The sequence below is a fragment of the Streptomyces sp. NBC_01216 genome (assembly GCF_035994945.1).
In the GTDB taxonomy this organism is placed as follows: Bacteria; Actinomycetota; Actinomycetes; order Streptomycetales; family Streptomycetaceae; genus Streptomyces.
In genome coordinates, this window is the sequence record NZ_CP108677.1 from 1,837,708 (window position 1) to 1,893,779 (window position 56,072).

54 protein-coding genes and 3 pseudogenes (2 of these 57 only partly in view) are annotated in these 56,072 nt (G+C 71.2%); 15 read left to right on the forward strand and 42 right to left on the reverse strand.

Features of this window, described 5'->3' with window-relative positions; all coding sequences use genetic code 11:
• Positions 1-631, forward strand: partial view of an MMPL family transporter gene (locus tag OG393_RS07625; RefSeq protein WP_442817407.1) — the final stretch only. Its footprint begins 1,580 nt before the window's first position; the window shows 631 of its 2,211 coding nt (coding positions 1,581-2,211); its start codon lies beyond the left edge, outside the window; its stop codon occupies positions 629-631.
• Positions 632-842: 211 nt separating this feature from the next.
• Here OG393_RS07625 and OG393_RS07630 read toward each other — a convergent pair whose 3' ends face one another.
• The 6 genes from OG393_RS07630 to OG393_RS07655 all read right to left on the reverse strand — a co-directional run bounded on the left by OG393_RS07630 (position 843) and on the right by OG393_RS07655 (position 8,170).
• Positions 843-2,261, reverse strand: a complete 1,419-nt coding sequence (locus OG393_RS07630; RefSeq protein ID WP_327373874.1) for an NAD(P)/FAD-dependent oxidoreductase — start codon at positions 2,259-2,261, stop codon at positions 843-845.
• A gap of 37 nt (positions 2,262-2,298) precedes the next feature.
• Positions 2,299-3,102, reverse strand: coding sequence for an ABC transporter permease (locus OG393_RS07635; RefSeq protein WP_327373875.1), 804 nt, complete (start codon positions 3,100-3,102; stop codon positions 2,299-2,301).
• On the reverse strand, positions 3,102-4,019 hold the full coding sequence (locus OG393_RS07640; RefSeq protein WP_327378344.1) for an ABC transporter permease: 918 nt from the start codon (positions 4,017-4,019) through the stop codon (positions 3,102-3,104). Before OG393_RS07640 ends, OG393_RS07635 begins: the two co-directional genes overlap by 1 nt.
• Positions 4,020-4,125: 106 nt before the next feature.
• Positions 4,126-5,277 (reverse strand): ABC transporter ATP-binding protein, encoded by a 1,152-nt coding sequence (locus tag OG393_RS07645; protein WP_327373876.1) that lies wholly within the window; start codon positions 5,275-5,277, stop codon positions 4,126-4,128.
• 80 nt (positions 5,278-5,357) lie between these two features.
• On the reverse strand, positions 5,358-6,605 hold the full coding sequence (locus OG393_RS07650; protein ID WP_327373877.1) for an ABC transporter substrate-binding protein: 1,248 nt from the start codon (positions 6,603-6,605) through the stop codon (positions 5,358-5,360).
• A 50-nt stretch (positions 6,606-6,655) separates the two neighbouring features.
• Positions 6,656-8,170, reverse strand: coding sequence for a gamma-aminobutyraldehyde dehydrogenase (locus OG393_RS07655; RefSeq protein ID WP_327373878.1), 1,515 nt, complete (start codon positions 8,168-8,170; stop codon positions 6,656-6,658).
• 175 nt (positions 8,171-8,345) lie between these two features.
• Between OG393_RS07655 and OG393_RS35450 the strand changes: the two are divergent.
• Positions 8,346-8,459 (forward strand): annotated as a pseudogene (locus OG393_RS35450) (DUF1768 domain-containing protein); the annotation flags it as partial.
• A gap of 130 nt (positions 8,460-8,589) precedes the next feature.
• Entirely contained in the window at positions 8,590-9,054 is a 465-nt protein-coding gene (locus tag OG393_RS07660; protein WP_327373879.1) for an NADAR family protein, read from the forward strand.
• A gap of 137 nt (positions 9,055-9,191) precedes the next feature.
• On the opposite strand, the gene OG393_RS07665 is transcribed toward OG393_RS07660, so the two are convergent.
• Complete coding sequence (locus tag OG393_RS07665) at positions 9,192-9,827, reverse strand: DUF4190 domain-containing protein (RefSeq protein ID WP_327373880.1); 636 nt, start codon at positions 9,825-9,827, stop codon at positions 9,192-9,194.
• Here OG393_RS07665 and OG393_RS07670 point away from each other — a divergent pair, their 5' ends adjacent.
• From OG393_RS07670 to OG393_RS07680, 3 genes are all read left to right on the forward strand, one after another.
• On the forward strand, positions 9,828-10,928 hold the full coding sequence (locus OG393_RS07670) for an adenosine deaminase (RefSeq protein WP_442817275.1): 1,101 nt from the start codon (positions 9,828-9,830) through the stop codon (positions 10,926-10,928).
• 160 nt (positions 10,929-11,088) lie between these two features.
• Positions 11,089-11,781, forward strand: a complete 693-nt coding sequence (locus OG393_RS07675) for a glycerophosphodiester phosphodiesterase (protein WP_327373882.1) — start codon at positions 11,089-11,091, stop codon at positions 11,779-11,781.
• Complete coding sequence (locus OG393_RS07680; RefSeq protein ID WP_327373883.1) at positions 11,778-12,563, forward strand: SAM-dependent methyltransferase; 786 nt, start codon at positions 11,778-11,780, stop codon at positions 12,561-12,563. The genes OG393_RS07675 and OG393_RS07680 overlap by 4 nt, the downstream gene beginning before the upstream one ends.
• A 41-nt stretch (positions 12,564-12,604) precedes the next feature.
• Here OG393_RS07680 and OG393_RS07685 read toward each other — a convergent pair whose 3' ends face one another.
• The 3 genes from OG393_RS07685 to OG393_RS07695 form a co-directional block, all read right to left on the reverse strand.
• Entirely contained in the window at positions 12,605-13,153 is a 549-nt protein-coding gene (locus OG393_RS07685; protein WP_327373885.1) for a hypothetical protein, read from the reverse strand.
• A 179-nt stretch (positions 13,154-13,332) separates the two neighbouring features.
• Positions 13,333-14,496, reverse strand: a complete 1,164-nt coding sequence (locus tag OG393_RS07690) for an ABC transporter substrate-binding protein (RefSeq protein WP_327378345.1) — start codon at positions 14,494-14,496, stop codon at positions 13,333-13,335.
• 184 nt (positions 14,497-14,680) lie between these two features.
• On the reverse strand, positions 14,681-16,117 hold the full coding sequence (locus OG393_RS07695; RefSeq protein ID WP_327373886.1) for a gamma-aminobutyraldehyde dehydrogenase: 1,437 nt from the start codon (positions 16,115-16,117) through the stop codon (positions 14,681-14,683).
• 193 nt (positions 16,118-16,310) lie between these two features.
• Here OG393_RS07695 and OG393_RS07700 point away from each other — a divergent pair, with 193 nt between their 5' ends.
• The 4 genes from OG393_RS07700 to OG393_RS07715 all read left to right on the forward strand — a co-directional run bounded on the left by OG393_RS07700 (position 16,311) and on the right by OG393_RS07715 (position 20,255).
• Positions 16,311-16,802 carry an Lrp/AsnC family transcriptional regulator gene (locus OG393_RS07700; RefSeq protein WP_327373887.1) on the forward strand — a complete coding sequence of 164 codons (492 nt, stop codon included), beginning with the start codon at positions 16,311-16,313 and terminating at the stop codon, positions 16,800-16,802.
• A complete protein-coding gene (locus OG393_RS07705) occupies positions 16,787-18,166 on the forward strand; it encodes an aspartate aminotransferase family protein (RefSeq protein WP_327373888.1) in 1,380 nt (459 codons plus the stop codon). Before OG393_RS07700 ends, OG393_RS07705 begins: the two co-directional genes overlap by 16 nt.
• 230 nt (positions 18,167-18,396) lie before the next feature.
• Positions 18,397-19,131, forward strand: coding sequence for an ABC transporter ATP-binding protein (locus tag OG393_RS07710; RefSeq protein ID WP_327373889.1), 735 nt, complete (start codon positions 18,397-18,399; stop codon positions 19,129-19,131).
• On the forward strand, positions 19,113-20,255 hold the full coding sequence (locus tag OG393_RS07715) for a hypothetical protein (protein WP_327373890.1): 1,143 nt from the start codon (positions 19,113-19,115) through the stop codon (positions 20,253-20,255). Before OG393_RS07710 ends, OG393_RS07715 begins: the two co-directional genes overlap by 19 nt.
• A gap of 84 nt (positions 20,256-20,339) precedes the next feature.
• Here OG393_RS07715 and OG393_RS07720 read toward each other — a convergent pair whose 3' ends face one another.
• The 4 genes from OG393_RS07720 to rlmN all read right to left on the reverse strand — a co-directional run bounded on the left by OG393_RS07720 (position 20,340) and on the right by rlmN (position 25,458).
• Entirely contained in the window at positions 20,340-21,371 is a 1,032-nt protein-coding gene (locus tag OG393_RS07720) for an ABC transporter ATP-binding protein (protein WP_327373891.1), read from the reverse strand.
• A complete protein-coding gene (locus OG393_RS07725; protein ID WP_442817276.1) occupies positions 21,371-23,062 on the reverse strand; it encodes an ABC transporter permease in 1,692 nt (563 codons plus the stop codon). Before OG393_RS07725 ends, OG393_RS07720 begins: the two co-directional genes overlap by 1 nt.
• The gene (locus OG393_RS07730; protein ID WP_327373893.1) at positions 23,038-24,120 is read right to left on the reverse strand and encodes a thiamine ABC transporter substrate-binding protein; all 1,083 of its coding nucleotides are present in this window, start codon (positions 24,118-24,120) and stop codon (positions 23,038-23,040) included. The genes OG393_RS07725 and OG393_RS07730 overlap by 25 nt, the downstream gene beginning before the upstream one ends.
• Positions 24,121-24,351: 231 nt before the next feature.
• Positions 24,352-25,458: a 23S rRNA (adenine(2503)-C(2))-methyltransferase RlmN gene (gene rlmN / locus OG393_RS07735; protein WP_327373894.1), complete on the reverse strand. Its 1,107-nt coding sequence runs from the start codon at positions 25,456-25,458 to the stop codon at positions 24,352-24,354.
• Positions 25,459-25,665: 207 nt separating this feature from the next.
• On the opposite strand from rlmN, the gene OG393_RS07740 reads away from it, so the two are divergent.
• Both OG393_RS07740 and OG393_RS07745 read left to right on the forward strand, forming a co-directional pair.
• Positions 25,666-26,364, forward strand: a complete 699-nt coding sequence (locus tag OG393_RS07740) for a DUF6928 family protein (protein WP_327373895.1) — start codon at positions 25,666-25,668, stop codon at positions 26,362-26,364.
• 112 nt (positions 26,365-26,476) lie between these two features.
• Positions 26,477-26,683 (forward strand): hypothetical protein, encoded by a 207-nt coding sequence (locus OG393_RS07745; protein ID WP_327373896.1) that lies wholly within the window; start codon positions 26,477-26,479, stop codon positions 26,681-26,683.
• Positions 26,684-26,996: 313 nt separating this feature from the next.
• Here OG393_RS07745 and OG393_RS07750 read toward each other — a convergent pair whose 3' ends face one another.
• Together OG393_RS07750 and OG393_RS07755 are read right to left on the reverse strand one after the other, a co-directional pair.
• A complete protein-coding gene (locus tag OG393_RS07750) occupies positions 26,997-27,770 on the reverse strand; it encodes an MIP/aquaporin family protein (protein WP_327373897.1) in 774 nt (257 codons plus the stop codon).
• A 151-nt stretch (positions 27,771-27,921) separates the two neighbouring features.
• A complete protein-coding gene (locus OG393_RS07755) occupies positions 27,922-28,236 on the reverse strand; it encodes an ArsR/SmtB family transcription factor (protein ID WP_327373898.1) in 315 nt (104 codons plus the stop codon).
• Positions 28,237-28,339: 103 nt separating this feature from the next.
• Here OG393_RS07755 and OG393_RS07760 point away from each other — a divergent pair, with 103 nt between their 5' ends.
• Entirely contained in the window at positions 28,340-28,756 is a 417-nt protein-coding gene (locus OG393_RS07760; RefSeq protein WP_327373899.1) for an arsenate reductase ArsC, read from the forward strand.
• A 67-nt stretch (positions 28,757-28,823) separates the two neighbouring features.
• On the opposite strand, the gene OG393_RS07765 is transcribed toward OG393_RS07760, so the two are convergent.
• The 6 genes from OG393_RS07765 to rpsB form a co-directional block, all read right to left on the reverse strand.
• Positions 28,824-30,440 carry an MFS transporter gene (locus OG393_RS07765; RefSeq protein WP_327373900.1) on the reverse strand — a complete coding sequence of 539 codons (1,617 nt, stop codon included), beginning with the start codon at positions 30,438-30,440 and terminating at the stop codon, positions 28,824-28,826.
• 140 nt (positions 30,441-30,580) lie between these two features.
• Positions 30,581-31,681 carry a phosphatidate cytidylyltransferase gene (locus tag OG393_RS07770; RefSeq protein ID WP_327373901.1) on the reverse strand — a complete coding sequence of 367 codons (1,101 nt, stop codon included), beginning with the start codon at positions 31,679-31,681 and terminating at the stop codon, positions 30,581-30,583.
• On the reverse strand, positions 31,681-32,238 hold the full coding sequence (gene frr, locus OG393_RS07775; RefSeq protein WP_327373902.1) for a ribosome recycling factor: 558 nt from the start codon (positions 32,236-32,238) through the stop codon (positions 31,681-31,683). Before frr ends, OG393_RS07770 begins: the two co-directional genes overlap by 1 nt.
• An 89-nt stretch (positions 32,239-32,327) precedes the next feature.
• Positions 32,328-33,092: a UMP kinase gene (pyrH, locus tag OG393_RS07780; protein ID WP_327373903.1), complete on the reverse strand. Its 765-nt coding sequence runs from the start codon at positions 33,090-33,092 to the stop codon at positions 32,328-32,330.
• Between the two features lie 159 nt (positions 33,093-33,251).
• Entirely contained in the window at positions 33,252-34,088 is an 837-nt protein-coding gene (gene tsf / locus OG393_RS07785; RefSeq protein ID WP_327373904.1) for a translation elongation factor Ts, read from the reverse strand.
• A 111-nt stretch (positions 34,089-34,199) separates the two neighbouring features.
• On the reverse strand, positions 34,200-35,123 hold the full coding sequence (gene rpsB / locus OG393_RS07790) for a 30S ribosomal protein S2 (RefSeq protein WP_327373905.1): 924 nt from the start codon (positions 35,121-35,123) through the stop codon (positions 34,200-34,202).
• A 253-nt stretch (positions 35,124-35,376) separates the two neighbouring features.
• Here rpsB and OG393_RS07795 point away from each other — a divergent pair, with 253 nt between their 5' ends.
• Positions 35,377-35,844 carry a M23 family metallopeptidase gene (locus OG393_RS07795; protein WP_327373906.1) on the forward strand — a complete coding sequence of 156 codons (468 nt, stop codon included), beginning with the start codon at positions 35,377-35,379 and terminating at the stop codon, positions 35,842-35,844.
• Positions 35,845-35,931: 87 nt separating this feature from the next.
• Here the strand turns inward: OG393_RS07795 and OG393_RS07800 are convergent, their stop codons facing one another.
• The 17 genes and pseudogenes from OG393_RS07800 to OG393_RS07880 all read right to left on the reverse strand — a co-directional run bounded on the left by OG393_RS07800 (position 35,932) and on the right by OG393_RS07880 (position 49,627).
• Positions 35,932-36,489 carry a TetR/AcrR family transcriptional regulator gene (locus tag OG393_RS07800; protein WP_327378346.1) on the reverse strand — a complete coding sequence of 186 codons (558 nt, stop codon included), beginning with the start codon at positions 36,487-36,489 and terminating at the stop codon, positions 35,932-35,934.
• A gap of 56 nt (positions 36,490-36,545) precedes the next feature.
• Positions 36,546-37,382, reverse strand: a complete 837-nt coding sequence (gene whiG / locus OG393_RS07805; RefSeq protein ID WP_327373907.1) for an RNA polymerase sigma factor WhiG — start codon at positions 37,380-37,382, stop codon at positions 36,546-36,548.
• Between the two features lie 239 nt (positions 37,383-37,621).
• On the reverse strand, positions 37,622-38,989 hold the full coding sequence (gene dprA, locus OG393_RS07810; RefSeq protein WP_327373908.1) for a DNA-processing protein DprA: 1,368 nt from the start codon (positions 38,987-38,989) through the stop codon (positions 37,622-37,624).
• A complete protein-coding gene (locus tag OG393_RS07815; protein ID WP_327373909.1) occupies positions 38,986-40,599 on the reverse strand; it encodes a YifB family Mg chelatase-like AAA ATPase in 1,614 nt (537 codons plus the stop codon). Before OG393_RS07815 ends, dprA begins: the two co-directional genes overlap by 4 nt.
• Positions 40,599-40,952: pseudogene (locus tag OG393_RS07820) on the reverse strand (YraN family protein); the annotation flags it as partial. The gene OG393_RS07815 and the pseudogene OG393_RS07820, both read right to left, overlap by 1 nt.
• Before the next feature lie 505 nt (positions 40,953-41,457).
• The gene (locus OG393_RS07825) at positions 41,458-41,766 is read right to left on the reverse strand and encodes a DUF2469 domain-containing protein (RefSeq protein WP_005311352.1); all 309 of its coding nucleotides are present in this window, start codon (positions 41,764-41,766) and stop codon (positions 41,458-41,460) included.
• 64 nt (positions 41,767-41,830) lie between these two features.
• A complete protein-coding gene (locus OG393_RS07830) occupies positions 41,831-42,373 on the reverse strand; it encodes an NUDIX hydrolase (RefSeq protein WP_327373910.1) in 543 nt (180 codons plus the stop codon).
• 19 nt (positions 42,374-42,392) lie between these two features.
• Positions 42,393-43,130 carry a signal peptidase I gene (gene lepB / locus OG393_RS07835; protein ID WP_327373911.1) on the reverse strand — a complete coding sequence of 246 codons (738 nt, stop codon included), beginning with the start codon at positions 43,128-43,130 and terminating at the stop codon, positions 42,393-42,395.
• 64 nt (positions 43,131-43,194) lie between these two features.
• Entirely contained in the window at positions 43,195-44,055 is an 861-nt protein-coding gene (gene lepB / locus OG393_RS07840; RefSeq protein ID WP_327373912.1) for a signal peptidase I, read from the reverse strand.
• Positions 44,045-45,103 (reverse strand): signal peptidase I, encoded by a 1,059-nt coding sequence (lepB, locus tag OG393_RS07845; RefSeq protein ID WP_327373913.1) that lies wholly within the window; start codon positions 45,101-45,103, stop codon positions 44,045-44,047. Before lepB (OG393_RS07845) ends, lepB (OG393_RS07840) begins: the two co-directional genes overlap by 11 nt.
• The gene (gene lepB, locus OG393_RS07850; RefSeq protein WP_327373914.1) at positions 45,096-46,001 is read right to left on the reverse strand and encodes a signal peptidase I; all 906 of its coding nucleotides are present in this window, start codon (positions 45,999-46,001) and stop codon (positions 45,096-45,098) included. The genes lepB (OG393_RS07845) and lepB (OG393_RS07850) overlap by 8 nt, the downstream gene beginning before the upstream one ends.
• Before the next feature lie 72 nt (positions 46,002-46,073).
• Entirely contained in the window at positions 46,074-46,424 is a 351-nt protein-coding gene (gene rplS / locus OG393_RS07855) for a 50S ribosomal protein L19 (RefSeq protein ID WP_147979877.1), read from the reverse strand.
• Between the two features lie 129 nt (positions 46,425-46,553).
• Positions 46,554-47,375: a tRNA (guanosine(37)-N1)-methyltransferase TrmD gene (trmD, locus tag OG393_RS07860; RefSeq protein ID WP_327373915.1), complete on the reverse strand. Its 822-nt coding sequence runs from the start codon at positions 47,373-47,375 to the stop codon at positions 46,554-46,556.
• On the reverse strand, positions 47,375-47,998 hold the full coding sequence (rimM, locus tag OG393_RS07865) for a ribosome maturation factor RimM (RefSeq protein WP_327373916.1): 624 nt from the start codon (positions 47,996-47,998) through the stop codon (positions 47,375-47,377). Before rimM ends, trmD begins: the two co-directional genes overlap by 1 nt.
• A gap of 101 nt (positions 47,999-48,099) precedes the next feature.
• Positions 48,100-48,339 carry an RNA-binding protein gene (locus OG393_RS07870; RefSeq protein WP_014153811.1) on the reverse strand — a complete coding sequence of 80 codons (240 nt, stop codon included), beginning with the start codon at positions 48,337-48,339 and terminating at the stop codon, positions 48,100-48,102.
• Positions 48,340-48,341: 2 nt separating this feature from the next.
• Positions 48,342-48,782: a 30S ribosomal protein S16 gene (rpsP, locus tag OG393_RS07875; protein ID WP_327373917.1), complete on the reverse strand. Its 441-nt coding sequence runs from the start codon at positions 48,780-48,782 to the stop codon at positions 48,342-48,344.
• Between the two features lie 251 nt (positions 48,783-49,033).
• Complete coding sequence (locus OG393_RS07880) at positions 49,034-49,627, reverse strand: hypothetical protein (protein ID WP_327373919.1); 594 nt, start codon at positions 49,625-49,627, stop codon at positions 49,034-49,036.
• A 487-nt stretch (positions 49,628-50,114) separates the two neighbouring features.
• Here OG393_RS07880 and OG393_RS07885 point away from each other — a divergent pair, with 487 nt between their 5' ends.
• Complete coding sequence (locus OG393_RS07885) at positions 50,115-50,861, forward strand: class I SAM-dependent methyltransferase (RefSeq protein WP_327373920.1); 747 nt, start codon at positions 50,115-50,117, stop codon at positions 50,859-50,861.
• A gap of 159 nt (positions 50,862-51,020) precedes the next feature.
• Here OG393_RS07885 and OG393_RS07890 read toward each other — a convergent pair.
• The 3 genes and pseudogenes from OG393_RS07890 to OG393_RS07900 form a co-directional block, all read right to left on the reverse strand.
• Positions 51,021-52,311 (reverse strand): annotated as a pseudogene (locus OG393_RS07890) (AAA family ATPase); the annotation flags it as partial.
• 180 nt (positions 52,312-52,491) lie between these two features.
• Positions 52,492-54,045, reverse strand: coding sequence for a signal recognition particle protein (ffh, locus tag OG393_RS07895; RefSeq protein WP_327373921.1), 1,554 nt, complete (start codon positions 54,043-54,045; stop codon positions 52,492-52,494).
• 346 nt (positions 54,046-54,391) lie between these two features.
• Positions 54,392-56,072, reverse strand: the 3' portion of a protein-coding gene (locus tag OG393_RS07900) for a [protein-PII] uridylyltransferase (protein WP_327373922.1). 764 nt of this gene lie beyond the right edge of the window; the window shows 1,681 of its 2,445 coding nt (coding positions 765-2,445); its start codon lies off the right edge, out of view — the gene reads right to left on this strand; its stop codon occupies positions 54,392-54,394.

A 56,072-nucleotide genomic window follows, 5' to 3' on the forward strand; every position in this document is an offset into this window, starting at 1 on the left:
CATCGTCTCCAGCCGACTGCCGTTCATCATCGTCGTGGTCGTCGGACTGGCGTTCCTCGTCATCCTGGTGGTCTTCCGGGGCCCGCTCGTCGCGGCCAAGGCCGCCGTGCTCAACCTGCTGTCCATCGCCGCCTCGTACGGCGTCGTCGTCGCCGTCTTCCAGTGGGGCTGGGGCGGCCCCGCCCTCGGTGTCTCCGGCGACGTGCCCATCGAGAGCTACGTGCCGATGATGATGTTCGCCATCGTCTTCGGACTCAGCATGGACTACGAGATCTTCCTCCTCTCCCGGGTCCACGAGGCATGGCTGCGCACCGGGGACGCCAAGGCCAGCGTCGCGCACGCGCTGGAGATCACCGCCCGGGTCATCACCTGTGCCGCGCTCATCATGGTGAGCGTCTTCGCGGCCTTCATCATCAGCGACAACATCGTGGTCAAGATGATGGGGCTGGGCCTGGCCGCGAGCGTACTGATCGACGCGACGATCGCACGCCTGCTGCTGGTGCCCGCCGTGATGACGCTGCTCGGCGACTCGGCCTGGTGGACCCCACGCTGGCTGGACCGGATCCTGCCGCACGTCGACACCGAAGGCGAGGGCGAGACCGCCCCCGTCCGAACGGGCGGCGGCGGCTGAGAGGCTGTCGGGTGGCCTTCGATCGACAGGCGGGCGCGGTCTGGTGCGTGCGATTCCCAGGCGCCGGGAGGTCGCTGTAGCGGAGCCACCGGGGCGTGTCGGCAACGACGGCAGCGTGCGTGCCGGGGCGTGACCACCCGGTCAGAGGCCACCCGACAGGCTCTGAGAGCCCGTCGGGCAGATGCGCCCGACGGGGCTGACGGAACAGCGCTCAGCTGTCGAAGCCCAGGCCCAGCCGGTCCATGGCCTTGAGCCAGAGGTTCCGCCGGCCGCCGCGCTCGTCGGCCCGGGCCAGCGACCACTTCGTGATGCCGATGCCCGCCCAGGCGATCGGCTCGGGCGGGAACGGCAACGGCTTGGAGCGGACCATCTCCAGCTCGGTACGCTCCGTGCGCTCCCCCGCCAGCAGGTCGAGCATCACGTCGCCGCCGAACCGGGTGGCACCGACGCCGAGCCCGGTGAAACCGGCCGCGTAGGCGACCTTCCCCCGGTGGGCCGTGCCGAAGAACGCCGAGAAGCGCGAGCACGTGTCGATCGCCCCGCCCCAGGCGTGACTGAAACGCAGCCCCTCCAACTGCGGGAAGCAGCGGAAGAAGTGTCCGGCGAGCTTGAGGTACGTCTCGGGCCGGTGGTCCAGCTCCTCACTGACGCGCCCGCCGAACGGGTAGACGGCGTCGTAGCCGCCCCACAGGATCCGGTGGTCCGCGGTGATCCGGAAGTAGTGGAACTGGTTGGCGCCGTCGCCCAGCCCCTGACGGTTCCTCCAGCCGACCGCGGCGAGCTGCTCCGGACTGAGCGGCTCGGTCATCAGGGCGTAGTCGTAGACCGGAACGGTGTACGGCCGGACCCGCTTGACGAGCGAGGGGAAGACGTTGGTGCCGAGCGCGACCCGGCGGGCGACCACCCTGCCGTAGGGGGTGCGCACCCCCATCCCCGCGCCGACGGGCACCAGGTCGAGACCGGGCGTGTTCTCGAAGATCCGTACGCCCAGGTCGAGACAGGCCCGCTTCAGCCCCCAGGCCAGCTTGGCCGGGTCGAGCATGGCGACTCCCCGCCGGTCCCAGAGGCCGCCGAGGAAGGTCGGGGAGTCGACCTCCGCCCGGACCGCGTCCCGGTCGAGGAGTTCGAGGCCGTCGGCGAGGCCGAGCCGGCCGGCCGTCTCGTGGAGTTCGGCCAGCTCCTCCAGCTGGTGCGGTTCGGTGGCGACGTCGATCTCGCCGGTGCGCTCGAAGTCGCAGGCGAGGGAATGGCGGGCGACCGTCTCCTCGATGGCGTCGAGGTTGCGCGCGCCGAGCCGCTCCAGGGCCGGCAGCTCGCCCGGCCAGCGGGCGAGCCCGTTGCCGAGGCCGTGCGTGAGCGAGGCCGCGCAGAAGCCGCCGTTGCGGCCCGAGGCGGCCCAGCCCACCTCGCGCCCTTCGATGAGCACCACGTCCCGGTCCGGCTCCCGCTCCTTGGCGAGGAGCGCGGTCCACAGCCCGCTGTAGCCGCCACCGACCACGAGGAGGTCGCAGGTCGTCTGGCCGGCCAGGGCCGGCAGGGCACCCGGCTTGCCGGGGGCGTCCAGCCAGAAGGGCACCGGCCGGACTTCGGAGAGAGATCGTGCGGCGAGACTCATGGCGACTGGGGCCATGGTTTCCAACTCCTTAGGGACGTGCTCGTCGTGGTGCTCAGTGTGCCGCGGTCCTGCGGCGCCGGTTCGTGACGACCTGGCCGGCGACCACCACCAGGACGGCGATGACGAACATGGCCGTGCCGATGACGTTGATCTGCACGGGCGTGCCGCGCTGCGCCGAACCCCAGACGAACATGGGGAACGTGACGGTGGAACCCGCGTTGAAGTTGGTGATGATGAAGTCGTCGAACGAGAGCGCGAAGGCGAGGAGCGCGCCCGCCGCGATGCCGGGGGCGGCGATCGGCAGGGTCACCCGCACGAAGGTCTGCACCGGTCCGGCGTAGAGGTCGCGGGCGGCCTCCTCCAGACGGGGGTCCATCGACATCACACGGGCCTTGACGGCCGTGACGACGAAGGACAGACAGAACATGACGTGGGCGATCAGGACCGTCCAGAAGCCCAGCCGGGCACCCATGTTCAGGAAGAGGGTGAGCAGCGAGGCGGCCATGACGACCTCGGGCATCGTCATCGGCAGGAAGATCAGCGAGTTGATCGCGCCACGCGCCCGGAAGCGGTAGCGGACCAGCGCGAAGGCGATCATCGTGCCGAGGACGGTGGCGCCCAGCGTCGCCCAGGTGGCGAGCTGGAGCGAGAGCGAGAGCGATCCGCACATGTCGGCGACACCGCACGGGTCCCTCCAGGCGTCCAGCGAGAACCGCTGCCAGGAGTAGTTGAAGCGGCCGTTCGGCTTGTTGAACGAGAACACCATCACGACGATGTTCGGCAGGATCATGTAGGCGAGCGTCAGCAGGCCCGCGATGACGACGAGGTTCTTCCGTATCCAGTGCATCGTCCGCATCAGACCAGGTCCTCCGTTCCGGCGCGGCGGATGTAGACGGTGACCATGACCAGCACGATCGCCATGAGGATGAAGGACAGCGCGGCCGCCGTCGGGTAGTCGAGGACCCGAAGGAACTGCGACTGGATGACGTTGCCGACCATCTTGGTGTCGGTGGAGCCCAGCAGTTCGGCGTTGACGTAGTCGCCGCTGGCCGGGATGAAGGTGAGCAGCGTGCCGGAGACGACACCCGGCATGGACAGCGGGAAGGTCACCTTCCGGAAGGTCGTCGCGGGCGAGGCGTACAGGTCCCGGGCGGCCTCGTGCAGCCGGCCGTCGATCCGCTCCAGCGAGGTGTAGAGCGGCAGGATCATGAAGGGCAGGAAGTTGTACGTCAGACCGCAGACGACGGCCATCGGGGTGGCGAGCACCCGGTCGCCCTCGGTCCAGCCGAGCCAGCTGGTCACGTCGAGGACGTGCAGCGTGTTGAGGACGTCGACGACCGGTCCGCCGTCGGCGAGGATCGTCTTCCAGGCCAGGGTCCGGATGAGGAAGCTGGTGAAGAACGGCGCGATGACCAGGACGAGCGCGAGGTTGCGCCAGCGTCCCGCCCTGAAGGCGATCATGTAGGCCAGCGGGTAGCCGAGCAGCAGGCACAGCAGGGTGGCCGTGCCCGCGTAGAGCAGGGACCGGACGAACTGCGGCCAGTACTCCTGGAAGGCGTCCCAGTAGGTCCGGAAGTGCCAGGTGACCTCGAAGCCCTTCTCCAGCGAGCCGGTCTGCACCGAGGTCGACGCCTGGTACAGCAGCGGCAGCGCGAAGAAGACGAGCAGCCAGATGATGCCGGGCAGCAGCAGCCAGTACGGGACGAGCCGCTTGCGGGTGGACGCCTTGCGGACCGGGAGTTCCGGTGCGGGAGGCGCCTCCTCCTTCGTCAGGGTGGCGGCGCTCACGCTGCACCTCCTTCGTTCGCCGGTCCGCCCGCGTGGCGCGGGGCGACGGCCGTGGTCGTGGTCTGCGGGCCGGTGGCCTCGGGCGCGTGGTTCACGAGGCGGCCTCCACCGTCTCCACGCCCGCGTCGATGTCCTGGTCGGCGTCGAGACCGAAGGTGTGGACGGGGTCCCAGTGCAGGACGACCTCGGCACCGGGGACGAGTCCCGCGCGCCGGTCGACGTTCTGCTCGTACACCTGGAGCTCGGCGCCGGCCGGGGAGTTCACCACGTACTGCGTGGAGACGCCGATGAAGGAGGAGTCGGCGATGCGTCCGGTGACCCGGTTGCGGCCGTCGGGGACGGAGGCCGCGTCGTCCGCGGGGGTGAGCGAGATCTTCTCGGGGCGGATACCGACGAGGACCCGGTCGCCGGCGCGCGCGGTCGCCGGGCAGCGGGCGGCCGGCAGCCGGAGCGTGCCGCCGCCGGCCTTCACGACGAGGTCGCTGTCGCCGGCCTCGGCGACCTCCGCGGCGATGAGGTTGGAGGTGCCGAGGAAGTTCGCGACGAACGTGGTCCGGGGGTTCTCGTAGAGGTCGGCGGGCGCGCCCAGCTGCTCGACCCGGCCGCCGTTCATCACCGCGACCTGGTCGGCCATGGTCATGGCCTCCTCCTGGTCGTGGGTGACGTGGATGAAGGTGATGCCGACCTCGGTCTGGATCCGCTTGAGTTCCAGCTGCATCTGGCGGCGCAGCTTGAGGTCGAGGGCGCCGAGCGGCTCGTCGAGCAGGAGCACCCGCGGGTGGTTGATGAGCGCGCGGGCCACGGCCACGCGCTGCTGCTGGCCGCCGGAGAGCTGGTGCGGCTTCTGCTTGGCCTTGTCTCCGAGCTGGACGAGGTCGAGCATCTCGCCGACCTGCTTCCTGACCGACCTGACGCCGCGCCGGCGCAGGCCGAAGGCGATGTTCTCGTAGATGTCGAGGTGCGGGAAGAGCGCGTAGGACTGGAAGACGGTGTTGACCGGCCGCTTGTAGGGCGGGAGGTCGGTGACGTCCTGGTCGCCGAGGAAGACGGTGCCGGTGGTGGGGTCCTCCAGGCCGGCGATCATCCGCAGGGTGGTGGTCTTGCCGCAGCCGGAGGCACCGAGGAGCGCGAAGAACGAGCCCTGCGGGACGGTGAGGTCGAGCGGCCGCACGGCGTGGAAGGAGCCGTAGGTCTTGCTGATCCCGGTGAGGCGGACGTCGCCGCCGGTGTTCGTGTCAGTCATGGGTTGCGATCCCAGGTCGTGGTGAGGAGTGAACGGCGTACTGGGCGTTCGGGCTCGGGCGCCGGTGCGGGCGCCGGGCCTCAGGCGCCGATGAGCTTGGCGAACTTCTCTTCGTACGCCGTCTCTTCCTCGCTGGTCAGCGAACGGAAGGCGTGCGACTTCGCGGCCATGGCCCTGTCGGGCAGGATCAGCGTGTTGTCGGCGAGCTCGGGGTCGATCCTGGCGAGCTCGTCCTTGACCCCGTCGACCGGGCAGACGTAGTTGATGTACGCGGCGAGCTGCGCGGCGACCGGGAGTTCGTAGTAGTGGTCGATGAGCTTCTCGGCGTTGGTCTTGTGCCGTGACTGGGCGGGGACCAGCAGGTTGTCGCTGGAGGTGATGTATCCGGCGGCGGGGATGGCGAACTTGATGTCCGGGTTGTCCGCCTGCAGCTGGATAACGTCACCGGCCCAGGCGAGACAGGCCGCCATGTCGCCCTTGTCCAGGTCGGAGGTGTAGTCGTTGCCGGTGAAGCGGCGGATCTGCTTCTTGTCGACGGCCTTCTGGAGCCGTCCGATCGCCGTGTCGAAGTCGGCGTCGGAGAACGTCCCGGGGTCCTTGCCCATGTCGAGCAGGGTCATGCCGACCGAGTCGCGCATCTCGGTGAGGAAGCCGACCCGGCCCTTGAGGGTGGGATCGTCCAGGAGCTGGGTGACCGAGTCGACCTTCCTGCCGCCGGTCGCCTTGGAGTTGTAGGCGATGACCGTGGAGATGCCGGTCCACGGGTAGGAGTAGGAGCGGCCCGGGTCCCAGTCGGGGCTGCGGAACTGCGGGGACAGGTTCGCGTACGCGTGGGGCAGGTTGGCCGGGTCCAGCTTCTGCGCCCAGCCCAGCCGGATGATGCGGGCGGCGAGCCAGTCCGTGACGCATATGAGGTCACGGCCGGTGTCCTGGCCGGCCGCGAGCTGCGGCTTGATCTTGCCGAAGAACTCGACGTTGTCGTTGATGTCCTCGGTGTACTTGACCTTGATCCCGGTGCGGCGGGTGAACGCCTCCAGGGTGGGGCGGGACTTCTCGTCGTCGCTGACGTCCATGTACTCGGTCCAGTTGGAGAAGGAGAGCTGTTTCTCCGTGGCCGAGTCGTCGGTGGAGGCGGGCCCCTGGCCCTCCCGCTTGGCGGGCGGAATGCCGCAGGCGCTCAGACCGGCCAGTGAGCCGAGTGTGAGCGCGCCGACGCCTCCGGCGCGCAGCATCGACCGGCGGGTGAGGGCTCCCCGCCCGCTCGTGAGACTGCGCCGCATCGCGGCGAGCTGCGCCGCGGACAGGCTGTCGGACTCGTACTGCTCCATGCGCTGTGCCCTTTCGGGATGGTGTTCGCCGCTGGTCGGGCGACAGGCTGCTATCGGTCCCCGAAGATCGTGCGGTGCCAGTCCTTCGCGGCGACCGCGGTGTTGTCGTACATGACGTGCTTGACCTGCGTGTACTCCTCGAAGGAGTAGGACGACATGTCCTTGCCGAAGCCGGACGCCTTGTAGCCTCCGTGCGGCATCTCGCTGATGATCGGAATGTGGTCGTTGATCCACACGCAGCCCGCCTTGATCTCGCGGGTGGCGCGGTTCGCCCGGTAGACGTCGCGGCTCCAGGCGGAGGCGGCGAGGCCGTACGGGGTGTCGTTGGCGAGCCTGAGGCCCTCGTCGTCGCTGTCGAAGGGCAGGGCCACCAGGACCGGCCCGAAGATCTCCGACTGGACGACCTCGCTGTCCTGCGCGGCGCCGGTGATCAGGGTCGGGCGGTAGTAGGCGCCGTCCTTCAGGTCGCCGCCCGGGGCCTCACCTCCGGTGACGACGGTGGCGTAGCCGCGGGCGCGTTCCACGAAGGCGGCGACCCGGTCGCGCTGGGCGTGGCTGACCAGCGGTCCGAGGTCGGTGGCGGGGTCGAAGGGGTCGCCGAGCCGGACGGTCTCCATCAGCTCGGCGACGCGTGCGACGAAGGCGTCGTAGAGCGGGCGCTGGACGTACGCGCGGGTGGCGGCGGTGCAGTCCTGGCCGGTGTTGATGAGGGAGGCGGCGACGGCGCCGTGGGCGGCGGCCTCCAGGTCGGCGTCGTCGAAGACCACGAACGGGGCCTTGCCGCCCAGTTCGAGGTGGAGACGCTTGACGGTGGCCGTGGCGATCTCGGCGACCCGCCTGCCGACGGCGGTGGAGCCGGTGAAGGACGTCATGGCCACGCCGGGGTGTCCGACGAGGTGCTCGCCGGCGGTGCGTCCGGCACCGGTGACGACGTTGAGGACGCCGTCGGGGATGCCGGCCTCGGTGGCCGCCCTGGCGAACATCAGCGAGGTGAGCGGGGTGAGCTCGGCGGGCTTGAGGACGATGGTGTTGCCCGCGGCGATGGCCGGGAGGACCTTCCACGCGGCCATCTGGAGCGGATAGTTCCAGGGGGCGATGGAACCGACGACGCCGATCGGTTCACGACGGACGTACGAGGTGTGGTCGCCGCTGTACTCGCCGGCCGACTGGCCCTGGAGATGGCGGGCCGCCCCCGCGAAGAAGGCGGTGTTGTCGACCGTGCCGGGGACGTCGAACTCCCGGGTGAGCTTGATGGGCTTGCCGCACTGGAGGGACTCGGCACGGGCGAGGTCCTCGGCCTGGGCCGCCAGGACGCCGGCGAAGCGGTGCAGGGCGTCGGAGCGCTCGCCAGGGGGCGCGGCCGACCAGGCGGGGAACGCTTCCTGGGCCGCCGCGACGGCGGCGTCCACGTCCTCGGTGGAGGCCAGCGTGTAGCCGAGGACGCGCTCGCCCGTGGCCGGGTCGACGACGCTGTGCTCCTGACCTGAGGTTCCGGGCCTCGGACGCCCGCCGATGTACTGCGCGCCGTCCGCGAAGCGGTCCGTCACCTGGAAGCGGTTGCCCATGACGCTCTCCGTTGTTCCAGCTCGAATTGAGTGCCGATCCTGACAGAGGAGCGGCCGTCCAACAAGGGATTCCGTTGTTGCCTTTTGGTTACGCGACGGAATCGGTCGACCATGTGTCGAGGGGTCGGGGAAATCAGCGTACGGAGTGTCCGTGGTGACTGTCAGACTCGCGTGCATGGAACGCCACGAATGGCTGACTGAGCAGGTCAGCAGGGGTGAACGCGTGAAGTGGCTGCACTTCTGGGGGCACCGTCCGTCGCCGTACGGGCGGCTCTCGGCGAGCTGTCTGAGAGCCTGTCGGGTGGCCTTCGGCCGACAGGCGGGCGCGGTCTGGTGCGTGCGATTCCAAGGCGCCGGGATGCCCCGGTAGCGGAGCTACCGGGGCATCCCGGCAACGCCGGCAGCGTGCGTGCCAGGGCGTGACCGCCCGGCCAGAGGCCACCCGACAGGCTCCGAGTCAGTGGTGGCCGTCACCCTTCGAAGCCGACGGCGTGCGGTATGCCACGGCCGAGCACTGGATGATGGCCGCGAAGGCCCGGCTCTTCGGGGACGCGGAGGCGGAGCGCGCCGCGCTGTCCGCGGCCGGACCCGCCCAGGCCAAGTACGCGGGACGGCTGGTGCGGGGTTTCGAGGAGGCGGTCTGGGAACGGGAGCGCTTCGGGATCGTGGTCGAGGGCAGCGTCCACAAGTTCTCCTCGGACGAGGCGCTGCGGGGGTTCCTCGTGGGCACCGGCCGCCGGGTGCTGGTGGAGGCGAGCCCACTGGACCGCGTCTGGGGCATCGGTCTGGCGGCGGGCGACCCCCGGGCCACGGACCCCGCCCGGTGGCGCGGCCTGAATCTGCTGGGCTTCGCCCTGATGGAGGCGCGCGAACGCCTCCGCTGAGCCGACGGCGCGCGCAGACCGACGGCACGTGGACCGGACGCGCGCGGTGCCGGGGCGCGCGGTGCCGGCCGGTCCGGCGCCTCTCGGTCAGCGGCGCCGGGCGCCGTGCCCGGCCGGCAGGGCCTCGCCCAGCCGTGTCAGCCGCGCGTCTCCAGGACCAGACTCGTCGCGAACGGGTCGTCGTCCTCCCCCTCGAAGGACGACGGGTCCTGGGCGATCGCCCAGACGATGAAGGCCAGGAAGACCGCGCTCACCAGGGTGCCGATCGCACCGAGGACGATGCCCGCGATGGCCATGCCCCGGTTCGTCGCTTCGCCTCGGCCGGCCTTCTTCAGGCCGATGACGCCGAAGATCAGCGCCAGGATGCCGAGGATCGCTCCCAGGCCGTAGAGGCAGAATCCGGCCGTCGCGACGATGCCGAGCACCATCGACGCCGTGCCCATGCCGTTCGACGGCTGCTGCTGCCAGCCGGGCTGGCCGTAGCCGCTTCCGCCCCCGTAGGACGGGTACCCGGGGTACCCGTAGCCGGACGAGGCGGGGGTCACCGGCGGGGTCGGCGCCGTCGGGTAGCCGTAGCCGCCCGGGGCCACCGGTGGCGGTGGCACCTCTCCCGTCGGCGTCGCGGTCATCGTCGGCTGGTCGTGCACCGGCGGCACGGGGCCCGCGGCGGGCGTGGGCGACGGCTTGCTCAGCTCCACACCGTCGCGGTTCGGCGGAGCCCATGGGTCCGCCGGGTCGTACCCGCCTTGCGGCTGGTCGTGGTTCTCGGACATATGCCTCCCCCATCGTGGTCACGCCATGCTACGACCTCGGTCCGACAGGGGGACCGCCCGGCCTACGATGATCCGATGACCGATCTCCACTCCTTCATCGCGGGGCTCCCCAAGGCAGAGCTGCACGTCCACCACGTCGGCTCCGCCTCTCCCCGGATCGTCGCCGAGCTGGCCGCCCGCCACCCCGACTCCAAGGTCCCCACGGACCCCGAGGCTCTCGCCGACTACTTCACCTTCACCGATTTCGCGCACTTCATCGAGGTCTACCTCTCCGTCGTGGACCTGATCCGCACTCCGGAGGACGTCCGGCTGCTGACCTACGAGGTCGCCCGTGACATGGCCCGCCAGAACATCCGGTACGCCGAGCTGACGATCACCCCTTACAGCTCGACCCGCCGAGGCATCGACGAGCGGGCGTTCATGGAGGCCATCGAGGACGCCCGCAAGGCCGCCGAGAGCGAGCTGGGCGTCGTGCTGCGCTGGTGCTTCGACATCCCCGGTGAGGCCGGTCTGGAAGCCGCCGAGGAGACCGCCCGGCTGGCCGTGGACCTGCGCCCCGAGGGCCTGGTCTCCTTCGGGCTCGGCGGCCCGGAGATCGGTGTGCCGCGCCCGCAGTTCAAGCCGTACTTCGACCGGGCGATCGCGGCGGGGCTGCACTCGGTGCCGCACGCCGGCGAGACCACCGGTCCGGAGACGATCTGGGACGCGCTGAACGAGCTGGGCGCCGAGCGCATCGGTCACGGCACCAGCGCCGTGCGCGACCCCGAGCTGCTGAAGCACCTGGCCGAGCGCCGGATCCCGCTGGAGGTCTGCCCGACCTCGAACATCGCCACCCGTGCGGTCCTCGACCTGGACGAGCACCCGGTCAGGGAGATGGTGCGGGCCGGGGTGCTCGTGACGATCAACAGCGACGACCCGCCGATGTTCGGCTCGGACCTGAACAACGAGTACGCGGTCGCCGCCCGCCTGCTGGACCTCGACGAGAGCGGCCTGGCCGCTCTCGCCAGGAACGCGGTCGAGGCGTCCTTCCTCGACCGCGTGGGCAAGGCGCGGATCACCGCGGAGATCGACGCGTACACGGAGAAGTGGCTGGCTCGCTGAGAGCCTGTCGGTCGAAGGCCACCCGAGGGGCTCTGAGCCGTCCCGAAGGGGCGGGGCCCGCGCCGGGCGGCCCCGGGGTCCGCGGGTGGACGGCGGTGCCGCGCGGGGCACGCCTCCGGCGTTCCGGAGCACCGGGCGTGCGAGACGCGACAATGACCCCATGGACCACGTCACTGTCGTAGGCCACCGCGGCGCCCCGTACCGTGCGCGGGAGAACACCGTCCCCTCGATCGTCTCGGCGATCGAGGGAGGCGCGGACACCGTCGAGATCGACGTCCGGCTCACCGAGGACGGCGTCCCCGTCCTGTTGCACGACGACACGCTCAGACGCCTGTGGGGTCATGACCTGCCGCTGTCCGGGCTCACTCTGGAGCAGGTGCGCGACCTGACGTACGACGGGGTCCCCACCCTGCGGGAGGCGTTGGCGGCGGCGGGCCCGCACCGCCTGATGATCGACCTTCCCGGCGGCGACGAGGAGTCCGTCCGCACCATCGTCGGCACCGTCCACGACTGCGGGGCCGCCGAGCGCGTGCTCTACTGCGCGGGCGGCGTCGCGATGCTCCGGGTGCGGGCCGCCGACCCCGACGCCGAGATCGCCCTGACCTGGACGTCGCTGGCTCCGCCGCGGGCCGCGCTGCTCGGCGCGATCCGCCCGCGCTGGCTCAACTACCGCTTCGGGCTCCTGAGTCGGGGCCTGGTGGAGAAGGTGCACAGAGACGGTTGCCTGGTCTCGGCGTGGACGGCGGACACCCGGCGCTCCATGCGCGGGCTGATCGCGAACGGCGTGGACTCGATCACGACCAACCGGGTGGACACGCTCGTCGCCGAACTGCGAAGGGGGACTCCGAGGTGACCGGAACCGAGCGGATCCGTACCGACATCGCCCACAACGCCCGTGTGTGGAACTACTGGCTGGGCGGCAAGGACAACTACCCGGTGGACCGTGCCGTCGGCGACCAGGTCACGGGGCTCTACCCGAGCATCGGCGAAGTCGCCCGCGCGGACCGGGCGTTCCTCGGCCGGGTGGTGACCCATCTGGCCGGCGAGGTCGGCATCCGTCAGTTCCTGGACATCGGCACGGGCCTGCCGACCGCCGACAACACCCACGAGGTCGCGCAGCGTGTCGCTCCGGAGTCACGGATCGTCTACGTCGACAACGATCCGATCGTGCTGACCCACGCCCGGGCCCTGCTGACCAGCGCCCAGGAGGGTGTCACCGAGTACGTGGACGCGGACGCGCGGCGGCCGGAGCGGATTCTGGAGGCGGCGGCGCGGACCCTGGACCTGTCGCGCCCCGTCGCGGTGATGATGCTCGGCATCCTCAACTTCGTGCTGGACACCGACGAGGTTCGGCGCATCGTCCGGACCCTGATGGACGCGGTGCCCTCCGGCAGTCATCTCGTCCTGACCCATCCCACCCTGGAACCCGGGCTGGGCGGCGAGGGGAACGCGGCGGCGATGGAGTTCTGGAACGAGAACGCGACCCCGCCGATCACGGCCCGCAGTCGTGCCGAGTTCGCCTCGCTGCTGGAAGGGCTCGACGTCCTGGAGCCGGGCGTCGTCTCCTGTGCGAGCTGGCGGTTCGCCCCGGCACACGAGGTCGCGCAGTTCGGCGCGGTGGGCCGCAAGCCGTAGTGCGCCCGCTCGGGCGGACCGGTGGAAGCGGGACCGGGTGGTCAGGCCGGCGCGTCCGCGGGCGGCGCCGTCGGCGGCGCCCCCGTCAGGGCCTCCAGTCGCTTGATCATCCGTCGTACGAGCAGCAGCGGGATGGCGCCGAAGACGCCGAACGACATGTCGATGACCGACCACCAGAAGGGGATGCCCCGGATCGGCCCGCAGATCAGGGCGAGCGGGATGATGCCGGCGCAGGCGATCATGCCGAACTCGACGACCCAGATGTTGCGGACCGGGTCGCGGTACGGCCCGTAGAACGCGACGGCGATGACGAGGTGGGCGAAGGCCAGCCAGTCCGTGCCGTACAGCAGGAAGGGGTACTCGGCGTCAGCGGTGTCGAGGCCGGCCCGCACCTCTCCGATCCGGTCGAGCAGCCCGGGGAAGAGGTCGGCGGCGAAGCCGGCCCAGGAGGTCAGCGCGCCTTCGACGAGGTGGAGTTCGGAGACCAGCGGGAAGGCGGTGAGGCCGCTGAGCACCAGGCAGACGAGGAAGACGACCAGCCAGACACGGATGCGCGTGAGGAGGGCTCTCGGCCCGTTCGTGTCGCTCATGGCAGCACTCTACGCCCGACATGAACGCGTTCAAAATGAGGCCCCGGGGCTCCGTCCACCGACTCCTCCTCCGGTGGACGGCCTCTCGCCTCCGGGTGGCCGGGCGGCGAACAGGATCTGCGGCGCGGCGGTTTCACGGGGCGTCAGAGCCTGTCGGGTGGCCTTCGGCCGACAGGCGCTCAGAGCCCGACGATCGAGTTCCATCTCCTGGTGAACTCCGCGCGCTCCTCGGAGGTGAGGTCCCGGGCGATGGCGAGCCGGCTCCGCATGGCCCCGTCGGGGAAGATCAGCGGGTCCTCGGCGAGTGCGGCGAGTTCCTCGTCGCCGGAGTCGGCGAGCACGTCGCGGGCGGCGGGCACCGGGCAGACGTAGTTGACCCAGGCGGCCAGTTCGGCGGCGACCTCGGGTTCGTAGTAGTAGTCGACCAGGGCCTCCGCGTTGGCCTTGTGCGAGGCGAGATTGGGAATCATCAGGGACTCGGCCCACAGTTCGGCGCCCTCCTCGGGGACGACGAACTCGATGTCGGGGTTGTCGGCCTGGAGCTGGATGACGTCGCCGGAGTACGCCTGGCAGGCCAGGACGTCCCCGGTGGACAGGTCCTTGATGTAGTCGTTCCCGGTGAAGCGCCGGATGTGCCGCTTCCGCACGAGTTCCTCGACCTGTTCGCACAGCGTGTGGAAGTCGTCCGCGGTCCACCGGGTCACGTCGACGCCGTTGCCCTGCATCAGCAGCGCGAAGGACTCGTCGAGACCGGACAGCAGCGTGACCCGGCCGCGCAGGTCGGCGGCCCACAGGTCCTGGGTGGAACGGATCTCCCGGCCCAGCGCGCGGCGGTTGTAGGCGATGCCGGTGATGCCGGACTGCCAGGGGACGCTGTGCCGCCGGCCGTCGTCGAACGGAGGGCGGAGCAGTTGCGGGTCGAGGTGCCGGGCGACGTTCGGCTGCCCGTCGCGGTCCATCTCCTGTACCCAGCCGAGCCGGACGAACCGCGCGGCCATCCAGTCGCTGACGACGATGAGGTCGCGGCCGGTCTCCTGGTGGTTCATCAGAGCCGGGCTGATCTTGCCGAAGAACTCGTCGTTGTCGTTGATCTCCTCGGTGTACCGGACGGAGATCCCGGTCCGCTCGGCGAAGGCGTCCAGAGTGGGCCGCTTCGCACCGTCGTCGTCATCGGTGTCGATGTAGAGCGGCCAGTTGGCGAAGTCGACGGCGCGGTCGCGTGCGGACAGGTCCCGGCCGGCGCGCCGGCCGGGCTCCACGTAGGCCGCGGGCACCCCGCAGCCGGCCAGCGTCATCGCGGCGCTCACGCCGCCGAGGCCGCGCAGCAGGGCGCGGCGGGACAGGTGGTTCCTCGCTGTCGCTCTCACCCGAGCAGCTTCCTCCGGCCCTCCGCGCCGGGGCAATGGACGCTCCGTCTCCCCCGGGGCCCCTTCCCCGACACCTTGTCGATCATCGCGGCCTCGGTGTGCCCCGGAACGCCGACGGGCGGCCGGGGAGGAACCCGGCCGCCCGTCCTCGTCGGGGTGATCAGCCCAGGGACGTCATCACGTGCTTGATGCGCGTGTAGTCCTCGAAGCCGTACGCCGAGAGGTCCTTGCCGTAGCCGGACTTCTTGTAGCCGCCGTGCGGCATCTCCGCGACCAGCGGGATGTGGGTGTTGATCCAGACGCAGCCGAAGTCGAGCGCCTTCGACATGCGCATCGCGCGGGCGTGGTCCTTCGTCCAGACCGAGGAGGCGAGCGCGAACTCGACACCGTTGGCGAACTCCAGGGCCTGCTCCTCGTCACGGAACGACTGCACCGTGATGACCGGTCCGAAGACCTCGTTCTGGATGATCTCGTCGTCCTGCTTCAGGCCGGAGACCACGGTAGGAGCGTAGAAGTAGCCCTTGTCACCGACCCGGTGGCCGCCCGTCTCGACCTTGGCGTGAGCGGGGAGCCGCTCGACGAAGCCGCTGACCTGGGCCAGCTGGTTCGCGTTGTTCAACGGGCCGTACAGCACGTCCTCGTCGTCCGGCAGGCCGGTCTTCGTGTCGGCGGCGGCCTTGGCGAGCTGCGCCACGAACTCGTCGTGGATGGACTCGTGCACGAGCACGCGGGTGGCGGCCGTGCAGTCCTGGCCGGCGTTGAAGAAGCCCGCCACCGAGATGTCCTCGACCGCCTTGGCGATGTCGGTGTCCTCGAAGACGACGACCGGCGCCTTGCCGCCCAGCTCCAGGTGGACGCGCTTGACGTCCTTGGACGCCGACTCGGCGACCTGCATGCCGGCGCGTACCGAGCCGGTGATGGAAGCCATCGCCGGGGTCGCGTGCTCGACCATCGCCTTGCCGGTCTCGCGGTCGCCGCAGACGACGTTGAAGACGCCCTTGGGAACGATCCGGCCGATGATCTCGGCGATCAGGACGGTCGAGGCGGGAGTGGTGTCCGAGGGCTTGAGGACGACCGTGTTGCCCGCGGCGAGCGCCGGGGCGAACTTCCACACGGCCATCATCATCGGGTAGTTCCACGGCGCGACCTGGGCACAGACGCCCACCGGCTCGCGGCGGACGATCGAGGTCATGCCCTCCATGTACTCCCCGGCCGAGCGGCCCTCGAGCATCCGGGCGGCACCCGCGAAGAAGCGGATCTGGTCCACCATGGGCGGGACCTCCTCGCTCGCGGTGAGGCCGGCCGGCTTGCCGGTGTTCTCGACCTCGGCGGCGACCAGGTCCTCGGCCCGCTCCTCGAAGGCGTCGGCGATCTTGAGGAGGACCTTCTGGCGTTCGGCGGGCGTGGTGTCGCGCCAGGCCGGGAACGCCGCGGCGGCGGCCTCCATGGCGGCGTCGACGTCGCTCTGGCCGGAGAGCGGAGACGTGGCGAAGACCTCGCCCGTGGCCGGGTTGACCACATCGATGGTCCGCCCGTCGGCGGCGTCCCGGAACTCCCCGTTGATGTAGTTACGCAGCCGGCGCAGCTCGGTGGTCACTTGCCACCCCTCCTGTCGTTCAGAGTTCATTCTGTCCCGATGGGTGAGACACCCCCACAGTAGTCGCTCGGCGGACGCTTTCGACAGGCCCGACAGTCCATAACTTCGGATTCCGTGAGATGCTGGATCATAAACAACGAATTTCATCGATCCGGGCTTGCCAGACAGACGAGTCTCGGTGCAGAGTGAGCTCGTGGCCAGTCAAAGCGCTAACTCCAGGACCGGATCCGGTTCGTCCCCGACGATCGATGCCGTCTCCCTGGCGATCATCGAGCAGCTCCAGGAGGACGGTCGCCGTCCCTACGCCGCGATAGGCAAGGCCGTCGGTCTTTCCGAGGCGGCCGTCCGGCAACGGGTCCAGAAACTGCTCGACCAGGGCGTCATGCAGATCGTCGCCGTCACCGACCCGCTCACCGTGGGATTCCGGCGGCAGGCGATGGTCGGCGTCAACGTCGAGGGGGACCTGGACCCGGTCGCGGACGCGCTGACGGCCATGGCCGAGTGCGAGTACGTGGTGATGACCGCCGGCTCGTTCGACCTGATGGTGGAGGTCGTCTGCGAGGACGACGACCACCTGCTGGAAGTGATCAACAAGCGCATCCGCACTCTCCCCGGTGTGCGCTCCACCGAGAGCTTCGTCTACCTCAAGCTCAAGAAGCAGACCTACATGTGGGGAACCCGATAGCCGTGAGCAAGGACCTCTCCAAGACCGCCTACGACCACCTGTGGATGCACTTCACCCGCATGTCGTCGTACGAGAACTCCCCCGTCCCCACCATCGTGCGGGGCGAGGGCACCTACATCTTCGACGACAAGGGCAAGCGCTACCTCGACGGTCTCGCCGGTCTGTTCGTGGTCAACGCCGGACACGGCCGCCAGGAACTGGCCGAGGTCGCGTACAAGCAGGCCCAGGAGCTGGCCTTCTTCCCGGTGTGGTCGTACGCCCACCCCAAGGCCGTGGAGCTGGCCGAGCGCCTCGCCGGCTACGCCCCGGGCGACCTCAACAAGGTGTTCTTCACCACTGGCGGCGGCGAGGCCGTCGAGACCGCCTGGAAGCTGGCCAAGCAGTACTTCAAGCTCCAGGGCAAGCCCACCAAGTACAAGGTCATCTCGCGCGCGGTCGCCTATCACGGCACCCCGCAGGGCGCCCTGTCGATCACCGGCCTGCCGGCCCTGAAGGCCCCCTTCGAGCCGCTGGTACCCGGCGCGCACAAGGTGCCGAACACCAACATCTACCGTGCCCCGATCCACGGCGACGACCCCGAGGCCTTCGGCCGCTGGGCCGCCGACCAGATCGAGCAGCAGATCCTCTTCGAGGGCCCCGAGACCGTCGCGGCCGTCTTCCTGGAGCCGGTGCAGAACGCGGGCGGCTGCTTCCCTCCTCCGCCCGGGTACTTCCAGCGCGTCCGCGAGATCTGCGACCAGTACGACGTACTGCTCGTGTCCGACGAGACCATCTGCGCCTTCGGCCGCCTCGGCACGATGTTCGCCTGCGACAAGTTCGGCTACGTTCCGGACATGATCACCTGCGCGAAGGGCATGACCTCCGGTTACTCCCCGATCGGTGCCTGTATCGTCTCGGACCGCCTCGCGGAGCCCTTCTACCGGGGCGACAACACCTTCCTGCACGGCTACACCTTCGGCGGCCACCCGGTCTCCTCCGCCGTGGCCCTGGCGAACCTCGACATCTTCGACAAGGAGGGCCTGAACCAGCACGTGCTGGACCAGGAGGGCAACTTCTTCTCGACGCTGCAGAAGCTGCACGACCTGCCGATCGTCGGCGACGTCCGCGGCAACGGCTTCTTCTACGGCATCGAACTCGTCAAGGACAAGACGACCAAGGAGTCCTTCACCGACGAGGAGACCGAGCGCGTGCTCTACGGCTTCCTCTCCAAGGCCCTCTACGACAACGGCCTGTACTGCCGCGCCGACGACCGGGGCGACCCGGTCGTCCAGCTGGCTCCGCCGCTGATCGCGGACCAGTCCACCTTCGACGAGATCGAGCAGATCCTCCGGGCCACCCTCACCGAGGCATGGACGAAGCTGTAACGCTCTTCTCGGACCACGCCGCCCTCACGGCGTGAACGGCCCGGGCATGCCCCCATCCGAGTGGATGACGGCTGCCCGGGCCGCGTGCTGTGCGTACGACCGGATCCGAATCCTTACGGTGCCCAGTGACCGACCGGCCCGCCTCGTCGTTCCCCCGGACGGGGGAACGACGGGGGAAACACATCAGATCCGACTTCGATCCGACTCGACCCGACCTCGAGGTGTACGCGATGGCCCCACCGGACAACGACGTGCTCTGGGCGCGTTCCCTGCACTACTCCCTGGGGGGAGCGCCCGTGCTCAGCGGCGTCTCCCTCGGGGTCCGCGAGGGAGAGATCCTCGCCGTGGTCGGTCCGCGAGGCAGCGGCAAGACGGCCCTCCTGCGCTGCCTGTCCGGGCAGGCCGTCGCCGAGCAGGGTGAGGTCTGGTTCCACAGCGACCCCGTGCACACCCTGACCGCGCTCCGGCGCGAACGGCTGCGCCGGGACCGGTTCGGCTGGATCGACCCCGAACCCGGACTCGTCCCGGAACTCTCCGCCTGGGAGAACGCGGCCCTGCCGCTGCTGCTCCGCGGGGTGTCGCACCGGGCCGCCAAGGCCGCCGCCCAGGAGTGGCTGGAGCGTCTCGACGTCGGCATGTACGCGCGCAAGCGCCCGCACGCGCTGACCCAGTCGCAACGCCAGCGGATCGCCACCGCCAGAGCGCTGGTCACCACGCCCTCGGTGCTCTTCGCCGACGAGCCCACGGCCGCGCTGCACAGCGCGGACGGGGCGCAGGTGCTGCGGACCCTGACCGCCGCGGCCCGCTCGCACCGCATCACGGTGCTGCTCGCCACCCACGACACCCGGGTGGCCGCCCTCGCCGACCGTGCGGTCGGCCTGTTGGACGGGCGCCGCGTCAGCGCGGGCTCCCTTCCGCCGGCCACCGGGGCGGAGGGCGTCGCCTCGTGCTCGCTCTCCGTCTAGTCCGCGGAACCCCTCCTCTGGTGCTGTTGCGGCGGCTCCTGGTCGCCGCCGCGGCGGCCGGGGTCGGCTTCCTGCTGCTGTGCACCCTGGGCTACGCGGTCGGCCACCCGGACCGCTCGGCCTCCTCCGTACCGCGGCTGCTGTGGTGCGTGGTGCCGCTGGCGGCGACCGTCCATCTCGCGGTGGCCGTCGCGCGCACGGACCCCAGCACGCGCCCGCGTCCGGGGCTGTCGGCGGTCGGGCTCGGCCCCGCCCGGCTCACCGCGCTCGCCGCCGCCTCGACCGCGGTCTCCTGCACACTGGGCTCGGTGGTGGCCCTCCTGCTCTACCTGCACCTGCGGGGGGACCTCACCGGGCTGCCCTTCGACGGCGCCGCGGCCGAGCTGCTCGCGGGGGACCAGCCCGTGCCGCTGGCGGCGGCCCTCACCCTGCTCGCCGTCCTGCCGGTGCTCGCCTCGACGGCGGCGGGCCTCGCGCTGCGGCCGGGCCGGTCCGCGGCTTCGGAGGGCGTCGAGCGGACGACCCCCTCGGGACTCCCGTGGGGCGTCGCGCTCCTCGCCCTGGGCCTGGCCGTGGAGACGTACGCGGGCCAGGGCGGTGGCAACGGGGACTTCCCGCTGCCGGGCCGCTTCGGGGCGAGCCCCGGGGGCGTGCTCGCCGGGTGGGTCCTCACGGCGGCGGGTCTGGTGGTGGCGGGCCCCGGCATCACGCACTGGTGCGGACGACTCCTCCAGGCCGTCCGGCCCGGCGCGGTCCGGCTGCTGGCGGGCCGCGTGCTGATGGACGAGTCCCGGCGCCTCGGCCGTCCGCTGGGCCTGGTGTGCGCGGTGGCCTCCGGGGCGCTGGCGTCGGTGAGACTCTACGGATCCGGTCCGGGCGACTTCGGGCCGCTGACCGGCCTCGGCGCGGCGCTGGTGACGGCCTGCACCACGGCCACCCTGCTGACGGCGGCCCTCGAGTCCCGGCAGTGCCGGGCGCACACCGCGGCGGCCCTGCTCCGTCTGGGCGCGCCGCCGACGGTCCTGCGGACGGTGGCGCTGCTGCGGGCGGGCGTCCTGCTGGCCGTCTTCCTGCCGCTGACCTGGCTGGTGGCGGAACTGGCGGCCGTCCCACTGCGCGGCTGACCCACGACCGGGCCCGCCTGCGGCGGTGGCGACGCGCCGAAGGCCGCACCGCCCCGCCGTCCCGGGGAGAGTGCGGCCGGGCCGTCAGCCTGCGGTGTCGGGCGCCAGGACCACGACCTCCGCCGCGGCGAAGGTCACGCCTACCCGCGCGCCCGCCTCGGGCGCCTCGGGCAGCGTGCACTCCGCGTCCAGCGCGGGTCCGTCGTCCGGGCGGAGCCGGACCTCCACCCGGCCGCCGCGGAAGGTACGGGTCTCGACCGTGCAGGGCAGTCCGTCGCCGGGAGCGGCCAGCCGGACGCCGCCGGGCCGCACCAGCAGCCTGGTCGCCTCGCACGGCGTGCCCTCCGGGACGGGGACCCTGCCCCATACCGTGTCCGCCACCCCGCCGCTCACGGTCGCCGCCACGACGTTGTCGAAGCCGAGGAAGCGTGCCACGAACTCGGAGGCCGGACGCTGCCAGACCTCCAGGGGCGTGCCCGACTGGGCGATCCGGCCGTCGCGCATCACGACGACGCGGTCCGCGAGGGCGAACGCCTCCCCCTGGTCATGGGTGACGGCCAGCACCGTCGTCCCCAGTCGCCGGAAGAGGTCCCGAAGTTCGGTCACCAGCCGTTCCCGCAGTCCGCGGTCGAGTTGGCCGAGCGGCTCGTCCAGCATGAGCAGCCGGGGCCGGGGGGCGAGCGCCCGGGCCAGCGCCACCCGCTGCTGCTCTCCGCCGGAGAGCGAGGCGACCGCCCGCCGGGCCGCCCCGGGCAGCCCGACCAGGTCGAGCAGCTCCGCGACCCGCTCGGCCCGCTCGGCCCGGCCCACGCCGGCCATCCGCAGCCCGAAGGCGACGTTGCCGCCGACGTCCCGCTGCGGAAAGAGCTGGTGGTCCTGGAACATCAGGCCGACGCCCCGCCGGTGCACGGGCACCCCGGCCTGGTCGGCTCCGCCGAGCAGGACCCGGCCGCCGTCCAGCGCCTGGAGCCCGGCGACGGCCCGGAGCAGGGTGGACTTGCCGCTGCCGCTGGGGCCGAGCACGCACACGATCTCGTGTTCGGCGACGTCCAGGCCGACCGCGTCGAGTACCGCGCGGTCACCGAACCGTACGGTCGCGTCGTCGAGAGTCAGCATCAGAACTCCCCGGAGGTCCGGTCGGTGCGGAGTCGTTCGAGCAGCAGCAGGGACACCGCGCACACCGCCATCAGAATCGTCGAGAGGGCCATCGCCTGGCCGTAGTTGAGTTCGCCGGGACGGCCGAGCAGCCGCGCCACCGCGACCGGCAGGGTGGGGCGGTCGGGGCGGGCGATGAAGACGGTCGCCCCGAACTCGCCGAGCGAGACGGCGAAGGCGAAGCCGGCCGCGATCAGCAGCGCGCGCCGCACCAGTGGCAGGTCCACCTCGCGCCAGGCCCGCAGCGGTGAGGCGCCGAGCACGGCCGCCGCCTCCCGCAGCCGGTCGTCCACGGCGCGCAGCACGGGCAGCATCGTGCGGACGACGAAGGGGACACCGACCAGCGCCTGGGCGAGCGGGACGAGGATCCAGCTGGACCGCAGGTCGAGCGGCGGTTCGTCGAGCGTGATGAGGAAGCCGAAGCCGACGGTGACCGCGGAGACCCCGAGCGGCAGCATCAGCAGCGCGTCGAAGCCTCGGACGAAGCGGCCCGCCCGCCGGGTGAGGGCCGCGGCGGCGAGTCCGCCGATGAGGACGGCGAGGCCGGTGGCGACGACGGCGTACTGGAGGGAGTTCACGATCGTGTCGGTCAGCGGGACGAGGAAGGTGCCGGAGGGGTCGGTCTCCTGGAGGGCCCGGTAGTAGCCCGGTCCGTAGCCTTCCGGGGTGTCGAGGGACCGCTCGGCCAGTACCACGAGCGGCAGCACGATCAGCAGGGCGATCGACAGCAGGACAGCCCCGAACAGCGTCCACTGGCCGGGGCCCCGCGGGCGCCGTGCGGTCCGCTCGGGTGCGACGAGGCGCAGGGCGGTCTCCCGCCGCCGTACCGTCCGGGCGTGCACGGCCAGGATGGCGCCGACGGCGGCGAACTGCACGAGCGTGAGCACGGCGGCCGTGCCCAGGTCGAAGCGGACGACGGTCTGCCGGTAGATCTCCGTCTCCAGGGTGGAGTACGTCGGCCCGCCGAGGATCTGGACGACGGCGAACGAGCCGGCGGTGAACAGGAAGACCATCAGGGCGGCGGCACCGACGGCGGGCACGAGGGCGGGCAGGGTCACGGTCCGCCAGGCCGTCCACCGGGAGGCGCCGAGCATCCGGGCCGCCTCCTCCTGGCGCGGGTCGAGCTGGGCCCACAGGCCGCCGACGGTTCGCACGACGACCGCGTAGTTGAAGAACACGTGGGCCAGGAGAATCGCCCAGACCCCGGTGTCCAGGCGGACACCCCATAGTTCGTCGAGCAGCCCGCGGCGTCCGACCAGTGCCAGGAACGCGGTCCCGACCATGACCGTGGGCAGCACGAACGGCACGGTGACCACGGCTCGCAGGACGCCCTTGCCGGGGAAGTCGAAACGCGCGAAGACGTACGCGCCGGGCAGCGCGAGGAGCAGGGTCAGCGCGGTGGAGGCGAGCGCCTGCCAGAGCGTGAACCACAGCACGTCGAGGATCTCGGGCCGGGCCAGGGTCCGGGCGAATCCCCCGAACCGCCAGGTCCCGTCGACCCGCAGTCCCCGCTCGACGATGGAGGCCACGGGCCAGGCGAAGAAGATCGCGAAGAACGCGACGGGCAGGACCATCAGGCCGAGCCGAGCCGCGCTCCCGCGCACGTCCCGCCGATGCGTCGGTCCGTCTACTTCAGGACGAGCGAGGACCACGACTTGATCCACTCGTCACGGTTCCGGGCGATCTCCTCCGGGGTCATGGTCTGCGGGTCGTCGATCACCACGCCGTGCCGGGTGAACAGCTCGGGCAGGGTGGCGTCCGCCGCGACCGGGTTGACGAACATCTGGAGCGGCATGTCGTCCTGGAACGTCTTGGAGATCAGGAAGTCGATCAGCAGCTTGCCGCCCTCGGGGTTCCTCGCCCCGTCGAGCAGGCCGGCGAACTCGGTCTGCCGGAAGCAGGTGCCGGTGGAGACACCGGTGGGGGCGTCCTTCGGCTGCGGCTCGGAGTAGAGGACCTCGACCGGCGGGCTCGAGGCGTAGGAGACGACCAGCGGCCTGTCCCCCTTGGCCTTCCGGCCGCCGGCGGAGCCGGAGAACTCCTGGTTGTAGGCGAGCTCCCAACTGTCGACGGTCTTCACGCCGTTGGCCTTGAGCCTGGTCCAGTAGTCCTGCCACCCGTCGTCGCCGTATCGGGCTGCCGTGCCGAGGAGGAAGCCGAGGCCCGGGGAGGAACGCTCCGGGTTCTCGACGACGAGCAGGTCCTTGTACGCCGGCTTCGCGAGGTCGTCGAAGGTCTGCGGCGGGTCGAGCTTCTTGTCGGCGAAGTACTTCTTGTCGTAGTTGACGCAGATGTCGCCGGAGTCGACGGGGGTGACCCGGTGCTTGGCGTCCGTCCGGAGCGCGGCGGGGACCCGGTCCAGGCCCTTCGCCTCGTAGGGGACGAAGATCCCGTTGTCGAGGGCGCGGGACAGCAGGGTGTTGTCGACGCCGAAGAAGACGTCGCCCTGCGGGTTGCCCTTGGTGAGGATCTCCTTGTTGACGGCCTCGCCGGCGTCGCCGCTCTTCACGACCTCGATCGTGAAGCCGGTCTTCCGCTCGAACTCCGCCAGGACCTCCTCGGAGGCGTTGAAGGAGTCGTGGCTGACGAGCCTGACGGTCTTGGGCGCGGGCGCGTCCGCCGTCGTGTCGCCGGACCCTCCGCATGCGGCGAGGGTGGTGACGCCGAGCGCGGCGACGAGCGCCGCGGCGGCCGACTTCTTGGTGTTCACTTGATTCCTCCTGGGGTGACCAGGAAGAGACGCGGCCCCGCCCACGCGGCCATGGACCCCTGCGGGTCCACGCCGTGCGGGCAGGGCGCAACAGCTTGAGTGACGACCGGACTCCCTACCCAGAATGACCTGGGCGAGGTTCAGAGGGTCTGCGGCCTGACGGTGCCGCACTCTCAGCGCTGTGGCGCTCCCCTGTCGGAATGTGCGTGTGTGCGAGCCCAGGCTACAAGGTCAGCGCTCCGCCGCCGCAAGCTGTCCACAGGCACCGTCGATCTCCTGGCCGCGGGTGTCACGCACGGTGACGGGTACGCCGTGGGACGCGATGGCCTCGACGAACGCCTTCTCGTCCTCGGGGCGGGACGCGGTCCACTTGGAGCCGGGCGTGGGGTTCAGCGGGATGAGGTTGACGTGCACCCGCTTGCCCTTGAGGAGCCTGCCGAGCAGGTCGCCTCGCCATGCCTGATCGTTGATGTCCCGGATGAGGGCGTACTCGATGGAGATCCGGCGGCCGGACTTCTCCGCGTACTCCCAGGCGGCGTCGAGGACCTCGCGCACCTTCCAGCGGGTGTTGACGGGCACGAGGGTGTCGCGCAGCTCGTCGTCGGGGGCGTGCAGCGAGACGGCGAGGCGGCACTTGAAGCCCTCGTCGGCGAAGCGGAGCATCGCGGGAACCAGGCCGACGGTGGAGACGGTGATGCCGCGCTGCGAGAGCCCGAGGCCGTCCGGCTCGGGGTCGGTGAGCCGGCGGACCGCGCCGACGACGCGCTTGTAGTTGGCCAGCGGCTCGCCCATGCCCATGAAGACGATGTTGGACAGCCGCGCCGGCCCGCCGGGCACCTCTCCGTCACGCAGCGCGCGCATGCCGTCGACGATCTGGTGCACGATCTCGGCGGTCGAGAGGTTCCGGTCGAGTCCGGCCTGTCCGGTCGCGCAGAACGGGCAGTTCATGCCGCAGCCGGCCTGCGAGGAGATGCACATGGTGACCCGGTCCGGGTACCTCATGAGCACGGATTCGACGAGCGTGCCGTCGTGCAGCCGCCACAGCGTCTTGCGGGTGGTGTCGTCGTCGCACGAGATGTGGCGGACCACGGACATCAGGTCGGGCAGCAGCTCTCCCTGGAGCTTCTCCCGGGACGCGGCGGGGATGTCGGTCCACTCGACGGGATCGTGGGCGTACCGCGCGAAGTAGTGCGTGGACAGCTGCTTGGCGCGGAACGGCTTCTCGCCGATGGCGGCGACGGCTTCCTTGCGCTCGGCGGGCGTGAGGTCGGCGAGGTGCCGCGGCGGCTTCTTGGCTCCGCGCGGGGCGACGAAAGTGAGTTCTCCGGGCTTCGGCATAACCCTTCCAGTGTCGCAGATCAACTCGGGGCGCCCAGGCCAGAGTGGGGTGGGGGTGGTCACCCGTGGGCGCCGTCTGTCAGCGTTGGTCGACCTCGGACGGCCCAGGGACGGCCCAGCGCTTTACTTGCTCGGACCCTCCTGGCTCTGTCAGTGCCGATGGCTAGGGTGCGACGACCATCGAACGCGACTCATCGGGTAGGGGCCATGGGAGCCAGAACGGGACTGCTCATCTATGCCGACGGCGAGGTGCCGAGCCTGCTGCGACAGGCGGGGGCGGCGGACCCGCCGCGGACGTCCGAGATGATGTGGCGCCTCTACCCGGGCTGGGAGATCGAACAGCTCCCCGGCTCGACGCTGGGCGGCGGCGTATACCCACCGAAGAGCACGGCGTACGCCGCGAGCTGGCCCGGCGTGGAGATCGTCTGCGACCGACGGGTGATGGTCGACTTCCCGTCCCGGCTTCCCGGGCACCTCGTCGCGGCGAGCGCCGACCGACGACTCGTCCTGCACGCCATGCACAGTGTCGTCGACTGGCTCGCATTCGCGGTGTGGGAGGACGGGCGCCTGATCCGCTCCCTGAGCCTGTCGCCGGACAGCGGCATCATCGAGAACATCGGCGAACCGCTCCCCTTCGAGCTGCCCTACTGGGCCGGGGACCGCCCCGCAGACATCGTCCCCTGGCCCGACGAGGAGGAAGAACCGTACCCGCTCCCCTTCCACCCGCTGGACCTGGGCGAAGATGCCCTCCGCGCACTCTGCGGCTTCGTCCGGGAGGGCCGCGCCGAACCTGACGACATCGACGCATACGGCATCGACCTCCACGGATTCCAGGTGCGGGAACCTCACGGAACCGACCTGTGGATGTCAGAACGGTGCAACCGCACGCGCTCGCCGGCACAGTGATCCTGTGATTGACCTGGATCGCGTCCGAGCAGCGAGCGTGGCGTACTTCCGATCTCTTGATGAGGGGGCCACCCTGCGGCACCACTTTCGCCATGCCGACGAGGAGGGCGGCTTGTGGTACTTCGAGGCCGTACCCGACCGCGGTGAGTTGGTTGCCATCAAGCAGGCCGAGCTGACTCCGGCCGGCCGACTCCACCGGTACAGCCGGGAGCACCTGGAGGACGAGCACGGGTTCCTGACGGACCAGTCGCTCAATCCTGAAGAGGACCCGCTGGAAGTCGTCCCGGCCGAAGAGTTCCAGACAGTGTGGGCTCAGTGAGAGCGTTGGACAATTCGGTCACGATCCGTCCTCGGCGGCCGACGCGTTGGCGACATCGTCCGCCAGACGCTCGACGCCCAGACGACGAGGAGCCGGACACCGTCCTGGCCCTCACCGACTGGCAGGACGCGGGCCACGGCCGCACCCCGGCGAATCCGTCCTGGCTGCCACCATCGTCGGCCTCCGACTCGACCGCGAAGCCGCCCGTGGGAGATCAGTGCTCCGGGCTTGGGCTTGGTTCACGAGCGTCGCAGACGCGCGCCGGTGGCCCGGCTCACCGCCGCCGGAGTGGGGCCGCTGCGCCGGGGCCGAGTCACCCGGCGGTCGCCGGCGCGGCCGTGCGGCCGCGGGCGAAGACGACGGCGACGAGGCCCAGGCCCACCGCGGCACCGATCAGCTGCATGCCGACGAACGCCGGGACGGAGGCGGGCGCGATGCCCGCGAAGGTGTCGGTGAAGGCCCGGCCGAGGGTGACCGCGGGGTTCGCGAAGGACGTGGAGGACGTGAACCAGTAGGCCGCCCCGATGTACGAGGCGACCGCGACGGGTGCGAAGCCCAGCCTGCCCGTACGCGCCAGGCCGAAGATCAGCAGGATCAGACCGGCGGTGGCCACGAGCTCGCCGAGGAGCAGATGGCCGGCCGAGCGGTCGTGGGTCGACCAGCGCACCAGGGGCTCTCCGAACATCGCGTCCGCCAGGACGGCTCCGGCGACCGCGCCGACGAGCTGCGCGGGGACGTAGGCGGCGGCCTCGCGCGCCTTCACGCCCGTACCCCCGCGGCGGGCGGTCCACCACTCGGCCAGGGTGACGGCCGGGTTGAAGTGGGCGCCGGAGACCGGCCCGAGGAGGACGATCAGGACCCCGAGGCCGAAGACCGTGGCGGTGGAGTTGGCCAGCAGTCGGAGCGCCACGTCGTCGGTGAGCGTGGTGGCCTGGATGCCGGACCCGACCACGACCGCCACCAGGCCGGCCGTGCCGACGAACTCCGCGGCGGCGCGGGCGAGGAGCGGGGGGCGGGGCGCCGGCACGGCGCGCGGCGGCGGGTCGGCGGCTATGGCGTCGGCCACGACGGGCTCGATGGCGGTCACGACGGGTTCCCCTCGGACGGGTGGGACGGGACGGTGGAGAGGGCGGCGCTCGGGCCGGGGGCGCGGAGACTCACGGGCGGGCGGGGAGCACCGAAGACCGGGCCGGGGGCCCCGGGCAGAGCCGGGCCGCGGCAGGCCGGGCCACGGCGGCTCACGGGCAGGCTCGTCTGGAGTCGGCCGCCGCGCCGGCGCGCGCGGTCCGGGCCAGCTCGGCGAACCGGTCGGCGAGCGCCTCGACGACCTCCGCCCGCAGCCGGTAGTACGTGAACCGGCCGCAGGGCTCGGTCTCCACGACGCCGGCCTCGCGCAGCACCTTCAGATGGTTGGAGAGGTTGGTCTGCCGGGCGCCGGTCTCCTCCACCAGGTGGGTGGTGCAGAGCGTCTCGCGGGCGAGCAGGGTCACGATGTGGAGCCTGAGCGGGTCGGCGAGCACCCGCATCAGGTCAGTGTCGACTGACGTCAGCATAAGCTGATACTTTCACATCATCCGTCGCTGATACCAGCCGGCGTCACGGCCCCGGGGCGAGCCCCACGGCCGCGTCGGCACACCTGCCCCGAGGAAGAAACCGATGACCGCGCCGCTCGCCTCCGTGCTGTTCGTCTGCGTCCACAACGCGGGCCGCTCCCAGATGGCCGCCGGATTCCTGCACCACCTGGCCGGCGACCGGATCGAGGTCCGCTCCGCCGGTTCCGTTCCGGGCGCGCTCGTCAACCCGGCGGCGGTCGAGGCCATGCGGGAGGTCGGCGTGGACATCTCCGCCGCGACGCCGAAGGTCCTCACCACCGAGGCCGTCCGGGCGTCCGACTACGTCATCACGATGGGCTGCGGCGACGCCTGCCCGGTCTTTCCCGGCAAGACCTACCTGGACTGGACCCTGGAGGACCCGGCCGGCAAGGGCGTCGAGGCGGTCCGCCCCATCCGCGACCTGATCAGGACGCGCGTCGAGTCCCTCATCGCCGAGATCGACGCGCGCCGGGAGGCATGAACCCCGTCCACCACACCAATCGCGAGGCGCCGGGGCCGGCCGGCAGCGTGCCGGATCGGGGTCCGGATCAGGGTGGCGGCGCGCCGGGCTGGGTCCGGGGGATGCGCGAGGTGAAGAACAGCGCCACGGCCGACGCTCCGGCGAGGATCGCGAGGGCGGCCCGCAGACCGTCGAGCCGCGCCGCCTCGTTCGCGTCCAGCGCGGCCTGGGCCACCTCCGGGCTGGTACCCGCCGCGTCGAGGGCGCTCGACAGCTGGGCGTCCGAGAGGAACGGGGCTCCGCTCTGGAGCTGGACGGCCGCCTGGCCCTTGACCTCGGCGGGAATCGCCTCGTCCCGCTGAACGGCGTTCAGGAACGAGGAGGTGAGCGCGGCGATCATCAGCGAGCCGGCGAGCGCCGTGCCGAGGGAGGCGCCGAGGTTGGTGACGGCGTTCTGGATTCCGCCGACCTCCGCGCTCTGCCGGTCGGGCACGGCGGACACCGTGACCGAGCCGAGCTGGGAGGCCAGCGCTCCCATGCCGAACCCGATCAGCAGCAGGGGGACGGTGACGATCTCCGCGCCCGCGCCCAAGTCCAGCGCGGCCATCAGGACGACCGCGCCCGCGAGCAGCGCGAGCACCCCGACCCGCACCACCCGCCGCGGTGACACGTCGGGAAGCAGTCTCGGGATCAGGACGGCGGCGGCCAGCAGCGTCAGCGAGAGCGGCAGGATCCTGACGCCGGTCGACAGCGCGGACAGGCCGAGGGCGACGGACAGGTAGAGCGGGACGACGAAGAAGACGCCCATCTGGACGAGGTACTGGAAGAAGAACATCGTCAGACCACCCGTGAGCTGCCTGTTGCGCAGCATGGCCGGGTCGATGAGCGGTTCACCGCGGCGCTCGACGAGACGGGCCTCCCAACGGAGGAACAGGTAGACGAGCAGCAGCCCGGCCGTCATCAGCCACACGACGAGCGACACGCCGAGCCAGGCCGGCGCGTCGGGCTTCGGCCGGACCCAGCCCCATTCACCCGAACGGAGAACGCCGTAGACGAAGATCCCCAGCCCGAGGGCGGACAGCAGGGCGCCGACGAGGTCGATCCGGGAGCGTCGCTCGTCGACCGTGTCGGCGATCCGGCGGGCGAACAGGAGGATGACGACGACGACGAGGACCTCGCCGGCGAAGACCCAACGCCAGGAGAAGTAGGTCGTGGCGACACCGCCGACGAGCGGGCCGAGCGCGATGGCCACGGCTCCGGCCGCCGCCACGATGCCGTACGCGGCGGCCCGGCGCCCGGTGGCGAAGTTGCCGGCCACCAGTGCCACGATCGAGGGCAGGATCAGTGCCGCCCCGACGCCTTCGAAGAACGCCCAGCCCAGCAGCAGTACGGGAAGGTTCGGCGCGAGGGCCGTGGTCAGCGAGCCGCAGCCGTAGACGCAACAGCCGATCATGAAGGCGCGCCGGCGGCCGATCAGCACCCCCACCTTGCCGCCGGGGATCATGAACATCGCCATCACCAGGGTGTAGGCGGTGATGGCTCCCTGGATGCCGGTCACCGTCGTGCCCACGTCCTCGGCCACCGTCGCGATGGAGACGTTCATGACGGAGCTGTCGAGCGCCATCAGGAACTGGCCGGCCGCGAGTGTCAACAGGACCGACCGGGCGCCCGCCGGTGCCGCGCCGGCGTCTGCTGTCGGTGTCATGACCGTATTGTCACCATCTGCCGGTGATCCCTGCGACCGGCGACCGCCCGTCCGGCCCGCCCGGGCCCGGACATCCGGAAGGCCCGTCACCTCCCCCGGACAGCCGGGGGTGACGGGCCCTTCGGCCGCACGGGGACGGCTCAGGCCGAACCGACGAAGATCACGAACAGTAGCCAGACGACCGGCGCCGTCGGCAGCAGGGAGTCGAGCCGGTCCATGATCCCCCCGTGGCCCGGAAGCAGCGTGCCCATGTCCTTGATGCCCAGATCGCGTTTGATCATCGACTCACCGAGATCGCCGAGCGTCGCGGTCGCCGCGACCGCCAGGCCGAGCAGCAGCCCCTGCCACCATGTGCCGTCGTCGATGAGGAACTGCATGCACAGCGCGCCCGCCGCCATCGCGAAGGCCACCGCGCCGAACAGTCCCTCCCGGGTCTTCCCGGGACTGATCCTCGGAGCCAGTTTGTGCTTGCCGAAGCGCCAGCCGATCGCGTACGCCCCCGTGTCGCTGACCACGGTCAGCACCAGGAAGGTCAGCACGCGCTGCGGGCCGTCGCCGGCGGTGAGCATCAACGCCACGAACGTCGCCAGGAACGGTACGTAGAACGCCGCGAAGACACCCGCCGTGACGTCCTTCAGATATCCCTCGGGAGGTTCCGTCATCCGCCACACGAGCACCGCGAGCGCCGTCAGAGCCATGGCGACCCAGGCGCCTTCCGCGCCCCGGAGGTAACCGGCGACGACCATCGCCGCGCCGCCGACGGCGAGCGGGACGAGCGGCGCCCTGATGGCCTTGCGCTCCTGGAGGCGGGAGGTGAGCTCCCACAGGCCGACCACGACGGCGACCGTTATGACGCCGACGAACGCCGCCTTCCAGACGAACAGCGACGCGATGATGACGGCGCCGAGCCCGACGCCGACCCCTATGGCCGCACCCAGGTCACGCCCCGCGCTCTTCTTCCGCGGGGGCTGCGGAGCCGTAGCAGGCTGGTGCGGGGTGGGCATGGGCTCCTGCGGCTTCTCGTCACGGGACGGGTTCTCGTCACGGAACAGGGGGCCACTCGGCCGAGTGGCCCCCCGGTCGTCATCCTGGTCTCCGGCGGCCGGAACGTCGGGCACGATGGGCATGGGCCGAGTCTGCTGTGCGTCATGCCCATCGTAGGGGGGACCCGCCGGAAGGGGCCCCTGGTCGGGTCCCCGGTAGCCAGTGCCGGCCGGGGCCCCCCAGGAAGAGTCGTTCATCAGACCTCGAGCAGCTCGGCTTCCTTGTGCTTGAGCAGCTCGTCCACCTGCGCGACGTACTTCGCGGTGGTGTCGTCGAGCTCCTTCTCGCCGCGACGGCCCTCGTCCTCGCCGACCTCACCGTCCTTGACCAGCTTGTCGATGGCCTCCTTCGCCTTGCGGCGCACCGAACGGATGGAGATCTTCGAGTCTTCGGCCTTGCCCTTGGCGACCTTGATGTACTCGCGGCGGCGCTCCTCGGTGAGCTCCGGGAACACCACACGGATGATGTTGCCGTCGTTGCTCGGGTTGACGCCGAGGTCCGAGTCGCGGATCGCCTGCTCGATGTTGCGTAGCGCGCTCTTGTCGAACGGGGTCACCACGGCCATCCGCGGCTCGGGCACCGAGAACGACGCCAGCTGATTGATCGGCGTGATCGCACCGTAGTAGTCGGCCACGATCTTGTTGAACATCGCCGGGTGCGCACGGCCGGTGCGGATCGCGGCGAAGTCCTCCTTGGCGACCACGACGGCCTTCTCCATCTTCTCCTCGGCCTCGAGGAGGGTCTCTTCGATCACCACTTGCTCCTGCGTGTCGTCGCGTCTTGTCCTGCACGGTGCACGACCGGCAGGGCTCTGTCCATCCCCTCGCGGGGCGGTACCCGGTTTCAGGCCCGGGTGCCCTGGTCGCTCACGAGAGTGCCGATCTTCTCACCCTTCACCGCGCGCGCGATATTGCCCTCGGCGAGCAGTTCGAAGACGAGGATCGGAAGGGTGTTGTCGCGGCACAGGGTGATGGCGGTGGCGTCGGCGACCTTCAGGTCGCGGGAGAGCACCTCGCCGTACTCCAGCGCATCGAACTTGACCGCGTCGGGGTTGGTCTTCGGGTCGGAGTCGTAGACCCCGTCCACTCCGTTCTTGCCCATCAGCAGTGCCTGGGCGTCGATCTCCAGGGCCCGCTGCGCGGCCGTGGTGTCGGTGGAGAAGTACGGCATGCCCATACCGGCGCCGAAGATGACCACGCGGCCCTTCTCCAGGTGGCGCACGGCGCGGAGCGGGATGTACGGCTCCGCGACCTGCCCCATGGTGATGGCGGTCTGGACCCGGGAGTCGATGCCTTCCTTCTCCAGGAAGTCCTGGAGGGCGAGGCAGTTCATCACCGTGCCGAGCATGCCCATGTAGTCGGACCTGGCCCGGTCCATGCCGCGCACCTGCAGTTCGGCGCCGCGGAAGAAGTTGCCACCGCCGATCACGACCGCGATCTCCGCGCCGTCGCGCACGACCGCGGCGATCTCGCGCGCGATCTTGTGCACGACGTCGGGGTCGACGCCGAGTGCGCCGCCGCCGGCGAACGCCTCACCGGACAGCTTCAGCATGAAGCGTCCGGCCTTTTTGCCGTGGATGTCGTCGCCCTGTGCGGCGCCCTGGTTCATGGAGATCTCCTCGTGCACATACGACGAAGGCCATTGCCGATTGGGTCCTTGCGGCTTCCCTTACGGCAATGGCCTCCTCGTCAGATCTGCGGTCGTCCTACGCGAACGCGGACAACAGCTCCAGACCCTACCGGGGTCCGGTGTCCGTCGCGTACGGACTCAGATGCCGACCTTGATGCGCGTGAAGCGCTTCAGGGTGACACCGGCCTCGTCCAGGATCTGCTGGACGGACTTCTTGTTGTCGAGCGCGTACGGCTGGCCGAGCAGCGTGGCGTCCTTGAAGAAGCCGTTGACGCGACCCTCGACGATCTTCGGGAGCGCGGCCTCGGGCTTGCCCTCGGCGCGGGTGGTCTCCTCGGCGACGCGACGCTCGGTCTCGACGACCTCGGCCGGAACGTCCTCACGGGTGAGGTACTTCGGCGCGAAGGCGGCGATGTGCTGCGCGACACCCTTGGCGATCTCGGCGTTCTCCTTGTCGAACTCGACGAGGACACCGATCTGCGGCGGGAGGTCGGGCATGGTGCGGTGCATGTACGCGGTGACGAAACCGTCGGCGTACTGCGCGAAGCGGTCCAGGACGATCTTCTCGCCCAGGTTGGCGTTGGCCTCGTCGACGTACGCCTGGACCGTCTTGCCGGCCTCGATCTCGGAGGCGAGCAGCGCCTCGAGGTCGGCCGGGGCGGAGGCGGCGACGTGCGCGGCGAGGGCGGCGGCGACGGCCTGGAACTTGTCGCCCTTGGCGACGAAGTCCGTCTCGCACTTCAGCTCGACCAGAACACCGGAGGTGTTGTCGTCGGCGATGAGGGAGACGACGGCACCGTTCTCGGCGGAACGGCCCTCGCGCTTGGCGACGCCCTTCTGGCCCTTGATGCGCAGGGCCTCGACGGCCTTGTCGACGTTGCCGTCGGCCTCGTCCAGAGCCTTCTTGCAGTCCATCATGCCGGCGCCGGTGAGCTCACGGAGCTTCTTGACGTCAGCGGCGGTGTAGTTCGCCATGAGTCTGAGTTTCTCTCTCGAAGTCTGAAAGATCTACGGGTGGACGGCGGGGGCATCCGCCCCCGCCGTCGACATCCGAAACAACCGGACCTGTGCAGGTCAGGCGGTGGGTCAGGCCTGCTCGGCCTCGGCAGCCGGAGCCTCAGCGGCCGGAGCCTCGGCAGCGGGGGCCTCAGCGGCGGGCGCCTCGGCGGCCGGAGCCTCGGCGGCGGGCGCCTCGGCCGGCTTCTCGGCGGCCTCGTCCGAGTCGGCCTTCTTCTCACCCTCGAGCAGGTCGCGCTCCCACTCGGCGAGCGGCTCGCCGGCGGCCTTCTCACCCGGCTTCGAGTCGCCGGTCGCGGCGCCGGAGCGGGCGATGAGGCCCTCGGCGACGGCGTCGGCGATCACGCGGGTGAGCAGGGTGACGGAGCGGATCGCGTCGTCGTTGCCCGGAATCTTGTAGTCGACCTCGTCGGGGTCGCAGTTGGTGTCCAGGATCGCGACGACCGGAATGTGGAGCTTGCGCGCCTCACCGACGGCGATGTGCTCCTTCTTGGTGTCGACGATCCAGACGGCGCTCGGCACCTTCTGCATCTCGCGGATACCACCGAGGGTCTTCTCCAGCTTGGCCTTCTCGCGGGAGAGGACCAGGAGCTCCTTCTTGGTGAGACCGGAGGCGGCCACATCCTCGAAGTCGATCTGCTCGAGCTCCTTGAGGCGCTGCAGACGCTTGTAGACGGTGGAGAAGTTGGTGAGCATGCCACCGAGCCAACGCTGGTTGACGTACGGCATGCCGACGCGCGTCGCCTGCTCGGCGATGGCCTCCTGGGCCTGCTTCTTCGTACCCACGAACATGATGGAGCCGCCGTGTGCGACGGTCTCCTTGACGAACTCGTAGGCGCGGTCGATGTACGACAGCGACTGGAGCAGGTCGATGATGTAGATGCCGTTGCGCTCCGTGAAGATGAAGCGCTTCATCTTCGGGTTCCAACGACGGGTCTGGTGACCGAAGTGGACGCCGCTCTCCAGCAGCTCCCGCATCGTGACGACGGCCATGGCCGTATCTCCTTGGGTTTCTCGGTTATGTCCTGACGCCTCGACGCGCCGTGCCACGAAGGACCGAAAGGCGCTGCCACGACCGGTGAGGGTGGTGGTGGGGCGTGCGAAGTCGACCCGGTGACCCGGATCGCCATAGGAAGTGTACGGGACCCGGGGGGTGCCGGGTGACGGCGCTGTCCACAACCGACCGGTAGTCCACAGATATCCGCCATGATCCGCACGAATCCCTCCCGCGCGGGACGGTATCCCCATGCACCTCACACCATGGGTCCTCGCCCTCGCCCTCATGTGGCCCGTCGGCACCTCTCCCCCGGACGTCGTCCGGGGCTGGGAACCGCCGGCCGGGCCGTACGCCGCGGGCCACCGCGGCGTCGACCTCGCCGCGCCGCCCGGCACGGAGGTCCGCGCCGTGGCCTCCGGGCTGGTCACCTTCGCCGGCCCGGTCGCCGGACGCGGCGTCCTCACGGTCACGCTGTCCGGCCGGAGCTCCCCTCCCCTGCGGACCACATACGAGCCTGTGACGCCCCTGGTGCCCCGGGGCACCACCGTCACCCGCGGCCAGGTGGTGGCCACACTCGCACCACAGCGGAAAAGCGCCCCGCACTGCCCCGAGTCCTGCCTGCACTGGGGCCTGCTGAGAGGCGACACCTACCTGAACCCCCTGCGCCTGCCGCACCAGGGCCCCTCCCGCCTGCTCCCCGTACACGGCGCGCCCTGACCTGCGGGACTGGGAGGCGGGAACGAGAAGGACCGAGGGAAGGGAGGGGGTGGGGGCGGGCGGCCCCCCGGGCGGGTGGGGAGCCGGTCAGCCGCGGGCGCCGCGCAGGGCCATGGAGACCGCTGCCTGGGTGATCTGTCCGGGTTCCTCGGCCGCTCCCAGTTCGATGCGGCGGACGGCCGCGTCCACCACGCCCTGGAGCAGCATGGCTCCGAGGCGGGGCTGGTCCTGGCCGAGGTCGCCGAGCACCTCGACGATCATGGATACGAGCCCTCCGTGGGCTGCGCGGATCTTCTCGCGGGCGCCGTCGTCGAGCTCACTGACCGAGATCGCGACGACCGCTCGGTGCCGGCGGTCGCCGACCAGCTCCAGTTGCCTGCGGACGTACGCCTCGACCTTGTCCTCGGGGGTCGCCGCGCGCGCCATGGCCGCCTCGACCTCGGCCGCCCAGACCGGGAAGTCGACGGCGCACAGTTCTTCGACGACGGCCGCGCGCGAGCGGAAGTACTCGTACACCGACGAGCGGGCGAGACCCGTGCGCTCGGCGAGGGCGGGGAAGGTCAGCGCCTCCGTACCGCCCTCGGACAGCAGGGATCGTGCGGCGTCCAGCAGGGCGCCGCGTTGCATCGTCCGGTGCTCGGCCACACTGGCCGCTCGAATCCTGGGCACGGCTCCACTGTACGACCGGGGTTGCGGCGTCGTCAGCGTCCCGCGTCGGCGAGCTTGGCCCGCAGCTGCAGGACGGACTTGGTATGGATCTGGCTGACGCGGCTCTCGGTGACGCCGAGGACGTTTCCGATCTCGGCGAGGGTGAGGCCCTCGTAGTAGTACAGCGTGACGACGGTCTTCTCGCGCTCGGGGAGGGTGTTGATGGCGCGGGCGAGGAGTCGTCGCAGTTCACGGTCCTCGGCGATCTCGACCGGATTGTCGGCGGCGGTGTCCTCGAGGGTGTCCATGAGCGACAGCCGGTCGCCGCCCTCGCCACCGACGTGCAGGAGCTCCTCGAGGGCCACGACGTTCGCCAGGGACAACTGGCTGAAAACCGCGTGGAGTTCCTCGAGTCCGATGCCCAGTTCGGCGGCCACCTCGCCCTCGGATGGAGTGCGGCGCAGCCGGGCTTCGAGGGTGGCGTAGGCACGCTCGACGTTGCGTGCCTTCTGGCGGACGGAGCGGGGGATCCAGTCGAGGGCGCGCAGTTCGTCGATCATCGCGCCGCGGATGCGGGTGATGGCGTACGTCTCGAACTTGATCGCGCGTTCGACGTCGAACTTCTCGATGGCGTCGATGAGTCCGAAGACACCGGAGGAGACGAAGTCGGCCTGCTCGACGTTGGAGGGCAGCCCCACACTGACGCGTCCGGCGACGTACTTCACCAGGGGCGAGTAGTGAAGGATCAGCTGCTCCCGGAGCCGCTCGTCACCCGTGTCCTTGTAGGACCGCCAGAGCTCGTCGAGCGATGTCGGTGCGGGCGGTCGCACGGTGCCCCGGGCTGCTGGGGGCACCGCAGCGCGGTCAGACCCGGAGGTGTGCTGGGGCATGCGTTGCCTTGAGCCGTTCTGCCGTGGAGTGAGTAGGGGTGTGTGTCCGGTGGTGGATCCTGGCGAGCGTAGCGTGACTGGACTGTTGCGGTGAGCGAACCTCTGCGGATCGCGCCGGTCCGGGTGGACGCGCTCGTCCACATCTTCGAACCCGGGCCGTGGCGCGTGCCGGCCCCTCAGGCAGGGCCGAGAGAACTCGATTGTTCATCTGCATCACCTTTTCACCCGAATGCTCCAGGTCAAGTACCGCCTCGCCGCGCGTTCGGCCGCCGGGTGGCCTGGTGTGTCAACTTCCAGTCGTCTCCGTGGCGTTCGACGAAGCCGAGTGCGTGCAGTTCGTACAGTCTGGCGAGGGTGTCGTCGCCGGTGGCTCCGGCACGTCGGGCGATGCCGGCGAGGGACGCGGGCCGGCCGGCGGGAAGTGCTTCGAGGACCTGGGTACCGGCGGGGGCGAGGAGGTCCCTGGGCAGGACGGGTCCGCGCCGCTCGGGGGCGAACTGACCCATGTCTCCGACGAGTTCGATGATGTCGTCGACGTCCGTGACGAGGGTGGCCTCGGCGCGCAGGAGTTCGTGGACGCCCGTGGAGAGTCCGCTGCTGACGGGGCCGGGGATGCCCATGGTGTGGCGGCCGAGTCGCTGGGCGGCACGAGCGGTGACGAGGGAGCCGCTGCGGTACTCGGCTTCGACGACGACGGTGCCGCGGGTGAGGGCCGCGATGACGCGGTTGCGGAGGATGAAGCGGCTGGGGGTGGGATGACTGCCCGGCGGCAGTTCGCCGATGACCAGGCCCTGTTCGGCGATGCGCCGGATGAGTCCGGCGTGGCCGCGGGGGTAGGGATTGTCGACACCGCTGGCGAGGACCGCGACGGTGGCGCCGTGGGCGGCGAGGGCGCCGCGGTGGGCGGCACCGTCGATACCGAAGGCGGCGCCTGAGACGACGACCCAGCCGCGTTCGGCGAGGCCGGAGGCGAGCGTGGTGGCCGTGTGGGCGCCGTAGGACGTGCAGGCGCGGGCGCCGACCAGGGCGACGGAGCGCAGGGCCCAGGTGCGCAGGTCGGCGCTGCCGTGAATCCAGAGGCCGATGGGGCGGGCGTCGCCGAGGTCGTCGAGTTGACGGGGCCATTCGGTGTCGCCGGGGACGACGAGTCTTCCGCCGTACGCGTCGAGGGCGTCGAGGTCGCGGCGAGCGTCGGCTTCGGCCGCGCGGCGGCGCCAGCCGTCGACGCGCTTCGCGCCGGTGCCGGGGAAGGGGCCGGCGCCGGGGGCGCCCGGGGCGCCCGGGTCCGGAGCGTTGGTGCTCGTGGGGGCGGTGTCCGTGCCGTGGACGCCCGGAGGGCTGGTGCCCTGGGCGTGGGTGCCCGGAGAGTGTGTGTCGTCTCCCAGGGCCGGCCGTTCAAGTGGTCGTGACTTCCGTTGGTGGGCGGCGCGGGTGTCGGCGGGCGGGGGCGCGGAGTCCGGGACGCCGTGGCCCGGCGTGGCCTTGAGGTGCCGGAGGAAGCCGATGGCTCCGTAGCGGCGGAGCCATCGGCCCGCGTGCTCGTCGCCGGGTTCGACGATGCGGGTCAGGGCCGCGCGGGCGAGGCGCTCCTCGTGTGGGGCGGTCATGGCCGGACTCCGGTCGTGGCGGGGACGCCCCGGGAGATTCCGGTGCGCAGTTCGAGGGCGAGGCCGACGTCCTGGGCGTCGGGGCGGTCGTGTCCGGAGAGGTCGGCGACGGTCCAGGCGACGCGCAGGACGCGGTCGAGTCCACGGGCGGTGAGGAGTCCTCGGTCGATGTCGCGTTCGGCGGCGTCGAGGGCGCCGTGGCCGACGAGGTAGCGGGTTCGCAGTTCGTGTCCGGGGATCTCGCTGTTGACGGTCCAGGGAGTGCCGGTGAGGCGGGCGGCGGCGCGAGCGCGGGCCTCGCGCACGCGGTCGGCGACGGTCGCGGTGGAGTCGTTCCGGCCTTCCTGGGCGAGGAGTTCGGCGCGGGTGACGGGTTCGGCTTCGACGCGCAGGTCGATACGGTCGAGGAGGGGGCCGGAGAGTCGCGCCTGGTAGCGGCGGATCTGGGAGGCGGGGCATTCGCAGCCGGTGCCGCGGAGGCCGTGCCGGCCGCAGGGGCAGGGATTGGCGGCCAGCGCGAGGAGGAAGCGGGCGGGAAGTCGTACGACGCCGGCGGCGCGGGCGACGACGACGTGCCCGGATTCGAGGGGCTGGCGCAGTGCGTCGAGGGCTTTGGCGGAGAACTCGGGAGCCTCGTCGAGGAAGAGGACGCCGCGGTGGGCCAGGCTGACGGCGCCGGGGCGCGGGAGGCCGTTGCCGCCGCCGACGAGGGACTGCATGGTGGCGGAGTGGTGGGGGGCGCAGTAGGGGGCGCGTCGGACGAGGGGTTCACCGGGCGGGAGGATGCCGGCGACGGAGTGGACGGCGGTGGCTTCGAGTGACTCCTGGCGGTTGAGTGGCGGGAGGATGCCGGGGAGTCGTTCGGCGAGCATGGTCTTGCCCGCTCCGGGTGGGCCGGAGAGCAGGAGATGGTGGTTGCCCGCGGCGGCGACTTCGAGAGCCCGGCGGGCGTGGTGCTGTCCGGCGACCTCGGCGAGGTCGGGTCCGTCGGCGGGGCCGGCGGCGAGTCCCGTGCCGAGGCCGGCTCCGGGGATGAGAAGCCCGGAGAGCATGGCGTCCGGGCGGCCGGGGTAGGTGGTCTCCTCCGGGGGGACGGGGGCGCCGGTGAGGAGGGCGATGAGCTGGCGCAGGCTGTGGACGCCGAGGACGGAGACGCCGGGGACGAGCGCGGCTTCGCCGGCGGTCTGTTCGGGGACGACGACTCGCCGGTAGCCCGCTTCGGCGGCGGCGAGGACGGCGGGCAGGACGCCTCGTACGGGGCGTACGCGTCCGTCGAGGCCGAGTTCTCCGATGAGGACGAGGTCGGCGATGTCGCGGGGGTCGATGCGTTCGGCGGCGCCGAGGACGGCGGCGGCGACGGCGATGTCGAATCCGCTTCCGCCCTTGGGGACGGAGGCGGGGCTGAGCCCGACGGTGAGCTTCTTCTGGGGCCATTCGGCGTCGGAGTTGACGATGGCGGCGCGGACGCGGTCCCGGCTTTCGGAGAGGCTCTTGTCCGGGAGGCCGACGAGGGTGAAGGCGGCGACTCCGGGTTCCAGGTCGGCCTGGACCTCGACGACGACCCCTTCGACGCCGACGAGTGCCACGGAGCAGGTGCGCGCGAAGCCCATCAGGCCACCCCCTGGGCGTGTGTGATGCGGGGGGCGCCGTGGCGCGGCAGGACGATGCCGATGAGGTCGATGCGGATGCCGCCGGGTGGTGGGCCGCCGTGGCGGTCGAGCCAGCAGGCGGCGAGTCGTTTGAGTCGCTCGGCCTTGGTGGGCGTGACGGCGGCCATGGGGTGTTCGTAGGTGCTGTCGCGGCGGGTCTTGACCTCGCAGATGACGAGGGTGTCGCCGTCCTGGGCGACGATGTCGATCTCTCCGGTGCGTCCGCAGCGCCAGTTGCGGGTGAGGACGGTCATGCCGTGCCGGGTGAGCCGGCGGGCGGCGAGGTCCTCGCCGTAGCGCCCGAGGGCGGCGCGACGGACTGCGGCGGTGTTCTCTGGCGCCGGGCGGGAGGGGGTGCCGCCGTGGTCGGGCGCGGGGGGTGTGCTGCGGGCCGTGCTGCCGGGACGTGGCGTGCGGCCCGTCTCCGGTGCCGGAGACGGTGTCGGATCGGGGTTCTCCGCGTCCGGGTTCGTGCGGGGACGTGTCCCGGGCGGGGCGTCTCCGACGGGCGGCCGGGGCGGCGTCCCGGGTGTCGTCCGTGGGTTCGTCCGTGGGTTGGTCCGTGGGTTCGTGTTCATCGGTACCACCTCCGGTACCGACTGTGACGTGTGGCGACGTTCCGTGTTTCCGGTGGTGGACGGGTGGCCGTCTGTGGAAAACCGCGCCACTCGTCCGAGTGGTTTCGCGCCGCCGTCTCACTCTCCAGGAGTCCTGGGCCCGGCACGCCCCGGTCCTTCCCGGTTCATCCCCAGGGGCCGGGCCCCGCCTCGGACGACCGACGCTGTCCCGCCTCGTGCCCGTCCCGGCCGCGCTCCGGGATCAGCTGCCGGGGAGCTCCAGATCGCTCTTGTTCAGCTCTTCGATGTTCACGTCCTTGAAGGTCAGAACGCGGACCTGCTTGACGAAGCGGGCCGGCCGGTACATGTCCCAGACCCAGGCGTCGGCCATGGAGACCTCGAAGAAGACCTCGCCCTGGACCGAGTGCACCTGCATCTCGTAGTCGTTGGTGAGGTAGAAGCGACGCTCGGTTTCGATCACGTACTTGAACAGCCCGACGACATCGCGGTACTCCCGGTAGAGCTTCAGCTCCATCTCGGTCTCGTACTTCTCGAGGTCCTCGGCGCTCATGGCATGTTCCCCTTCAGCCGTGCGTCCCCCCATTGTGCGGCAGCGGCTCGCACCCCTGGACGATTCACGGGGTGAGAACCACCGGCGCGCTCGGAGGTCCCTCGTCGAGCAGCGTGCGCAGCAGCCCGGCGAGTCTGGTCGGGTACACCGTCTCACGCGTCGCGGACAGTTCGGCGGAGGTCCACCACCTCAGGCCCGAGACGCTGCGTTCCTCCAGTTCGGTCAGTGCCGTGGGGGCCGCCTCGGTGCGGGTGGTTCGTGCCAGGTAGTACCACTCGTCCTGGTTCCAGCGTCGTCCGTCGAAGTCGAAGGAGCAGACGCGTCGCCAGAGGACCGGACCGAGCGTGACGTCGGTGATGCCCGTCTCCTCGGCGAGTTCGCGCAGGGCGGCCTCCTCACGGGTCTCGCTGCCTTCCAGGCCCCCGCCGGGGGTGAACCACCAGGTCCGTGTCGGGTCCGCCGGCTCGTGTCCGTGCAGGAGGAGGATTCGGTCCTCGGGGTCGAGCAGGACGACGCGTGCGACGCGTCGCGCCTCACCGCGCTCGTGGGTCTCCCGTGACCCCGCGCCGTTCGCCCCCGCGCCGTCTACCCCCGCGTCGTTCGTCATGGCGCCCCCGTCCGCGTCGTCATGCGTCCACGGTCCGTTCGTTCCTCGCCCGTCGGCGCAGGACGCGCTCCAGCGGTCCGTAGGCGGCCCCGAGCAGGATGAGGGCGCAGCCGGCGACGATCGCGTAGCCGAGGGGTGCGAGGGGTCCGGGTCGGGAGATGCCGCCGGGGAGTGCGGCGAAGCCCGCGGGGCGTTCCACCATGCCGGTCGAGGGCCAGGCGATGGCGTCGACCCTGGCGGTGACCGTGGAGCGCGGGACGGAGCCCTGGCCGGCGTCCTCGAGGTGGACGCGCGAGTCGAGGGAGTTGTGCCGCTCGTCGCCGAGGAGGAAGAGGCCGTCCTCGGGGACGGTGGCCGAGAACGCCCGGGAGGAGGCGGGCGCGCCGGGCCGCAGATACGGTTCCTCGACGGGTTTCCCGTTGACGGTCAGCCGTCCGTCGGTGTCGCAGCAGGCGATTTCGTCACCGCCGGTGCCGACGACCCGCTTGATCATCGGACCGGTGCTCCAGAGCGGATCGTCGAAGACGACGATGTCACCGCGACGCACCTCGCTGCCGTCGACGCGCTGTGCGAGGACGCGGTCCCCCACGTTCACGGTGGGGGTCATCGAGTCGGTGGGAACGGTGTAGGGGGCGTAGAGCACCGCGCTCCACACGAAGCCGCCGAGGAAGAGCACACAGCCGACGGCCACGGCGAGCCCCGACAGTGTCCTGCCGAGGCGGCCGTGGCCGGTGCCTGTCCGTGTGGTGCCGCCCATCCCAGATACTCCCCACCGCAGAGGCCGGTTCGTCGTTCTGGGACGGCACCCTACCCGCGGGTCGCTACTCGGCGGTATGCCGGGAGACGAGCCGCTTGCGTCGCCACAGGACGAGCGGGACGGCTCCGGCGAGGCCGGCCGCGCCCGGGGCGACGGTCAGCGCCTGGCTCAGTCCGGGCTGGTCGAAGGTGGCGGGCACCGGGAGGGTCGCCCAGCGGGTGACCGGCCAGGCCACGACGACCGCGCGTCCGACGACCTGGTCGTTGGAGACGGTGCCGTTGCCGGGGAGTTCCTGGTGGAAACGGGAGTCCAGCGAGTTCTGGCGGTTGTCACCCATCACCCAGATGCTGTTCTCGGGGATGGTGATCGGTCCGAACGGGCGGTCGCCGCAGGGGGTGGAGCCGGGGTAGATGTAGGAGGTCTCATCGAGCGGCTTGCCGTTGAGGATCACCTTGCCGCCCTCCTTGCAGGAGACCGTGTCGCCGCCGACCGCGATGACCCGCTTGATGAGGTCCTTCTCCTCGGCGGACGGCATCAGGCCGATGAAGCTGAGGAACTTCTGCACGACGTTCGGCTCGGGGGTGGGTTCGCCGCCGACCAGCCAGCCGCCGGGGTCGTGGAAGACGACGACCTCGCCGCGTTCCGGCTCGGAGCCGAACCAGGGGGTGAGCTTGTCGACGAGGACCCGGTCCCCGCGCTGCAGGGTGTTCATCATCGATTCGGAGGGAATCGAGAACGCCTGCACGAGGAAGGTCTTGATCAGCAGGGCCAGCACCAGGGCGATGCCGATGAGGAGGGGCAGCTCCTTCCAGAAGGAACGGGGCTTCTTCGTTCCGCCGCCCGGCTCGCCGGTCCCGTCGTGGGCGGGTGTGCCGTCGGCGTCCGAGGGGTCACCGTCCGGCCGGCCCGCGGATTCATCCGTCATGGCGACCGACGACTCGGCGAGCCGCTCGGGTCCCTTCTCGGGCTCGTGTCCGGATCGTGCCCCGACGGCCACATCCCCCACATCCACTCCTCAGTTCGCGCGATCGCCTGACCCAGTACAGGGACAGGCCCACCACTCCCATAACGAGCGGGAGTTCCGCAGGGGTCGGGAGCCAGGGCAATCCGTTCAGATTCCGCGAGGACAGACTATGCGACACACCGATCGCGGACGAAGATCCTGAACGTGCGTCCGGTACGGCGGCGAAGGTGTCGCGTTGTTCCAGGCGGCTCCAGTGACCGAACGGCCAGGCGATCACGACGGCTCTTCCCACGACCTCCTCCTCGGAAATCGTCCCCTGGTCCTTCTCGTCGAGGTGGAAACGCGAGTCGGCCGAGTTGGCCCGGTGGTCCCCCATGACGAAGATCCGTCCGGGCGGCACCTTCACCTCGAACCTGATCTTCGAGGGCTCGTTCCCCGGGTGCAGATAGGGTTCGTCCAACGGTACGCCGTTGACGGTGAGCCGGCCGTCCTGGTCGCAGCAGGCGACGGTGTCACCGCCGACCGCGACGACCCGCTTGATCAGGTCCTGTTCGTCGGCCGAGGGCAGCAGACCGATGAAGGTCAGCGCCTGTTTCGCCTGCTTGATCCCGACGGGGTCGTCGGCCGTTGACGCCGCGTCGTCCTGCAGCCAGTTCCCCGGGTCCTTGAAGACGACGACGTCGCCGCGCCGCGGCTTCGACCCGAACCAGGGCGTCAGCTTGTCGACCAGGACCCGGTCGTCGATCCGGATGGTCTGCTCCATCGAGCCCGAGGGGATCACGAACGCCTGGACCAGAAAGGTCTTCAGGACGAGGGCGATCAGGACGGCGACCACGGCCAGCAGCGGGATCTCCTTGACGGCGGAACGCCGCCGCCGGCGCTTGACCTTGCGGGCGAGGCGGCGCCGTTCCGCCCGGCCGGGCAGGGCCTGGCTGTCGACGGCGCTGCGCGAGCCGGTGGGCAGCCGGGTGTCGGCGCGGCTGCCGTGTGGCTTTCCCCGGTTACCCATGACCGCCTGCCGAGGGGGCGGGTACGGCGTCGAAGGCGGCGGTCTCCGGGAGGACGGACCAGCGGCCGAAGGGCCAGCCGATCCAGTCGGCACGGCCGATCACCCGGTCGACGGGCACCATGCCGCCGCCCGGCTGACCGAGGTGGTCTCGGGAGTCGCTCGACTGACTGCGGTGGTCACCCATCACCCACAGGGTGCCCTGGGGGACGACGATGTCGAAAGGGACCGAGGACGGTGCGTCACCCAGGTGGACGTACCGCTCCTCGACGGGGACCCCGTCGACGGTGATCCGACCGTCCCCGTCGCAGCAGACCACCCGGTCACCGCCGACGCCCACGACCCGCTTCACGAAGTCGGTCTCATCCGGTTCGGCGAGGCCGAGGGCGGCGGCGGCACCGTGCAGCAGACCGGTGACGGGGTTCTGCCGGGGGGCTTCCCGGACGAAGGAGCCGGTGCCGTCGAAGACGACGACGTCGCCGCGCTCGGGCGTGCTGCCGAAACGGTACGCCAGCTTGTTCACGAGAATCCGGTCGCCGACCTGGAGGGTCGGTTCCATCGAGCCGCTCGGGATCAGGAACGGCTGGAGCACGAAATGGCTCAGCAGGAGGAGGAAGACCACGCAGGCCCCGCCGACCAGGCCCGTGCTCCGCCAGGACAGACGACCCGCCCGCATGGGCTCCGTCACGGCCGTCACGCCGGGCTCCTCGGTCCCGCCCGGCCCCTCGCCCTCCGGTGCGGGCTCGCCCCCGGCACCGGTCTCCGCTCCGTACGAGGGCGTCGGCGCGGTGCGCCCCCCGCTCGCGGAATCGGCCGCGGACCGGGACATACGCACGGAGCGCGACCGCTCCTCCCTCTCGGAGGAGCGGTCGCGCTCCGTGTGCTGTGCTTCGGTGTCCATCGAGGGCAGAGCCTATCCGTCCACCCTGTAAGTTCTTCGTCCGAAGCACCGCGCGGTCGGTGAGCCGGGGGCTCAGCGGTCGCGCTTCTCCTTGATCTTGGCGGCCTTGCCGCGCAGCTCACGCAGGTAGTAGAGCTTGGCGCGACGGACGTCACCGCGGGTCACGAGCTCGATCTTCTCGAAGATCGGGCTGTTGACCGGGAAGGTGCGCTCGACGCCGACGGAGAACGAGACCTTGCGGACCGTGAAGGTCTCGCTGACGCCCGAGCCCTGGCGGCGGATGACCACGCCCTTGAACTGCTGGATACGGGAGCGGTTGCCCTCGATGACGCGGACGTGCACGTTGACCGTGTCGCCGGGACGGAAGGCGGGGAGGTCGGTGCGGAGCGAAGCCGCGTTGACCGAGTCGAGCAGGGAGGCCATGGTGGTCTCTTTCCTCGCTGATGCCACAGGTCATCAGCGGAACGTACGGAAGTGGATGGTGCGCCGGTCGAGCCGGGCGGGCGTCGTTCCCCCTGTGGCAGGGGCGCACGCAGGACAAACGGCAGCGGCCTATTCTTCCACGCCGTCGGGCCTGCGCCAAAATCGGCCGGCCGGTTCCGGGGCCCACCCCATCAGGGACAGGATCTCGCGGTCCTTCTTGTCGAAGGCCGCGGGGTCGGAACGCTCGATCAGGTCCGGGCGGTGGGCCGCCGTACGCCGTAGGGCCTCGTCCCGCCGCCAGCGCGCGATCTTCCCGTGGTGCCCGCTGAGCAGCACCTCGGGGATGGCGCGACCTCGCCACTCGGGAGGCTTGGTGTAGACCGGACCCTCCAGGAGGTCGGCCATGGCGCCCGGGGCGAAGGAGTCGTCGCGGTGCGACTCGGCGTTGCCGAGGACGCCGGGCAGCAGCCGGGCCACTGCCTCCGTGACGACGAGGACGGCGGCCTCCCCTCCGGCCAGGACGTAGTCCCCGATGGACACCTCGTACACCGGGACCCGGGTGGCGTACTCGTCCATCACGCGGCGGTCGATGCCCTCGTAGCGGGCGGGCGTGAAGATCAGCCAGGGTCGTTCGGAGAGCTCGACCGCGAGCTCCTGTGTGAAGGGGCGTCCGCTGGGGGTGGGCACCACGACGACAGGGCCCCGGGCGCCCGCCTCGTAGCCGTCCGCGACGACCTGGTCGAGCGCGTCACCCCAGGGGGCGGTTTTCATGACCATGCCCGGTCCGCCGCCGTACGGGGTGTCGTCGACCGTGTGGTGCCGGTCGTACGTCCACTCCCGCAGATCGTGGACGTGGACGTCCAGCCGGCCCCGCGCGCGCGCCTTGCCGACGAGGGACACGTCGAGCGGTTCCAGGTACTCGGGGAAGATCGTGACGACATCGAGGCGCATCAGGAGGCGTCCTCCGCGCCGGAGCGCGTGCCGGCGTCCGGGGCGTCCCCGGCGTCGACTCCGTCCGCCCGCGCGTCCTCGGTCTCGGCGTCGCGGGCGGACGCGATCTCGGCGCGGTCGTCGATGAGGCCGGGAGGCGGGTCGATGACGGCCCGCTGCCGCTCCAGGTCGATCTCGGTGACGATCTCCTCGACGAAGGGGATCATCAGCTCCGTGCCGTCGGGCCGCTCGACGATGAACAGGTCCTGGGACGGCAGGTGGGAGATCTCGGTGATCCGGCCGACCTCGGTCCCGTCGCCGAGTACGACGTCCAGGTCCATGAGCTGGTGGTCGTAGTACTCGTCCTCCCCCTCAGGTGCCTCGTCCGGGTCGACGTCGGCGATGAGGAGGGTGTTGCGCAGGGCCTCGGCCGCGTTGCGGTCCCGGACGCCCTGGAAGCGAAGCAGCAGACGGCCGCTGTGTACGCGGCCGGTCTCGATGGTCAGCGGTCCGACACCGACCGGGTCGGTGGCGAGGACCGCGCCGGGGCCGAGCCGGAGTTCGGGCTCGTCCGTACGCACCTCGACGGTGACTTCGCCCTTGATGCCGTGGGCGCGGCCGATCCGCGCGACAACGAGCTGCACGAGTTGTTTCTCTCCTGTCGGGGGACGACGACGGGCCGGGGCGGGCTCGAAAGCCCTCCCCGGCCCGTGCCGGCGAATTCAGTGAATACCGCCGACTTCTCTCAGCGAACCTGGTCCACGTCGACGAGGTCGACGCGGATGCCACGGCCGCCGATGGCGCCCACGACGGTTCGCAGTGCACGCGCGGTGCGGCCGTTGCGGCCGATCACCTTGCCGAGGTCGTCGGGGTGGACCCGAACCTCCAGCACACGCCCGCGGCGCAGGTCACGCGAGGCGACCTGCACATCGTCGGGGTTGTCGACGATGCCCTTCACGAGGTGCTCGAGAGCCTCCTCGAGCATGATCAGGCCTCGGTCGACTCGGTGGACGCGGCCTCGGCCTCGTCCGCCTTCTTGTCGGCCTTCTTCGCCTTCGGGGTGATGGCCTCACCCTTGGCGTCGTCACCCTCGAGGGTCTTGGCGAACGCGTCGAAGGAGGCGCGCTTGTCCTCCTTCGTCTCCGGCTGGAGCAGCGGCGCCGGGGCCGGCAGGCCCTTGTGCTTCTGCCAGTCGCCGGTGAGCTTCAGGATGGCGAGGACCGGCTCGGTCGGCTGGGCGCCGACGGAGAGCCAGTACTGCGCGCGATCCGAGTCGACCTCGATCTTGGAGGGGTTGTACGTCGGGTGGTACAGACCGATCTCCTCGATCGCGCGACCATCGCGGCGGGTGCGCGAGTCGGCGACGACGATGCGGTAGTGCGGCTGGCGAATCTTGCCGAGGCGCTTGAGCTTGATCTTGACTGCCACTGGAGTGGTGTCTCCTGGTCTTGACGTGGTGGGGCACATGAGATGCCACGTGGGGTTGCGGTACTCGGGTGCCCGATGGACGCGTCAGCCGGAGGAGAGAGGGGTCCTATGCGACTGTCGAGTACAGCTAGCCATTGTGCCACACGCCCGTGGCACCCCGGGACCGGGGACGGCCGGGGCACCACAGGCCCCGCGGCCGTCCTCGCGTGCCGGAACGGGTCCGCGGACCGGGCCCCGGGCCGACCGGGCCGTCAGTTCGCCGCGCCCACCGTCTCGGGGATGCGGAAGGGTTTTCCGCATCCGCCGCAGACGATCGGGGCCTGGGCGAGGACCGACGGGACCACACGGACGTTGCGCCCGCAGTCGCAGACGGCCTTGACCCGGACGCCTCCACCGGAGGAGCCGTGGCGGGCGGCGGGGCCGCGGAAGGAGCGCTTGGTGTCGGCGGCCGTGGCGACCGTGTGCGCCTTGAGGGCACGCTGCAGTCGCTCGATCGTGGGACGGTAGCGTCGCCTCGCCTCGGCGTTGAGCGTGACCAGGGAGAAGCCACTGCTGGCGTGGGGCTCGTCGGAATGTTCCAGGCCCATCTCCTCGGCGATCGCGAGGAATCTGCGGTTGTGATAGCGGCCGGCGCGGGAGGTGTCACGGACTCCTCTGGCGGCGGCGAGGCCGTGGACTGCCTCGTGGAGCAGTCGTTCGAAGGAGAGCTCGGCGCCACAGGCGGACGAGGACTCACCGATCAGGGACTCGGGCGCGGCAAGGTCGGGCAACTCGGGGTGGTACCGCTGAATGTCGGCCCACGCCTGTGCCAGCTCTGCGGCGAGAACAGGGGGTGTCGTGCTCACGTCGGGTACAACGAGCCGGAACGCTCCCGGGTTCCATTCCGGGGCATCCCAAATAATTTGCACGTACCCGTCAGTTGCCGTTGATGCGTCCTGACGCGGGCCAGTGCGCTGATCTGCGGAGGAGTCACGCAGGCCGACGCAAGCCGGTGGGTAGCGCCGCATACGCCCCGGCGCGCGTCCGGACGCGCGCCGGGGCTCACTGACGCCGGGCCCCGCTGGTCCGGACCCGGCCGCCGAAGGCTGCGTGGCAGGGACAGTACCGGGCTTCACGCCTCCGACGCACGGTGCCCCGGGGCAACCCGGCCGGAATCGGCCGGCCGGGCGCGGGGCCCGCTCCCCCGCGGCCCCGGCGCCCGGCGAAGTGGTGCGGTCCCACCACTGGACGTGGGGACGGATGCGCAGTTCCCTGACATACGGGGGGATGCGGCGCACATCCACGGGGGCCAGCACGGGGGCCGTCCACCAGGCACTGATTGGGGCGCATTCCATGACACCTACGCTCGTCCCGCACCACCCCGCGCGTGACTGGGCCGAGATCCAGGAACGCATGCTCGTCCCGCTCTACGAGGCGGTGTACGACCGTCTCGGCGTGGGCGTCCGGTCCCGGGTCCTGGGCCTCGGCTGCGGTTCGGGGCTCGCCCTGCTGATGGCCGCCGCGCGGGGCGCGCGGGTCACCGGCGTGGACCGTGATCACGCGCGCGTCGAGCTGGCGCGGGAGCGGCTGCCGGAGGGTGCGGGGCACACGGTCGTCGAAGGCGGACCGCTGGACGCCGCGGTCTCCTCGGGTGCTCCGTACGACGTGATCACGGCCTTCCACGGCGCGGCCCTGCTCGGGCCGGACCTGGCGGCCGTCACCCGGTCGGCCCAGCCGGGCACGGCGGTCGTGGTGGCGGACTGGGGGCCGCCCGAGCGGTGTGCGACGTCGGCCGTCCTGAGGGTGGCCGCACGGCTGACCGGCTGGAGCCCGTCCCCCCGCGACGGTCTGGAGGACGTCGTGGCCCGCGCGGGGCTGCGGCCGGACGGTTCGGGCCGGGTGGCGTGCCCGTTCGGCTACGCGGACACGGACAGCGCGGTGCGGGGCCTGCTGTCGACGGGTGACTTCGACGCGGCGATCCACGCCACGGACCCGTCCCAGGTCGAGAAGGAGATCCGGGAGGCGCTGGACGCCCATGTGCGACCGGACGGAACGGTCTGGATGCCGAACGTCTTCCGCTACCTGATCGCCCGCGCCTGACTCCCCTGGCCGCGGCCGGGCGTGCCCGCGCACCGGGCCGGGTGCACGCGACCGGGCGCGCCGGTGTGTGCGATCGGGGGTGCGCGGCGCCGGGCGCGGGCGGCGGGGCGCTCGCCCGCCGCCCCGGGCCGGTCCGGGCGTCGGGTGCCTCGGAGCCTGTCAGGTGTCCTTGACCAGCCGGGTGATGCCGGCCGCCCGGTAGGCCCCGTCCTCCTCCAGGGTCTCGTTCTCCAGGAGGGCCGCGGCCAAGGCGTCGAGCTGCTCACGGTGGTCGCGCAGCAGGCCGACGGCGTTGTCGTAACACTCGTCGACGATCCGCCGCATCTCGTGCTGGACGGCGTCGAGGGTGGCGGGCGCCGCCGACAGGCCGTACGTCCGCCGGGCGTCGCCGGGGACGGCGGTGAGTCTGCCGACGCGCTCGCTCATGCCCCAGCGGTCCACCATGCCGCGGGCGATGTTGGTGACCTGTTCCAGGTCGCTCTCGGCGCCGGTCGTGATCGCGTCGACGACGACGCGTTCCGCCGCCATCCCGCCGAGTGCTCCGATGATCCGGCCGCGCAGGTATTCCTCGGTGTACGCGTACTTGTCGGCGTCCGACCGCGAGGAGGGCCGCCTCGTTGGCGAGGTTGGCGAGTTCGGCGCCGGTTATCCCGGGGGTCGTGCGGGCGACCTGGCCGAGGTCGACGTCCCGGGCGAGCGGGATCTCCCGGGTGTGGATCCGGAGGATGGCCTCGCGGCCCGCGCGGTCGGGCGGGCCGACGTGTACGACGCGGTCGAAGCGGCCGGGCCGGGTCGGGGCGGGGCCGAGGACGTCGGAACGGTTGGTGGCGGCGAGGACGACGACGCCTTCGGAGCCGCTGAAGCCGTCCATCTCGGTGAGGATCCGCTCGCGTTCGTCGTGTCCGCCCATCCCGGCGCCGGCGCCGCGGGTGCGGCCGATGGTGTCGGTCTCGTCGATGAAGACGATGGCGGGGGCGAACTTGCGGGCCTCGGCGAAGAGCTCGCGTACCCGTGAGGCGCCGACGCCGACGATCATCTCGATGAACTCGGAGGCCGAGGCGGAGAAGAAGGGCACGCCCGCTTCGCCCGCAACGGCCCGCGCGAGCAGGGTCTTCCCGGTGCCGGGCGGGTCGGCGAGCAGGACGCCGCGGGGCGTCTTGGCACCCATCGCGCGATAGGCGCCGGGGTTCCTGGGGAGGTCGACGACGTCGTTGAGCTCGCCTTCGACCTCGTCGATGCCGGCGACGTCTTCGAAGGTGGTGCGCTTGTCGCCCGTCTCCGGCTCCACGGGTCTGGGTGGTGGCTTGCGGCCCAGGAGGCCGCCCGCCCCGCCCACACCCGCGCGCGTCCGGCGGGCGATGACCAGCCCGAGCACGACGAGCAGCAGCATCGGTGCGAGGGAGATCAGCAGATTGGCGAGGAAGCTGCGCTCCGCGACCGGGGGATGCGCCCGGGTGGAGGGGCGCGGCCCGGACGGACGGGATGGGCCCGGGGGTGCGGGATGGGCCGGGGGGTGCGGGATGGGCCCGGGCCGACGGGCAGGGGCCCGGGCGGCCCGCGCCGGAGGGCCGCCGGTGCGCGGCGATCCGGTCCGGGCACCGTCCCGGGCCCCTTCCGGGGCCGGGTGCGTTCAGCCCATGAACTTCTTGAACTCGTCCGGGAGCTCGAAGTCCTTCGCGTCCTGGCCTCCGGCCGGCAGTCCGAACGCGCCGCCGGCCTGGGCCTGCTCACGGCGTGCCGCGGCGGCCTGCTCCTCGGCCTTGCGCTTCATGGGGTTACCGCTCTTGCGCTTGCCCTTGGCCTGCTTGACCTGCTTCTTCTGCCGGCCGGGGCCGCCACCCATGCCGGGCATGCCGGGCATGCCCGGCATGCCGCCGCCCTGGGCCATGCGGGACATCATCTTGCGGGCCTCGAAGAACCGCTCGACCAGCCCCTTGACCGCGCTGACCTCGCTGCCTGAGCCCTTGGCGATACGGGCCCGGCGGGAGCCGTTGATGATCGTCGGGTCCTGGCGCTCCGCCGGGGTCATCGACTTGATGATGGCGGCCGTGCGGTCGACGTCGCGCTCGTCGATGTTGTTGATCTGCTCCTTCATCTGCCCCATGCCGGGAAGCATCCCGAGCAGCTTGCTGATGGAGCCCATCTTGCGGACCTGTTCCATCTGGGCGAGGAAGTCGTCGAGCGTGAACTCCTGGCCCTTCTTGGATGCCAGCTTGGAGGCCATCTTGGCGGCCTCTTCCTGGCTGAAGGTCTGCTCGGCCTTCTCGATGAGGGAGAGCATGTCGCCCATGCCGAGGATGCGGGACGCCATGCGGTCCGGGTGGAACGCGTCGAACTCGTCCAGCTTCTCGCCGTTGGAGGCGAACATGATCTGGCGGCCGGTGACGTGCGCGATGGAGAGCGCGGCACCACCGCGGGCGTCGCCGTCGAGCTTGGAGAGCACGACGCCGTCGAAGCCCACACCGTCCCGGAACGCCTCGGCGGTGTTGACCGCGTCCTGACCGATCATGGCGTCGACGACGAAGAGGACCTCGTCGGGGCTGACCGCGTCGCGGATGTCCGCGGCCTGCCGCATCAGCTCCTGGTCGATGCCGAGACGGCCGGCGGTGTCGACGACGACCACGTCGTACTGCTTGGTCCGCGCGTGCTCGATGGAGTCCTTGGCGACCTGAACCGGGTCGCCGACGCCGTTTCCGGGCTGCGGGGCGTAGACGGCCACGCCGGCGCGGTCGGCGACGACGCTCAGCTGGTTGACGGCGTTGGGGCGCTGGAGGTCGCAGGCGACGAGGAGCGGGGAGTGCCCCTGGCTCTTGAGCCAGAGCCCGAGCTTTCCGGCGAGGGTGGTCTTGCCCGCGCCCTGGAGACCGGCGAGCATGATCACGGTCGGGGCGGTCTTCGCGAACCGCAGGCGGCGGGTCTCGCCGCCGAGGATGCCGATGAGCTCCTCGTTGACGATCTTGACGACCTGCTGGGCGGGGTTCAGCGCCTGGGAGACCTCGGCGCCGGTCGCGCGCTCCTTGACCTGCTTGATGAACGCCCGGACGACGGGGAGGGCGACGTCGGCCTCGAGGAGGGCGATACGGATCTCGCGCGCGGTGGCGTCGATGTCCGCCTCGGACAGGCGCCCCTTGCCGCGGAGGTTCTTGAAGGTCGCTGCAAGGCGGTCGGAGAGGGTATCGAACACGGCGGTCGCGGATCCTCGGTGTCGGGGGCGGGCGGACGGATTGCCCTCCAGGGTATCGGTTGCGGCGAGGGATCAGGGGCGGGGATTCCTCACCCGGGGCCGACGGGCGCCCGCCGCCGGGCGCGGCGGGGCCGGGCGGACGCCGGACGGCGCCCCCTCCCGGCGCGGACAGCTCTCAGAGCCTGTCGGGTGACCTTCGATCGACAGGCGGGCGCGGTCCGGTGCGTGCGATCCCAAGGCGTCGGGACGCCGCGGTAGCGGAGCTACCAGGGCGTCCCGGCAACGCCGACAGCGCGCGTGCCAGGGCGTGACCGCCCGGCCAGAGGCCGTCCGACAGGCTCTCAGCTCAGCCGCGGAGCGCGGCCTCCAGGCTTCTGGCGACCTCGGCGGCCTCCGTGGCCGTGAGCGGGGCGCCCGACCCGTCCGTCACGTAGAAGGCGTCGACCGCGTTCGCCCCCAGGGTGGAGACGTGCGCGCTGCGGACCCGGACGGCCGCGGAGTCCAGGGCGCGGCCGATGCGGTGCAGGAGGCCGGGGGCGTCCTGGGCGCGGACCTCGATGACCGTGGCGAGGCGGGAGTCTCCGGACGCGACCGTGACGCGCGGCGGCGGTGCCTGGACACCTCGGCGGCGTGGGTAGGCGGCCTCACGTTCGGCGAGGCGGGCGGGGATGTCCAGGGTGCCGTCGAGCGCGCGGACCAGGTCGGCGCGCAGCCGGGCGGCCTGGGGCAGGGAGCCGTACTCGGCGGCGACCCGCCAGCTCAGGACCAGTACGGCGCTCGCGCCGAGCTCGGTGGGTGGTTCGATGGCGCGCAGGTCCATGGCGCGGACGGTCAGGCGGTGGAGGGCGAGGACGCCGGCCGCGGCGGGCAGCACGCCGCTTCGGTCGGGGAGGGCGATGTGGAGTTCGACGCCGACGGGTTCCGGTTCGTCGCCGGGGTGCTCGGGTTCGGCGTGCAGGGCGAGGACGGGTTCGCCGGTGCGTAGGGCCTCGACCGCGAGTCGTTCCTGCTCGGCGCTCGGCGCGGCCTGTTCCGGATCGGCCGCGGGTTCGCCCGCGAGGACGCCGGCGACGCGTTTGACCAGGTCGGCGACGAGTGAGGCGCGCCAGGTGGACCAGGCGGCGGGGCCGGTGGCCAGGGCGTCGGCCTCGGTCAGGGCGTGCAGCAGTTCGAGGGCGCCCGGGGTGCCGACGGCCGTGGCGACGGCCTGGACGGTCGCGGGGTCTTCGAGGTCGCGCCGGGTGGCGGTCTCGACGAGCAGCAGGTGGTGGCGGACGACCGTGGCGATGACGCCGACGTCGGCGCGGTCGAAGCCGATACGGGTGGCGACGTCGCGGGCGATGGTCTCGCCGGCCACGGAGTGGTCGCCGGGCCAGCCCTTGCCGATGTCGTGGAGGAGCGCGGCGACGAGCAGCAGGTCGGGGCGTCCGACGCGGCGGGTGAGCGAGGAGGCGCGGACGGCGGTCTCCACGAGGTGCCGGTCGACGGTCCAGGTATGGACGGGGTTGCGCTGGGGGCGGCAGCGGACGCGCTCCCAGTCGGGCAGCAGGCGGGTGACGAGGCCCTCGGCTTCCAGGGCCTCCCAGACGGGTACGGTCGCCTCTCCCGCGCCGAGCAGGGTGACGAGTTCCTCGCGGGCCTCGGCGGGCCAGGGCACGGGGAGCGGGGCGGCGGTGGCGAGGCGGCGTACGGCGTGCAGGGAGATCGGCAGTCCGGACTGGGCGGCGGCCGCCGCGGCCCGGAGCGGGAGGACGGCGTCGCGTTCGGGGCGGGCGGTGCGGGCGAGGACCACCTCGCCGTCCATCTCGACGACGCCCTCGGCGAGCGGGGTGCGTGCGACGGGCTGTTTCGCGCCGCCGGTCCGGCCGCCGAGGAGGGAGCGGAGCCGGGGGCGGCGGGAGCGTGCCTTGAGGACGCGGTTGACCTCGCGCCAGGTGACGTCGGTGGCGTACGAGATGACACGGGCGGCTTCGTACACCTCGCGCAGCAGGGTGTCGGCGTCGAGCAGGCCGAGTTCCCGGGCGACG

Excerpts from the sequence above, each read along its gene's own strand:
- OG393_RS07630 (WP_327373874.1), bottom strand. The coding sequence starts at position 2,261 with ATGGCCCCAGTCGCCATGAGTCTCGCCGCACGATCTCTCTCCGAAGTC.
- OG393_RS07635 (WP_327373875.1), bottom strand. The coding sequence starts at position 3,102 with ATGCGGACGATGCACTGGATACGGAAGAACCTCGTCGTCATCGCGGGC.
- OG393_RS07645 (WP_327373876.1), bottom strand. The coding sequence starts at position 5,277 with ATGACTGACACGAACACCGGCGGCGACGTCCGCCTCACCGGGATCAGC.
- OG393_RS07650 (WP_327373877.1), bottom strand. The coding sequence starts at position 6,605 with ATGGAGCAGTACGAGTCCGACAGCCTGTCCGCGGCGCAGCTCGCCGCG.
- OG393_RS07655 (WP_327373878.1), bottom strand. The coding sequence starts at position 8,170 with ATGGGCAACCGCTTCCAGGTGACGGACCGCTTCGCGGACGGCGCGCAG.
- OG393_RS07665 (WP_327373880.1), bottom strand. The coding sequence starts at position 9,827 with ATGTCCGAGAACCACGACCAGCCGCAAGGCGGGTACGACCCGGCGGAC.
- OG393_RS07670 (WP_442817275.1), top strand. The coding sequence starts at position 9,828 with ATGCCTCCCCCATCGTGGTCACGCCATGCTACGACCTCGGTCCGACAG.
- OG393_RS07675 (WP_327373882.1), top strand. The coding sequence starts at position 11,089 with ATGGACCACGTCACTGTCGTAGGCCACCGCGGCGCCCCGTACCGTGCG.
- OG393_RS07685 (WP_327373885.1), bottom strand. The coding sequence starts at position 13,153 with ATGAGCGACACGAACGGGCCGAGAGCCCTCCTCACGCGCATCCGTGTC.
- OG393_RS07710 (WP_327373889.1), top strand. The coding sequence starts at position 18,397 with ATGGCCCCACCGGACAACGACGTGCTCTGGGCGCGTTCCCTGCACTAC.
- OG393_RS07720 (WP_327373891.1), bottom strand. The coding sequence starts at position 21,371 with ATGCTGACTCTCGACGACGCGACCGTACGGTTCGGTGACCGCGCGGTA.
- rlmN (WP_327373894.1), bottom strand. The coding sequence starts at position 25,458 with ATGCCGAAGCCCGGAGAACTCACTTTCGTCGCCCCGCGCGGAGCCAAG.
- OG393_RS07740 (WP_327373895.1), top strand. The coding sequence starts at position 25,666 with ATGGGAGCCAGAACGGGACTGCTCATCTATGCCGACGGCGAGGTGCCG.
- OG393_RS07755 (WP_327373898.1), bottom strand. The coding sequence starts at position 28,236 with ATGCTGACGTCAGTCGACACTGACCTGATGCGGGTGCTCGCCGACCCG.
- OG393_RS07760 (WP_327373899.1), top strand. The coding sequence starts at position 28,340 with ATGACCGCGCCGCTCGCCTCCGTGCTGTTCGTCTGCGTCCACAACGCG.
- OG393_RS07765 (WP_327373900.1), bottom strand. The coding sequence starts at position 30,440 with ATGACACCGACAGCAGACGCCGGCGCGGCACCGGCGGGCGCCCGGTCG.
- OG393_RS07770 (WP_327373901.1), bottom strand. The coding sequence starts at position 31,681 with ATGAACGACTCTTCCTGGGGGGCCCCGGCCGGCACTGGCTACCGGGGA.
- pyrH (WP_327373903.1), bottom strand. The coding sequence starts at position 33,092 with ATGAACCAGGGCGCCGCACAGGGCGACGACATCCACGGCAAAAAGGCC.
- tsf (WP_327373904.1), bottom strand. The coding sequence starts at position 34,088 with ATGGCGAACTACACCGCCGCTGACGTCAAGAAGCTCCGTGAGCTCACC.
- rpsB (WP_327373905.1), bottom strand. The coding sequence starts at position 35,123 with ATGGCCGTCGTCACGATGCGGGAGCTGCTGGAGAGCGGCGTCCACTTC.
- OG393_RS07795 (WP_327373906.1), top strand. The coding sequence starts at position 35,377 with ATGCACCTCACACCATGGGTCCTCGCCCTCGCCCTCATGTGGCCCGTC.
- whiG (WP_327373907.1), bottom strand. The coding sequence starts at position 37,382 with ATGCCCCAGCACACCTCCGGGTCTGACCGCGCTGCGGTGCCCCCAGCA.
- dprA (WP_327373908.1), bottom strand. The coding sequence starts at position 38,989 with ATGACCGCCCCACACGAGGAGCGCCTCGCCCGCGCGGCCCTGACCCGC.
- OG393_RS07815 (WP_327373909.1), bottom strand. The coding sequence starts at position 40,599 with ATGGGCTTCGCGCGCACCTGCTCCGTGGCACTCGTCGGCGTCGAAGGG.
- OG393_RS07825 (WP_005311352.1), bottom strand. The coding sequence starts at position 41,766 with ATGAGCGCCGAGGACCTCGAGAAGTACGAGACCGAGATGGAGCTGAAG.
- OG393_RS07830 (WP_327373910.1), bottom strand. The coding sequence starts at position 42,373 with ATGACGAACGACGCGGGGGTAGACGGCGCGGGGGCGAACGGCGCGGGG.
- lepB (WP_327373911.1), bottom strand. The coding sequence starts at position 43,130 with ATGGGCGGCACCACACGGACAGGCACCGGCCACGGCCGCCTCGGCAGG.
- lepB (WP_327373912.1), bottom strand. The coding sequence starts at position 44,055 with ATGACGGATGAATCCGCGGGCCGGCCGGACGGTGACCCCTCGGACGCC.
- lepB (WP_327373913.1), bottom strand. The coding sequence starts at position 45,103 with ATGGGTAACCGGGGAAAGCCACACGGCAGCCGCGCCGACACCCGGCTG.
- lepB (WP_327373914.1), bottom strand. The coding sequence starts at position 46,001 with ATGGACACCGAAGCACAGCACACGGAGCGCGACCGCTCCTCCGAGAGG.
- rplS (WP_147979877.1), bottom strand. The coding sequence starts at position 46,424 with ATGGCCTCCCTGCTCGACTCGGTCAACGCGGCTTCGCTCCGCACCGAC.
- trmD (WP_327373915.1), bottom strand. The coding sequence starts at position 47,375 with ATGCGCCTCGATGTCGTCACGATCTTCCCCGAGTACCTGGAACCGCTC.
- OG393_RS07870 (WP_014153811.1), bottom strand. The coding sequence starts at position 48,339 with ATGCTCGAGGAGGCTCTCGAGCACCTCGTGAAGGGCATCGTCGACAAC.
- OG393_RS07885 (WP_327373920.1), top strand. The coding sequence starts at position 50,115 with ATGACACCTACGCTCGTCCCGCACCACCCCGCGCGTGACTGGGCCGAG.